At 71.9% G+C, this 57671-nt stretch carries 41 protein-coding genes and 1 pseudogene (1 of these 42 only partly in view); 10 read left to right on the forward strand and 32 right to left on the reverse strand.

Annotation, left to right across the window (positions count from 1 at the left end; genetic code table 11):
- The first annotated feature begins 171 nt into the window (after positions 1–171).
- The 7 genes from aroH (at position 172) to aroQ (ending at position 10138) form a co-directional block, all read left to right on the forward strand.
- A complete protein-coding gene (gene aroH / locus ACYQ02_RS11455; RefSeq protein WP_460040548.1) occupies positions 172–597 on the forward strand; it encodes a chorismate mutase in 426 nt (141 codons plus the stop codon).
- The gene (gene aroF / locus ACYQ02_RS11460; protein ID WP_460040549.1) at positions 594–1817 is read left to right on the forward strand and encodes a 3-deoxy-7-phosphoheptulonate synthase; all 1224 of its coding nucleotides are present in this window, start codon (positions 594–596) and stop codon (positions 1815–1817) included. Before aroH ends, aroF begins: the two co-directional genes overlap by 4 nt.
- A gap of 3 nt (positions 1818–1820) precedes the next feature.
- Positions 1821–3104: a prephenate dehydrogenase gene (locus ACYQ02_RS11465; RefSeq protein ID WP_460040550.1), complete on the forward strand. Its 1284-nt coding sequence runs from the start codon at positions 1821–1823 to the stop codon at positions 3102–3104.
- Positions 3105–3295: 191 nt separating this feature from the next.
- The gene (gene aroA / locus ACYQ02_RS11470; RefSeq protein ID WP_460040551.1) at positions 3296–5785 is read left to right on the forward strand and encodes a 3-phosphoshikimate 1-carboxyvinyltransferase; all 2490 of its coding nucleotides are present in this window, start codon (positions 3296–3298) and stop codon (positions 5783–5785) included.
- An 11-nt stretch (positions 5786–5796) separates the two neighbouring features.
- Positions 5797–7131 (forward strand): chorismate synthase, encoded by a 1335-nt coding sequence (gene aroC, locus ACYQ02_RS11475; protein WP_460040691.1) that lies wholly within the window; start codon positions 5797–5799, stop codon positions 7129–7131.
- Positions 7128–9338, forward strand: a complete 2211-nt coding sequence (aroB, locus tag ACYQ02_RS11480) for a 3-dehydroquinate synthase (protein WP_460040552.1) — start codon at positions 7128–7130, stop codon at positions 9336–9338. Before aroC ends, aroB begins: the two co-directional genes overlap by 4 nt.
- 119 nt (positions 9339–9457) lie before the next feature.
- Positions 9458–10138: a type II 3-dehydroquinate dehydratase gene (gene aroQ, locus ACYQ02_RS11485; protein ID WP_460040553.1), complete on the forward strand. Its 681-nt coding sequence runs from the start codon at positions 9458–9460 to the stop codon at positions 10136–10138.
- A gap of 82 nt (positions 10139–10220) precedes the next feature.
- Here aroQ and ACYQ02_RS11490 read toward each other — a convergent pair whose 3' ends face one another.
- The 4 genes from ACYQ02_RS11490 to uvrC all read right to left on the reverse strand — a co-directional run bounded on the left by ACYQ02_RS11490 (position 10221) and on the right by uvrC (position 16156).
- Positions 10221–10571 carry a phage holin family protein gene (locus ACYQ02_RS11490; RefSeq protein ID WP_460040554.1) on the reverse strand — a complete coding sequence of 117 codons (351 nt, stop codon included), beginning with the start codon at positions 10569–10571 and terminating at the stop codon, positions 10221–10223.
- Positions 10572–10744: 173 nt separating this feature from the next.
- Positions 10745–12292: a fused MFS/spermidine synthase gene (locus ACYQ02_RS11495; RefSeq protein WP_460040555.1), complete on the reverse strand. Its 1548-nt coding sequence runs from the start codon at positions 12290–12292 to the stop codon at positions 10745–10747.
- Between the two features lie 115 nt (positions 12293–12407).
- On the reverse strand, positions 12408–13982 hold the full coding sequence (locus tag ACYQ02_RS11500; RefSeq protein WP_460040556.1) for a thiamine pyrophosphate-binding protein: 1575 nt from the start codon (positions 13980–13982) through the stop codon (positions 12408–12410).
- A 41-nt stretch (positions 13983–14023) separates the two neighbouring features.
- Positions 14024–16156, reverse strand: coding sequence for an excinuclease ABC subunit UvrC (uvrC, locus tag ACYQ02_RS11505; RefSeq protein ID WP_460040557.1), 2133 nt, complete (start codon positions 16154–16156; stop codon positions 14024–14026).
- A 144-nt stretch (positions 16157–16300) separates the two neighbouring features.
- Here uvrC and ACYQ02_RS11510 point away from each other — a divergent pair, with 144 nt between their 5' ends.
- Both ACYQ02_RS11510 and ACYQ02_RS11515 read left to right on the forward strand, forming a co-directional pair.
- Positions 16301–17548: a radical SAM protein gene (locus tag ACYQ02_RS11510; RefSeq protein ID WP_460040558.1), complete on the forward strand. Its 1248-nt coding sequence runs from the start codon at positions 16301–16303 to the stop codon at positions 17546–17548.
- Positions 17549–18023: 475 nt separating this feature from the next.
- Positions 18024–19430 (forward strand): AI-2E family transporter, encoded by a 1407-nt coding sequence (locus ACYQ02_RS11515; protein WP_460040692.1) that lies wholly within the window; start codon positions 18024–18026, stop codon positions 19428–19430.
- A gap of 24 nt (positions 19431–19454) precedes the next feature.
- Here the strand turns inward: ACYQ02_RS11515 and uvrA are convergent, their stop codons facing one another.
- From uvrA to ACYQ02_RS11570, 11 genes and pseudogenes are all read right to left on the reverse strand, one after another.
- Complete coding sequence (gene uvrA, locus ACYQ02_RS11520; RefSeq protein WP_460040559.1) at positions 19455–22412, reverse strand: excinuclease ABC subunit UvrA; 2958 nt, start codon at positions 22410–22412, stop codon at positions 19455–19457.
- Positions 22413–22416: 4 nt separating this feature from the next.
- Positions 22417–24507 carry an excinuclease ABC subunit UvrB gene (uvrB, locus tag ACYQ02_RS11525; RefSeq protein WP_460040560.1) on the reverse strand — a complete coding sequence of 697 codons (2091 nt, stop codon included), beginning with the start codon at positions 24505–24507 and terminating at the stop codon, positions 22417–22419.
- Between the two features lie 258 nt (positions 24508–24765).
- Positions 24766–26034: a PDZ domain-containing protein gene (locus ACYQ02_RS11530; RefSeq protein WP_460040561.1), complete on the reverse strand. Its 1269-nt coding sequence runs from the start codon at positions 26032–26034 to the stop codon at positions 24766–24768.
- Positions 26031–27413: a S41 family peptidase gene (locus ACYQ02_RS11535; protein WP_460040562.1), complete on the reverse strand. Its 1383-nt coding sequence runs from the start codon at positions 27411–27413 to the stop codon at positions 26031–26033. The genes ACYQ02_RS11530 and ACYQ02_RS11535 overlap by 4 nt, the downstream gene beginning before the upstream one ends.
- Before the next feature lie 545 nt (positions 27414–27958).
- Entirely contained in the window at positions 27959–29221 is a 1263-nt protein-coding gene (locus ACYQ02_RS11540; protein ID WP_460040563.1) for a murein hydrolase activator EnvC family protein, read from the reverse strand.
- Positions 29222–29593: 372 nt separating this feature from the next.
- The gene (gene ftsX / locus ACYQ02_RS11545; RefSeq protein WP_460040564.1) at positions 29594–30481 is read right to left on the reverse strand and encodes a permease-like cell division protein FtsX; all 888 of its coding nucleotides are present in this window, start codon (positions 30479–30481) and stop codon (positions 29594–29596) included.
- Positions 30471–31157: a cell division ATP-binding protein FtsE gene (gene ftsE / locus ACYQ02_RS11550; protein WP_460040565.1), complete on the reverse strand. Its 687-nt coding sequence runs from the start codon at positions 31155–31157 to the stop codon at positions 30471–30473. The genes ftsX and ftsE overlap by 11 nt, the downstream gene beginning before the upstream one ends.
- 449 nt (positions 31158–31606) lie before the next feature.
- Positions 31607–32702 (reverse strand): annotated as a pseudogene (gene prfB / locus ACYQ02_RS11555) (peptide chain release factor 2); the annotation flags it as partial.
- A gap of 96 nt (positions 32703–32798) precedes the next feature.
- Positions 32799–35618, reverse strand: a complete 2820-nt coding sequence (gene secA / locus ACYQ02_RS11560; protein ID WP_460040566.1) for a preprotein translocase subunit SecA — start codon at positions 35616–35618, stop codon at positions 32799–32801.
- Between the two features lie 328 nt (positions 35619–35946).
- Complete coding sequence (locus ACYQ02_RS11565; protein WP_460040567.1) at positions 35947–36576, reverse strand: DUF5317 domain-containing protein; 630 nt, start codon at positions 36574–36576, stop codon at positions 35947–35949.
- A 17-nt stretch (positions 36577–36593) separates the two neighbouring features.
- A complete protein-coding gene (locus tag ACYQ02_RS11570; RefSeq protein ID WP_460040568.1) occupies positions 36594–37517 on the reverse strand; it encodes an HD-GYP domain-containing protein in 924 nt (307 codons plus the stop codon).
- 16 nt (positions 37518–37533) lie between these two features.
- Here ACYQ02_RS11570 and ACYQ02_RS11575 point away from each other — a divergent pair, with 16 nt between their 5' ends.
- Complete coding sequence (locus ACYQ02_RS11575) at positions 37534–38937, forward strand: IS1182 family transposase (RefSeq protein WP_460040054.1); 1404 nt, start codon at positions 37534–37536, stop codon at positions 38935–38937.
- Positions 38938–39041: 104 nt separating this feature from the next.
- Here ACYQ02_RS11575 and ACYQ02_RS11580 read toward each other — a convergent pair whose 3' ends face one another.
- The 17 genes from ACYQ02_RS11580 to ACYQ02_RS11660 form a co-directional block, all read right to left on the reverse strand.
- Positions 39042–39599 carry a hypothetical protein gene (locus ACYQ02_RS11580; RefSeq protein WP_460040569.1) on the reverse strand — a complete coding sequence of 186 codons (558 nt, stop codon included), beginning with the start codon at positions 39597–39599 and terminating at the stop codon, positions 39042–39044.
- A 514-nt stretch (positions 39600–40113) separates the two neighbouring features.
- The gene (locus tag ACYQ02_RS11585) at positions 40114–40803 is read right to left on the reverse strand and encodes a hypothetical protein (protein WP_460040570.1); all 690 of its coding nucleotides are present in this window, start codon (positions 40801–40803) and stop codon (positions 40114–40116) included.
- 384 nt (positions 40804–41187) lie between these two features.
- The gene (gene hpf / locus ACYQ02_RS11590) at positions 41188–41751 is read right to left on the reverse strand and encodes a ribosome hibernation-promoting factor, HPF/YfiA family (RefSeq protein WP_460040571.1); all 564 of its coding nucleotides are present in this window, start codon (positions 41749–41751) and stop codon (positions 41188–41190) included.
- Between the two features lie 840 nt (positions 41752–42591).
- The gene (locus tag ACYQ02_RS11595) at positions 42592–44127 is read right to left on the reverse strand and encodes a phosphoglucomutase/phosphomannomutase family protein (RefSeq protein WP_460040572.1); all 1536 of its coding nucleotides are present in this window, start codon (positions 44125–44127) and stop codon (positions 42592–42594) included.
- Between the two features lie 146 nt (positions 44128–44273).
- Positions 44274–45161 carry a flagellar hook-associated protein FlgL gene (gene flgL, locus ACYQ02_RS11600; protein WP_460040573.1) on the reverse strand — a complete coding sequence of 296 codons (888 nt, stop codon included), beginning with the start codon at positions 45159–45161 and terminating at the stop codon, positions 44274–44276.
- Between the two features lie 155 nt (positions 45162–45316).
- A complete protein-coding gene (gene flgK, locus ACYQ02_RS11605; RefSeq protein ID WP_460040574.1) occupies positions 45317–46891 on the reverse strand; it encodes a flagellar hook-associated protein FlgK in 1575 nt (524 codons plus the stop codon).
- Between the two features lie 32 nt (positions 46892–46923).
- Positions 46924–47514 (reverse strand): flagellar export chaperone FlgN, encoded by a 591-nt coding sequence (gene flgN, locus ACYQ02_RS11610; protein ID WP_460040575.1) that lies wholly within the window; start codon positions 47512–47514, stop codon positions 46924–46926.
- A gap of 80 nt (positions 47515–47594) precedes the next feature.
- Positions 47595–47972 (reverse strand): flagellar biosynthesis anti-sigma factor FlgM, encoded by a 378-nt coding sequence (gene flgM, locus ACYQ02_RS11615; RefSeq protein ID WP_460040576.1) that lies wholly within the window; start codon positions 47970–47972, stop codon positions 47595–47597.
- Positions 47973–48088: 116 nt separating this feature from the next.
- Positions 48089–48949 carry a ComF family protein gene (locus tag ACYQ02_RS11620; RefSeq protein WP_460040577.1) on the reverse strand — a complete coding sequence of 287 codons (861 nt, stop codon included), beginning with the start codon at positions 48947–48949 and terminating at the stop codon, positions 48089–48091.
- Positions 48950–49266: 317 nt separating this feature from the next.
- Positions 49267–50937 carry a GGDEF domain-containing protein gene (locus ACYQ02_RS11625; RefSeq protein ID WP_460040578.1) on the reverse strand — a complete coding sequence of 557 codons (1671 nt, stop codon included), beginning with the start codon at positions 50935–50937 and terminating at the stop codon, positions 49267–49269.
- Between the two features lie 44 nt (positions 50938–50981).
- The gene (locus ACYQ02_RS11630) at positions 50982–51473 is read right to left on the reverse strand and encodes a glycosyltransferase family protein (protein WP_460040579.1); all 492 of its coding nucleotides are present in this window, start codon (positions 51471–51473) and stop codon (positions 50982–50984) included.
- A 350-nt stretch (positions 51474–51823) separates the two neighbouring features.
- Positions 51824–53071, reverse strand: a complete 1248-nt coding sequence (gene metK / locus ACYQ02_RS11635) for a methionine adenosyltransferase (RefSeq protein WP_460040580.1) — start codon at positions 53069–53071, stop codon at positions 51824–51826.
- Positions 53072–53379: 308 nt separating this feature from the next.
- Positions 53380–53946 carry a hypothetical protein gene (locus ACYQ02_RS11640; protein ID WP_460040581.1) on the reverse strand — a complete coding sequence of 189 codons (567 nt, stop codon included), beginning with the start codon at positions 53944–53946 and terminating at the stop codon, positions 53380–53382.
- Positions 53943–54530, reverse strand: a complete 588-nt coding sequence (gene fliS / locus ACYQ02_RS11645; RefSeq protein ID WP_460040582.1) for a flagellar export chaperone FliS — start codon at positions 54528–54530, stop codon at positions 53943–53945. The genes ACYQ02_RS11640 and fliS overlap by 4 nt, the downstream gene beginning before the upstream one ends.
- 28 nt (positions 54531–54558) lie before the next feature.
- Positions 54559–55983 carry a flagellar filament capping protein FliD gene (gene fliD / locus ACYQ02_RS11650; RefSeq protein WP_460040583.1) on the reverse strand — a complete coding sequence of 475 codons (1425 nt, stop codon included), beginning with the start codon at positions 55981–55983 and terminating at the stop codon, positions 54559–54561.
- Between the two features lie 51 nt (positions 55984–56034).
- Positions 56035–56229, reverse strand: a complete 195-nt coding sequence (locus ACYQ02_RS11655; RefSeq protein WP_460040584.1) for a flagellar protein FlaG — start codon at positions 56227–56229, stop codon at positions 56035–56037.
- A gap of 628 nt (positions 56230–56857) precedes the next feature.
- Positions 56858–57671, reverse strand: partial view of a flagellin N-terminal helical domain-containing protein gene (locus tag ACYQ02_RS11660; protein WP_460040585.1) — the 3' portion only. Its footprint extends 2 nt past the window's final position; the window shows 814 of its 816 coding nt (coding positions 3–816); only part of the start codon is in view: it crosses the right edge, with 1 base visible at position 57671; the stop codon is at positions 56858–56860.

The following is a 57671-nucleotide window of genomic DNA, read 5'->3' on the forward strand; positions in this document are numbered from 1 at the left end:
GGCCGATCCCGCACCGCGGGCTGCACCCCGGCGGGCAAGGGCCTCCCGGGCGTATCCCCAAAACCCATCGGCAACCGCTGCGTAGAACGGTAGGACGGTAGGGGCGGACTCCTCCCGCCACCACCCGGTGGCTTTTTCGTTTCTGCGCACGGGCCGGGCAAGGAGGGAGCGATGGTGCGTGGGATCCGGGGCGCCGTCGTCGCCGAGGACAACAGTCCCGAGGCGATCCGTCACGCCACCCGGGAGCTGTTGCAGGCCATGGTTGCACTGAATGAAGCTTCAGTCGATGATATTGTTGCCGTATTCTTCACGGTGACCCGGGACCTGGACCGGGCCTTCCCCGCATCCGCCGTGCGGGAGCTGGGCTGGACCCACGTCCCGCTGCTGGACGCCATGGCGCCGCCGGTGGAGGACGACCTGCCCCGGTGCATCCGGGCGCTGGTCCTGGTCAACACCGACCGGTCGCCGGCCGAGATCCGCCACGTCTACCTGGGCCAGGCCCGCTGCCTGCGGCCCGACCTGGCCGCCTGGCAATCCAACGGGACCTTGGCCGGCATGGCCGTCGCCCAGGCCCTGGCGGGAGGGAACCGAGGGTGATCGTCATCATGCATCCCCATGCAACGCCCGACGACGTCGAGCAGGTCCAGGAGCGCCTCCGCCAGGCGGGGCTGCGGCCCTACGTGGCCCGGGGCGACGAGCGGGTGGTGATCCACGGGCACGGTGACCCGCGGGCCCTGGACGGCCAGCAGGTCCAGACGCTGCGCGGGGTCGAGCGGGTGGTGACCGTCAGCCGGCCCTACAAGCTGGCGAGCCGGGAGTTCCGTCCCGAGCCGACGGTGGTCACCGCCGGCGGGGTCCCCTTTGGCGGCGACGCCATCCCCATCATCGCCGGCCCCTGCTCGGTGGAGAGCGAGGCCGGCATCCTGGAGATCGCCGGGTTCCTCCGGCGGGTGGGTGGCGCGGCCCTGCGGGGCGGCGCCTTCAAACCCCGCACCTCCCCCTACAGCTTCCAGGGCCTGGGTGAAGAGGGCCTGCGGCTGCTGCGCCGCGCCCGGGAGGCGACCGGGCTGCCCGTGGTCACCGAGGTGATGGCGCCCGAACAGGTGGAACAGGTGGCGGCCTACGCCGACGTGCTGCAGATCGGCGCCCGGAACATGCAGAACTTCCCCTTGCTGCAGGCGGTGGGGCGGACCCGCAAGCCGGTCCTGCTCAAGCGCGGCTTCATGGCCACGGTGGAAGAGTGGCTCCTCGCCGCGGAGTACATCCTGGCCGAAGGCAACCCCCACGTGATCCTGTGCGAGCGGGGCATCCGGACCTTCGAGACCTCGACCCGCAACACCCTGGACCTGAACGCCGTGGCGGTGGCCAAGACCCTGACCCACCTGCCGGTGATCGTCGACCCCAGCCACGGCACCGGCCACCGCGAGTACGTGATCCCCATGGCCCGGGCCGCCATCGCCGCCGGCGCCGACGGGTTGATCGTGGAGGTCCACCCGCGGCCGGATCAGGCCCTTTCCGACGGAGCCCAGAGCCTGGACTTCGCCCAGTTCGAGCAGCTGGTCGCCCAGGTGGAGGCGGTGGCCCAGGCCCTGGGCCGCCACCTCTTCCGCCACGGGGACGAACGCGGCCACCAGGCCGCCCCCCAGCGGGCCGGCGGCACCGCAGCCGCCGACGCCGTCGCCCCGGGCGGGCGCTTCCGCCGGGAGGAGCTCCACGAGGGGGATCGAAGCCGGGCGGCCGAGCGGTCCCACCCGGCCGCGATGGCGGCCCCGGCGGCGCCGGGGCCGCGGCGGGCCGCCGCGGGTGGAGGCAACTAAGCGGTGACCCCAGCGGCCGCGGATGTCCCCGGATCCTTTTCCCCGGCCGGTGCGGGCGAGGGCGGCGCCGGGGCGGCGGGGGGCCAGCCCTCGGGGGGCGGCGGCGGGGAGGACGACGGCTTCGCCCGCACCGGCCTGGCGGCCTGGCGCCGGCGCACCCTGGCGGTGGTCGGTTTGGGCCAGATCGGCGGCTCCCTGGCCGCGGCCGCCCGGCCCCTGGCCGGCCGGGTCCTGGGCCTGGATCGGGACCCGGCCGCCGTGGCGTACGCCCGCCGGTCCGGCTGGGTCGACGCCGGTTCGTCCGGCGGCTTCGAGCTGGTGGCCGAAGCCGACGCGGTGGTCCTGGCCGTGCCCATCAGCGCCCTGGAGGACGTCATGGCCGGGATCCGGCCCTACCTGCGACCGGGAACCCTGGTCACCGACACCGCCAGCGTCAAGGCGCCGGTGGTGGCGGCGGCCCGGCGCCTCTTCCCCCACGGCGTCGCCTTTGCCGGCGGCCATCCCATGGCGGGGACGGAGCGCTGGGGCGCGGGGGCTGCCGATCCCGCCTTGTTCCGCGGCCGCACGTGGGTCCTCACCCCGGCCGCGCCCTGGGGGGAGCCGGCGGCGGCGCCCTGGGCGTCCCTGCTGGCCGCCCTGGGCGCCCGGGTCCTTTTCCTCAGCCCTGACGAGCACGACCGCCATGTGGCCCTGACCAGCCACCTGCCCCTGCTGGTGGCAGCCGCCCTGGCCGGAACGGCCCGCCGCGCCGCCGGCGAGTTGCCCCACCTGGCCGATCTGGTGGCGGGGGGCTTCCGGGACACCACCCGGGTCGCCGGGGGCCACCCCCTGCTGGGCCGGGACATGCTGCGGGCCAACTGGACCCAGCTGGCGCCCTGGTTCGAGCTCCTGCGGGAGGAACTGGACCGGCTGGCCCGGCTGGCGGCGTGCCCGGAGGGGCCATCCGGCCACGCCTTAACCGGCCGGTCGCCCGTCGCCACCGCGGGGGACGCCGCCGCGCCCGGCGCGGTTCCCGCCAGCTCCGGCCGGCGGCAGGAGGGCTCCGCAGAAAGGACGGCGGCCGGGGCCGCGCCCGGCCAGCAGCCTGGTCGGGCCGCGGCGCCCGTCCCGGGTCCGGTCCCTGGTCCGGCCGGGCACCCCGCCGGCGACCCGCTGTACCGGTACCTGGAGGGCGCCCGGCGGTTCCGCGCGGCCGTCCTGAAGACCGGCTCCACCCCCGCGCCGGGGGAAGGCGGTGGCCCAGGGGAAGAGAGCGCCCCACCGCCGCACCGCCCGGACGCCGGGTGACGGGCGGCGCCCGCCGTCCATCGGACCGGCAGGCCAACCCGGTTCGCCGGACCGGCCGGGCCGGCCCCCGGCGCCTCCAGGGGCCAGCCGCCGCCACGGGACCGGCGAGGTCCAGCCAGGGGCCTGGCCACCGGCCTGGCGGAGAGGCCGGTCCCATGATCCCTGACCCAGTGCGAGGATCGGTGACCTCCATGGAGCGCGTGACATCCTCCCTGCACCCCGGTTCCGAACCCCACGGCCCGGCCTTGGCCCGGGTTCGGGCGGCGCGGGGCCTGGCCGGAACCCTGGTCGTGGCCGGCGACAAGTCCATCGCCCACCGGGCGGCCATGCTGGCCGCCGCGGCGGGCGGCCGGGTCGTCCTGGAGAATTACGCCCCCGGCCGGGACGCCGCCTCGACGCTGGCCTGCCTCCAGGCCCTGGGCACGGCGGTGAGCCGGCCGGCACCGGGCCGGGTGGTGCTGGATGGTCCCGGGATCGGGGGCTGGCGCCCCCCGGCGTCCCCCCTGGATGCCGGCAACTCGGGCACCACCATTCGGCTTCTCCTGGGCCTCCTGGCGTCCCGCCCCTTTGCCGCCACCCTGACGGGGGATGAATCCTTGCGCCGCCGGCCCATGGGCCGGGTCGTCGAGCCCCTGCGGCGCATGGGGGCGCGGATCACCGGGCGCGACGGCGGCCGGCTGGCCCCCCTCACCGTGCACGGCGGCGCCCTTCAGGCGATCCACCACGACAGCCCCGTGGCCAGCGCCCAGGTCAAGAGCGCCATCCTCCTGGCCGGGCTGTTTGCCGCCGGACGAACCAGCGTGCGCGAGCCCGCCCTCTCCCGGGACCACACGGAGCGGCTTCTGCCCCTCTTCGGCATCCCGGTGGAGCGGGACGGCCTGACGGTAGCCGTGCGGGGCGGCGGGCAGCTCCGGGCGCCCGAACGGCTGGTCATCCCGGGCGATCCCTCGGCCGCGGCCTTCTACCTGGCAGCCGCCGTGCTCTGCCCGGACAGCCGGGTCACCCTGCAGGGGGTGGGGGTCAACCCGACCCGGACCGGTTTCCTCGAGGTGCTGGCGGCCATGGGGGCCCGGCTGCAGGTGGCGGTCCGGGATGGGGCCGGTTCGTCCGGCACGGTGGGCGGCCGCGCCCCCGTCCGCCCCCCCAGCGTCCCCGCCAGCGAACCCTCCACCGCCGGCCTCCCCGGCGAGCCGGTGGCGGACCTGACCGCCGAGACCTCGGCCCTAGAGGCGGTGGAGATCGCCGGCGACCTGATCCCCCGGCTGATCGACGAGATCCCGGTCCTGGCAGTCCTGGCCACCCAGGCCCGGGGGACGACCCGCATCCGCGATGCCGCCGAGCTGCGGGTCAAGGAGACGGACCGCCTGGCCGCCCTGGCCGCCGAGCTCCGCAAGATGGGGGCCCGGGTCACCGAACACCCCGACGGCCTGGACATCGAGGGGCCCACGCCCCTCCAGGGCGCGGTGGTCTCGGCCCGGGGCGACCACCGCATGGCCATGGCCCTGGCGGTGGCGGGCCTGGTGGCGGCCGGCGAGACGGTGATCGTGGACGCGGGCAGCGCCGCCGTCTCGGACCCCGCCTTCTTTGCCAACCTGCGCCGGCTGGGAGCACCCGTCGCGGGGCCCCCCGCAGGACCTGCCGGCGGGCCCGCGGCCGGCCGGCCCGCCAGCGGCTCCCCGGCGAGCCCCCCGCGCGGAACGGTGGCCCCACGCCGGTACCCGGGGAAGGGGGCTGCGGCCGCCCGCGCGGAGGCCAAGGCCCGCCGGCTGGCCGTCCTGGGCCACCCCATCGGCCACAGCCTCTCGCCCGTCATGCAGGCGGCCGCCTTCCGGGCCGCCGGCCTGCCCTGGTCCTACACCGCCTGGGACGTGGCACCCGGGGACCTGGCCGCCGCCCTGGCCCAGGTGCGGTCCGATCCCGCCTGGGCCGGCGTCAACCTGACCATCCCCCATAAGGAGGCCGTCCTGCCCCTGCTGGATCGGGTCGACCCCGCGGCCCGCCGCCTGGGCGCCGTCAACACCGTGGTCCGGGAGGACGACGGAACCCTGGTGGGGTACAACACCGACGGGGCCGGGTTCCTCCGCGACCTGGAAGAACACGGCCTGCCGGCCGGGCAGCTGGCGGGCCGCCGGGCCCTGATCCTGGGGGCCGGCGGCGCGGCGCGGGCGGTCGCCTTCGCCCTGCTGGACGTGGGGATGGACGTGATCCTGGCCAACCGGACGGAGGAGCGGGCCGCGGCGCTGGCCCGGGACCTGGAGCGGGCGGGGGTCCAGGGCCGCCGGGCCCCGGGTCCGCGGGTGCAGGTCTTGACCCTCGACGATCCCCGCCTGCCCGCCGTGGCTGCCGGCTGCTGGCTGGTGGTCAACGCCACCAGCGCCGGCATGCCCCCGCAGGAGGGCATCGATCCCCTGCCCGCGACCTGCCGTCCCCACCCCGGCCAGGTGTTCTACGACCTGGTGTACCGGCCGGCGGTCACACCCTTCCTGGCTCGGGCGGCCGCCGCCGGCGCCCGGGCCATCGGCGGCCTCGGCATGCTGCTCCACCAGGGGGCGGCCGCCTTCGAACACTGGACGAACCGGCCCGCCCCGGTGGCGGCCATGCGGGCCGCCCTGGAGGCCGCCCTGGCCGGGCGGGACGCCACCGGCACGGGGCCGGCCCCATCCACCGAGCAAGGAGCGTGAACCCCTTGGCCTTGCGGCTGCTCACCGCGGGAGAGTCCCACGGGCCCGGCCTGGTCGCGGTGCTGGAGGGGATCCCCTACGGCCTTCCCCTCACCGCCGCCGACATCGACCGGGACCTGGCCCGGCGCCAGCGGGGCTACGGCCGGGGCGGCCGGATGAAGATCGAACAGGACCGGGTGCGGATCGTCGGCGGGGTTCGTCACGGGCGGACCCTGGGCAGCCCCATCGCCTTGTGGATTCCCAACCGGGACTGGGCCAACTGGGAGCGGGCCATGGCGCCAGAACCCCTCGATCCCGCCGCCCAGGCCGGCGCCGCGGCGGACTGGCGGCTGGAGCCCGTCACCCGGCCCCGCCCGGGCCACGCCGACCTGGCCGGGGCGCTGAAGTACGGCGCCCGGGACATCCGGGACGTGCTGGAGCGGGCCAGCGCCCGGGAGACGGCGGCGCGGGTGGCCGCCGGGGCCGTCGCCCGCAAGCTCCTTGGCTTGTTCGGCGTGCGCATCCAGAGCTACGTGCTGCGCATCGGGGAGGTGGCCATCCCCTCCCCCGCCCTGGACTACGGTGAAGACGGGCAGCCGCGGGTCGACCCGGACGCCCTGGAAGCGGCCACCGAGGCGTCCCCCGTCCGCTGCCCGGACCCCGCGGCGTCGGAGCGGATGGTGGAGGCGATCCGGGCCGCCGGGCAGGCCGGCGACACCCTGGGGGGCGTGTTCGAGATCCTGGTCACCGGGGTGCCCGCCGGTCTGGGCAGCCACGTCAGCGGCGACCGGCGCCTGGAAGGGCGGCTGGCGGGGGCCTTGATGGCCCTCAACGCCATCAAGGGGGTGGAGGTCGGCCTGGGCTTTGCGGCGGCCGCCCTGCCGGGCTCCCGGGTCCACGACCCCATCGGCTTCCGCCGGCCCCCGGCGACGGGCCGGCCCCCCGCGGGAGCGGCGGCGGCCGCCGTCCGGGCCGGCGCTGACGGCTGGCGGGGCCCGGCGGCCGGGTTCTTCCGGTATCGCAACGGCGCCGGGGGCATCGAAGGCGGCATTACCAACGGCGAGCCCCTGGTCCTGCGGGCGGCGATGAAGCCCATCGCCACCCTACGCCGGCCCCTGCCGTCGGCGGACTTGCTGACGGGTGAGCCCTTCGCCGCCCACCACGAGCGGTCCGACATCTGCGCCGTCCCGGCGGCGGCGGTAGTCGGCGAGGCCATCGTCGCCCTGGAGCTGGCCTCCGCCTGGCTGGAGAAGTTCGGCGGCGACAGCATCGACGAGATCCGCCGGAACTACGCAGCCTACTGCGAGCGCCTGGCCGCGTGGGTGGCCGGCCCCACCGGTGGCGCCGGGGAGGAGGAATCCCGGTGACCCAGGGTCCGCGGCAGCCCCAGCCGCCAGGCCTGCCGCAGCCGCGGCGGCTCATCCTGATCGGCCTGATGGGCGCCGGCAAGACCACGGTGGGACGGGCCCTGGCCGGGCGGCTGGGCTGGGCCTTCTTGGACCTGGATGAGCTGATCGAGCAGTCGGCGGGCCGGGACGTCCCCGCCATCTTCGCCCAGGAGGGGGAGGCCGGCTTCCGCCGGCGGGAGGAAGGGGCGCTGGCCACGGCCCTCGCCCTGGAGCGGGTGGTGATCGCTACGGGCGGCGGGGTCGTCCTGTCGGCGGCGAACCGGCAGCGGCTGGCGGCCGAACCCTGGGTGGTCTGGCTGGAGGCCCCGCCGGACGAACTGGCCCGGCGCCTGGCGGGCCCGGGGGCGGCCACCCGCCCCCTGCTGGCCCCGGCGGCAGGCGACGGCCCCGGCGGAGTGGCCGAGGGCGTCGTCACCGGCTCGGCGGGACCGGCGGCGGCCGGCTCCGCCGAGCACCGCGCCGCCTGGGAGCATCCCGCGGTCGTGCCGCCTCACCCCGCCACCACCGGCGCCGATCCCGGCCCCGAACCCACCGCCGGCGGGTCCGGCATGGCCCCCCACGCCCACGCCGCCCCCGGTGCCCTCACCGCCGCCGCGCCCGCCGCCCTCACCCGGCGGCTGGCCGGCCTCCTGGCCGCCCGGAGCGCCTTCTACGCAGCCGTCGCCCGCCACCGGGTCGACACCACCGGCCGCACCGTCGAGCAGGTGGTGGAGGACGTCCTGGGACGGCTGGGCCTCGCCGGCCATGCGGGGGCCGGGGCCGGCACCCCCGCGCCGCAGCCGCTCCCCGTCCCCGTGGAGGGGTCCTCTCCCGCCGTCGCCGGCAGGGAGGGGGTCGCGGTGGTTTCAGCCCCCCGGACGACATCCCCCGAGAGGACCGGATCCGCGGCGGGGGCACCCCGGCCCGATCTGATCGTCGAGGCCGGCCCCCAGCGCTATCCCCTCTGGGTCCTGCCGGGGGTGGTGGCGGCGCCCGGGGGACCGGGCGTCGCCCTGGACGAGTTGATCCGCCTCGCGACCGCGGGGGAACGGCTTTCCGGTGGGTCCCCTCCCGAGGCCACGGTCCCCGCTGGCGGCCCTGGCGCCGGCAGTACCCCGGTCAACGCCGGATCCGCCCCGCCGGTGCCGGCGGGTGGCGGCGGTGGGCCCGTCGCCCTTCTGGTCAGCGACCCGGTGGTCTCGGCCCTCTACGGCCAGCGGGTCGCCGCCGCCCTGGAGCGGGCCGGGTTCCGGGTGGCCCGGGCCGTGGTGCCCGCGGGCGAGGAGGCCAAGTCCCTGGAGCAGGCCGCGGCCCTCTACGACCGCCTGGTGGAGGCCGGCGCCGGCCGCGACGGGTGGGTCGTCGCCCTGGGCGGGGGCGTCGTCGGTGACCTGGCAGGGTTCGTCGCCGCCACCTACATGCGGGGGATCGCCTTCGCCCAGCTTCCCACCACCCTGCTGGCCCAGGTGGACGCCAGCACCGGCGGCAAGGTGGCGGTCAACCACCCCCGGGCCAAGAACCTGATCGGCGCCTTCCACCAGCCCCGGCTGGTGGTGGCCGACCCGGCCACCTTGGCCACCCAGCCACAGGCCGCCTACCGGGGCGGCCTGGCGGAGATGGTGAAGCACGCCCTGCTGGACGGCACCGACCACCTGGCCGCCCTCGAACGGGCCGTCCCCCTGCTGCTGGACCGGGATCCGGCGGGGCTGGCGCCCCTGATCGCCCGCTCGGTGGCCGTCAAGGCACGGATCGTGGCCCAGGACCCGGAGGAACGGGGCCCGCGGGCCTTCCTCAACCTGGGGCACACCTTCGCCCACGCCCTGGAGGCCGCGACGGGGTACCGGGTCCCCCACGGCGACGCGGTGGCCGCCGGCCTGGCCCTGGCGCTGGCCCTGTCGGAGCGGCTGGGCCTGGCGCCCCGGGGGCTGGCCGCCCGGGTCCAGGACCTGCTGGCCCGCCTCGGCCTGCCCGTCACCCTGGCGGAGGCCTGCCGGGCGTGGGCGGTCGACCCGCCCGGCGCCCAGGACCTGCTGGGGCGGCTGCGCCACGACAAGAAGAACCGGCAAGGGCGCGTCCGGTTCGTCCTGCTGGGCACCCCGGGCCGGGTCCACCTGCGGGACGACGTGCCCCCGGCCCTGGTCGAGGAGCTGGTCAAGGACTCCCTGGCCGGCCGGCTCCCGGCCTAGCCGCCGCCCGGCCGAGGCCCGGCTGGCGCCCGGCCTGGCGGCCGGCCGGCGACGCCCGCCAACCGGCGACACCGGCCAGCGGGCGAGCGGAGCACCCTGAGAGGGAGGTGGGGACCGCCGTGACACCGGCGCCCCAGGAACCGGCGACGCCGCAACAAAAACCAGCGATGCCAAAGGCCAATGCCCCGGCCGCACCGGCGGCCCATCCGCCGGAGGACGCCGCGGGCCCAGCGGGAGCCGGGACACCGGCCGCCAGCCGGATCCTGGTCCTGCACGGGCCGAACCTCAACCTCCTGGGCCGGCGGGAACCCGAGGTCTACGGCCGCCTCACCCTGGCGGAGGTGGACGCGGCCCTGCGGCAGCGGGCGGCCCGCTACGGGATCGCCGTGGACTGCTTCCAAAGCAACCACGAGGGGGCCCTGATCGACCGGCTGCACCAGGCGCCCGGCCGCTACCGGGGCGTGATCCTCAACCCCGGCGGCTATGCTCACACCAGCGTGGCCTTGCGGGACGCCGTGGCCGCCGTGGAGGGGCTGGGGGTGCCGGTGATCGAAGTTCATCTCAGCAACGTCCACGCCCGGGAGCCCTTCCGCCACCGGCTGCTCACCGCGGGCGCCTGCCGCGGGGTGATCAGCGGCCTGGGCGTGTGGAGCTACCTGCTGGCCCTCGAGGCGCTGGCCGCCCCCGGCGGGGTGGCTTCCCCCGGTGACCCCCTGGCGCCGGCCCAACCGGCATCGCAACGACCCGCCCCGCCGGACGAACCGGCCACACCGGCCGCGCCGGCGGGCCCGGCCCGCTAGCCTCCGGCGGCGGCCGCCGGCCGTCACCTGAGGGCCCGCGGCCAGGGACCTGATGGCCTGATGGCCCCGTGGCCCGATGGCCTTACCGCTCCCCCCGATCCGCCCAGAGCCGGTTCGCCACGGTGCTGACCACGCTGACCAGCAGCGAGCCGATCAGGGCCGGCACGAAGCCCTCCACCTCGAACCCGTCGACGACCGCCCCCACCAGCCAGAACATCAGGGCGTTGACCACGAAGGTGAAGAGGCCCAGGGTCAGGCAGCCGATGGGCATGGTCAGGAACAGCACCACCGGCCGGATCACCGCGTTGACCAGGCCGAGCACCAGCGCGGCCACCAGGGCCGCCCCCGGCCCGCTGACGTCGATCCCCTCCAGCAACCAGGCCACCAGCAGAATGGACCCGGCGCTGATCAGCCAGCGAATCAGCAGGCTCATCGCCCCATCCCTCCCCTGCAATCCCCGCCGGCACCGATCCAGGGCGGCCCGCCTCGGGATCGGAACGCCTTTGGGCCCAGGGACGGCCCCGACCGGCCGGGCGCCGCCCCCGTGCTTCCAAACCTCCGCCCGGAACCGGGACCGGCCCAGAGTCGCGTACCCCGCCTGCCCCCCTATCGCCCGCCGCCCGGCCGCAGGATCTGCGACAGGGGATCCTGCCCCTCGAAGTGGAGCAGGGCATCCACGGGGGCGTAGTCGTCCTCCAGCACGGGCACGTCGTCGACGGGCACCGGCCGGTCGTAGATCCACCCGGCCGCGGCGGCCAGCGCCTCCAGCTCCGGGTGGCGGGCGGTCCAGCGGCCGATGGCCTGGGCCAGTTCCTCCGCCGAGAGGGGTCCCGGGGCATCCCGGTCCTCCCGGGCCAGGAGGATCACGTTCTGCAGCTCCGCCGGTTCCACCGGCAGGACGGGCAACAGGTAGACCTCGGGGAACACTTCCCGGTAGGTGCGGTAGAAGGCCCGCAACAGGGCGCTGCGGGGTCCCTCCAGGGACCCGATGACGTTGGCCACCACGACCCCGCCCGGCGCGAGCCGCCCCTTGACCTCCTCCAGGAACTGGCGGGTGGTGAGGTGGAAGGGGATGGCGTCGGCGTAGTAGGCGTCCAGCAGGACCAGGTCGTACCGCTCCGGCGAGCGGCGGACGAACCGGCGGCCGTCCTCCACGAACACCCGCAGCCGCGGGTCGCTGGGCAGGTGGAAGAACCGGCGGGCCACGTCGACCACCACCGGGTCCAGTTCGGCCACGTCGATGGACACGCCGGGGTAGGAGGACAGCACCCGCTTGGGGATCGAGCCGCCGCCCAGGCCGACCAGCAGGACCTTCTGCGCCTGGGGGTTGAGGGCCCACCCCGCATGCATCACGTCGGTGTACTCGAAGCGGGCCGTCACCGGGTCGTGCAGGTACATCCCGCTCTGCCAGGAGTTGTCGAAGCGGAGGAACCGGCTGTCCCCCCGATCTTCGACCCGCAGGTGGTGGTAGAGGGTGTTCTTCTGGAAGACGATCCGCGCCCCGTCGGCGGTGACGGCCGGGGCGGCCGGCGCCGGGACCACCGCCAGGCCCAGCACCGCCGCCGCCGGCAAGGCGACGGCCAGGTGGCGGCGGCCGGCCAGGAGCAAGGCCACGGCCGCCAGGATGGCGGCCAGGACCTGAAGGATCGTCCCCGCCGGCCACCAGGGGATCAGCCAGAAGGACGTGGCCAGGGTGCCGGCGATGCTGCCGGCATTGGAGATGGCGTAGAGGTTGCCGGCCACCCGCCCGACCCGCTGGGTCGCCGGCGCCGCCAGCCGCACCACCCAGGGGGAGATGCTGCCCAGCAGGATCCCCGGCGGGAGGAACAGGCACGCCGAGGCCAGCAGGGCGCCGCCCCGGGGGTCGGCCGCCCGCCCGGCCAGGGCGGCGACCCAGCTCTCCCCCCGGGCCGCCAGCAGCAGGGTCCACCCCGCCGCCAGCACCAGCACCAGGGCGGGGCCGGCCCGGGTGGGCCAGCGATCGGCCGCCGCCCCACCCAGGGCGTATCCCAGGCTCAGGGCGGTCAGGACGACCCCGATCAAGCTGCCCCACACGAAGATGGAGCTCCCCAAGGTGGGGGCCAGAAGCCGGCTGCCCAGGAGCTCCAGGGCCATCAGCACGGCCCCGGCGAAGAAGGCGGTCAAGGCCACCATGGCGTCGTGCCTCCATCCGTCCGGCCGGTGGCTCCCGGCCGGAGGGCCGCCGCGGTCGCCATCCGGCTGGCCGCGGCGCCGTCGGAAGAGGCTTCGCCACGGGGACGCCCGCTCCCTACGCCAGGGCCGGGCGCAGGCGGGCGAAGGGCACACCGCGGCCGGGGGCCGGTTCGTCCCATTCCAGGGCCAGGGCGGGGACGGCCCGCCGGAAGAACTCGGCGACCACCGCGCCCTCTGCCGATCGCCCCGCCCCGGCCCAACCCGCCTCCGCAAACGCCTCCCGGGCCGCCTCGTCCCCATCCCCGTCCAGCCGCACCAGGACCTCCAGGTCGGCCGCCAGGATCGAGAGCCAGGGCAGGACCGCCGCCGCGGCCCAGAGGCCCGCCGCCGAGGTGATGGCCCGGGCCGGGCGCCCGGTGGCCCGCACCGCCCCCCACGCCGCCGGGATCGCGTAGCCCGGCTGGCCGAGCCGCACCGGGACCAGCAGGGACCGGGGTCCGGGCACGGGCAGCAGGGTCGCCTCGGCGACGCTGACGGCGCCCGGCTCGGCGGCCGTCAACCGCGGGTCCAATTCCCGGAGCCAGGCCGCGGTGGCCGAGGCCACGGCCGGCGGCGCGGCCGCCAGGTCGTCCTTGAGCCGGGCCACCGCCCGGCGCCGCTGGTCCGGCCCGGTCGCCCCCAGGTACATCTCGGGACCGCCCGGCCGGGCCTGCTCCGCCTCGACCCGGCGCACCAGGGCCGCCAGCACGGGGCCGGCGTCGCCGGGCAGGGCCAGCCACACCGGGACGTTGCGCCCCAGCCGCTCCACGTCCCGGTCGATGTGGACGACCCGGCCCTTGACGTTCAGGTCGCCGTGCTCGGCGGGGGACAGGGTGGTGCCGACCACCAGCAGCACGTCGGCCTCCTCCAGGAAGCGGCGGGCCGGCGCCGCGGCCAGGTCCTCGACGACCAGGGGGTGATGGGCGGGCAGCAGGCCCCGGCCGGCCAGGGTGAGGAACACCGGCGTGCCCAGGGCTTCCGCCAGCTGGCGCAGGCTGCCGGCGGCCTCGGCGGCCCCGCCGCCGGCGACGATGGCCGGCTGGCGGCCCCGCACCAGGGCCGCGGCCACCTGGTCGATCCAACGGCGGTCGACGGGATCGGCCCCGCGCCCGGTAGAGGGAGCGCCGGGTTCGAGACCGTCGCCGGGGAAGGGGATCACCCGGTTGCCGGCCGCGCCCTCCCGCTCCACCAGGCGAAGCCGGGGGACGGCCTCCGCGGCCAGCTCGATCAGCAGCGGCCGGGGCCGCCGGCGGGCCAGGTCGGTGAAGGCCGCCTCCAGCACCAGATCCAGGTCCTCGGGCCGGTCGACCCGCGTGTTCCAGCCGGTCACCGGCTCGGTCAGCCGCAGGGCGTCGGGCAGGGCACCCGGCCGCTCCCGGCCGGCCTCCAGGTCGGCTGCGGTGCCCGCCCGGACCAGGACGATCAGCGGTACCGAGTCCGCGTCGGCCACCGCCAGGGCGGGCAGCATCGCGTTCAGCTCCGCGCCGGAGCCGGCCAGCACCACCGCCGGCCGCCCCGTCGCCCGGGCGGCCCCGTCGGCCGCCGCGGCGGCCAGGGGGGCCGGCAAGGGCGCCCCCGTGGTCACCACCAGGGCCGGCTCGAAGGGGCGCAACCGGTCGGCCAAGGGCTGTTCCCAGTGTTCCGTGGTCATCCGTGCTCATCTCCTTCCGGCATCGGCCGTCCCGTCCATCGTCAATCCGCGTGGGGCCCATCGCCCTCGGCCGCGCCGCCGGGCGAGGGCAGCCGGTGGAAGGCCCGGTAGACGGCGCGGGCGGCCGCCCGGTTCATCCCCGGTACGGCGGCCAGCTCGTCTTCGCTGGCCCGGGCGATGGCGTCCAGGGATCCAAAGGCCTCCAGCAGGGCCTTGCGCCGCCGCGGCCCGATGCCCGGCAGCTCTTCCAGCACCGAGTGCAGCCCCGCCCGCTGCCGCAGCTGGCGGTGATAGGTCAGGGCGAAGCGATGGGCCTCGTCCCGGATCCGCTGCAGCAGGTGCAGGGCGGGCGAGTCCCGGGGGATGACGATGGGATCGGAGCGGTCCGGCGCGAAGACCAGCTCGAACCGCTTGGCCAGGGCGAAGACCGGGATGTCCACCAGGCCCAACCGGTCCAGCACCTCCTGGGCCGCCGACAGCTGGCCCTTGCCACCGTCGATCAGGATCAGGTCCGGGAGGTCGGCAAAGCCCCGGGCGGGTTCGTCCCCGGGACCCGGCGGGACGCGGCGGGAGCCGGCGGCGGGAGGCTCCGCCGGCCCGGCCGGTTCGTCCCCCTCCGGCCGGTCCCGGCCACCGGCTACTGGCTCGGTCGACGGCACCGCGCCCTCCACCGGCACGCCCTGGGCCTCCAACCCCCGGCGCAGGCGGCGGTAGAGGACCTCCTGCATGCTGGCGAAGTCGTTGGGCGCCTCCACGGTGCGGATGCGGAAGCGGCGGTACTCGGCCTTGGCCGGCTCGCCGTCGATCATCACCACCATGGACCCCACGGGCTGGGCGCCCTGAAGGTTCGAGATGTCGTAGCACTCGATGCGCCGCGGCGGTTCGTCCAGTTCCAGGTAACGGGCCAGCTCGTCCAGGGCGCGGCGCGACCGGTCCCGGCGCACCTGCTCGTCGGTCTCGGCCTGGGCCAGCAGCAGGCGGGCATTGCGCTCGGCCAGTTCGACCCAGCGGCGCTTGGTGCCCCGCTGGGGCCGGTGCAGGCGGACCTGCACGCCCCGGCGCTGGCTGAGCCAGCGGCCGATCACCTCCGCCTCGCCCGGGGGCAGGTCCGCGGGCAGCAGGATCTCCCGGGGGATGAAGGTAGCCCGGCCGTAGTACTGGGTGAGGAAGGCGGCCAGCAGTTCCCCGTCGTCCAGGCCTTCCACGCCCGTCAGCGACAGCTGCTCGCGGCCGATCACCCGGCCCTCGCGGACGAAGAAGACCTGGGCGTGGGCCCGGTCGCCCTCCCGGGCCAGGCCGATGGCGTCCTCCTCCCCGCGGCGGGGGCTGGCCACCTGTTGCTGTTCCAGGACCTGGTGCAGGGCCCGCAACTGGTCCCGGAGCTCCGCCGCCCGCTCGAACTCCCAGCGGGCCGCGGCCGCCTGCATCTCCGCCTCCACCCGCTCCAGGACCGACCGGGAACGCCCCTCCAGGAAGGCGATCAGGTCCCTGATCATGGCGTCGTAGGTCTGCCGGTCGCAGAGGGCGGCGCACGGCGCCAGGCAACGGCCGATGTAGTAGTGCAGGCACGGGCGGCCGCCCCGCCGCAGCCGGTGGTCGGAACAGCTGCGATAGGGGAAGACCCGCCGGATCAGGCGCAGCGCCTCCTGCAGGGAGGCGGAATAGGTGTACGGCCCGAAGTAACGGGCGCCGTCGTCCTGGACCTGGCGGGCGATGCTGACCCGCGGCCAGTCCTCCTGCACGTGGATCTTGAGGTAGGGGTAGGTCTTGTCGTCCCGCAGCCGGACGTTGTAGCGGGGCCGGTAACGCTTGATCAGCGTGTTCTCCAGGACCAGGGCCTCGACCTCGTTGCGGGTGACGATGAACTCCAGGTCGGCGGCCCGTTCCACCATCCGCCGGATGCGGGGGGGCAGGTGGCGGGCGGACTGGAAGTAGGAGCGCACCCGCTGGCGGAGGGACCGGGCCTTGCCGACATAGAGCACCTGGCCCTCGCCATCCTTGAACAGGTACACCCCGGGCTGCTCGGGCAGCTCGGCCACCCGCCGGCGCAGGGACGGCTGTTCCCCCTGGGCGCCGCCGGTCGCGCCGCCCTTCGTCTCCCCGTCATCGCCTTCGAGAACCCCGGGCCCGGCCGCGGCCCGATCGTCGTCGCTCCGGCGCTTGCCGGCCGGCACCGGCGCCCCCTCCTTTCCCGCCACGAGATTGATCATAGCACGATCCGCAGCCCTTGACCGAACACCCATTCCCCCCTACAATCACCGGTAAGGGAACACATGTTCGCAAGCCGGAAGCCGGCTCGCCGCCGGGGAGGTGGTTCGGTGCGTCCCCGTGCCCGCCGCATCCAATACCGCGGGCTGCCGTGCAAGACCCTGATCAACCGGGTGCCCGGCGACATGCCCTTTCGCTGGAGCATCAATCCGTACCGAGGGTGCACCCACGGCTGCGTGTACTGCTACGCCCGCGCCACCCACCCGTACCTGGGTCTGGACGGCGGGGTGGACTTCGAGTCGGTGATCTTCGTCAAGCAGGGGGCCGTGGAGGCCCTGCGCCGGGACCTGTCCCGGCCCGGCTGGAACCGGGAACTGGTGGCCATCGGCACCGCCACCGACCCCTATCAGCCCATCGAGGGCAAGTACCGCCTGATGCGGGGCATCCTGCGGGCGTTGATCGACGCCGAGACCCCCTTCTCCATCACGACCAAGAGCACCCTGGTCCTGCGGGACCTGGACCTGCTGGTCGAGGCCTCGCACCGCGCCGGGTGCACGGTGAACGTGTCCGTCCCGACGGTCGACCCGGCCCTCTGGCGCCAGCTGGAACCCGGAACGCCCCATCCCGTTCAGCGGCTGCGGGTACTGCAGCGCCTGCGCCAGGCCGGCGTTCGGGCCGGCGTCTTCCTGGCCCCCATCCTGCCGGGCATCACCGACGACCGGGACCACCTGGAGGCCGTGGTGGCCGCGGCCGCCCGCCACGGCGCCGCCTTCCTGTGGCCGGGGGTGATGCACCTGGGTCCGGGGGTGCGGGAGTGGGTCTTCCCGGCCCTGGCCCAATTGCGCCCCGACCTGATGCCGATGTACCGGGCCCTGTACCGGGGCCGCGAAGCGGCCCCCTTCTACCGCGAGAGCATCCTGCGGCGGGTCGAGGACCTCAAGTTGAAGTGGGGGCTGGGCGGCTCCCGCACCGCCACGGCCGCCACCCGCGGGGTCACCCCCCTGACCCCGGCGCCCGGGGGGACGAACCGGCCCGGACGGGGCGGCCCCGCCAGCTGCGGGCCCGGCGCCGGGACGGCGGTGCGGGCCCTGGCGCGGCCCGGGTGGGCCGGGACGAACGGCCTGCCGGCCGGGCCGGGCTGGTCCGGGGCTCGCCTGGATGGCTCGGCAACGGGGCCTCGGGAGCGGGGCCACCAGCGGGTTCAAGGCCGGCCGCCCCAGGCCCCGGGGGACGCAGCCGTCTCCCGGGCCGGCCGGACGTCGCTGGCCTCGGCGCGGCAGGCCCTCGGCCCGCGCTTGCGGCGCGGAAGGCCGCCTGCCGGGCCCCAACAACTCGCGCTGCCCCTGGTGGAGGGGTGAGACGCGGGCCTCCTGCATCGTCATGCCGCCCGACGGGATGGTCGCCGCCGGATCCGCGGGCGCCGCGCCGGGTTCGTTCCGGGCCGGTGCGTTCAAGAGGGAGACCCTGGAGCGAGACCGTTGAGGGGCCCCGGGACCCCCATCCGGAGACCCAATCCGCAGGTTCCGCCGGTCATGGTTCCGCAGGTTCCGCCGGTCATAATCTTTGCACCGCCGAACCATACCGTTGTCATGAACGCTCGGGTTCCACAAGCCGGGGCGCACAGGGGCTAGAACACCGGATTCCGAGCGGTGGCGCTGCCCCGGGGCCGGTTGCGTGGCCCCGGCGAGCAGGGAACCGGCGGTCCCGTCGTCGAAGATGGGCCGGTAGCCTTGAGCCGGGGAAGGGGTGGGCCCGAGGCCATCTTGTCCACCCTGCCCGACCCGGCCGTGGGCTTCACGACGGCGGCGGAGGCGGAGGGAACGTCCTTTGGCGATGGAACCCCCAAGCCAGCGGGAAGGCCGGCCCCCGGAGCCGGCAGGGCCCGCCTGGTCGACCCTGGTGGGCCTGCTCAACATCCTGGCCGGGGCCGCCGTGCTCTGGCTCGTGTGGTGGGTGCTCTCCCACTTTGCCCGCACCCTGACCCTGCTGGGCCTGGCGGGGGTCCTGGCCTTCCTCCTGGAACCGGCCGTCAGCTTCCTTGAACGGGGCATGCGCAGCCGGGCCCTGGCGGCGCTGCTTTTGTACCTGGCCTTCGTCGCCTTGCTGGCCCTGGGCGTGGTCTACCTGGCCGGCCCCATCAAGGAACAGGCCCAGGAGCTCTTCTGGGCGGTGCCCCGGTACCGGGAGCAGGTCGCCCAGGCGGTGCCGCTCCTTCAGACGTACATCGAGAACCTGCAGCGGTTCCTGGCCCAGTACGGCGTCAGCCTGGAGCCGCAGGACCTGGCGGGCCAGTTCCTGCAGCGGGTGGCCGGCAGCACCAACCGGATCCTGGCCGGGGTCACCGCGGTGATCACTGGCGTGGGAACCACCCTGGCCAACGCCCTGCTGGTCCTGGTGATCTCGATCTACCTGGTCGTCGACGGCGGGGGGCTCAACCGGCAGATGCTGAGCTACCTGCCGTCCCGCTACCGGTCGCCCGTCCGGCGCGCCCAGGCCGTGGCCCTGCGGGTCTTCGGCGGCTACCTGCGCGGGCAGCTGCTGCTGGGGCTGATCATCGGCCTGGCCGTCGGGACCGGGATGAGCCTCCTGGGCATCCCCTACCCAGCCCTGCTCGGCGTGATCGCCGGCGTGATGGAGCTCTTGCCCATCGTCGGCGCCGTGCTCGGCGCCATCCCGGCGATCCTGGTGGCCCTGTTCCAGCCCTGGCCCGCGGTCCTCTACGTGACCCTGTTCTTCATCGTCGTCCAGCAGGTCGAAGGGAACCTGCTGGTTCCGCGCATCACGGGGCAGGCGGTGGGGCTCCATCCGCTGGCCACCCTGCTGGCCCTCCTGGCCGGTTACGAGGTGGCCGGGGTGATCGGGGCCATCCTGGCGGTGCCGGTGGTGGCGGTGGCCCAGGCCCTGCTGCGCGAGTTCCATCCCCCGGAGGACGGCGGCGAGGACCCGCCGGGCCGGGCCGGCCGCCGGCGGCCACGGCGCCCCGGCCGCAGCCCACGTCCGGCCGGGAACCCGACTGCCGAAGCGGGTTCCGGGGCCGGCCGGCACGGCGCAGCCCCACCCGCGGGCGCCCCGCGGGATGGCGACCAGGAGGACATCACCGGAACCACAGGCCCGGCACCCAACCCCGGCGAAAGTCCCGGCTGCCAGGGCGCGCCGGCCGGTTCCACCGGGTCGCCGGCCTCCCAGCCGCCCGCCCGGGTCCGGGGTCCGCGGATCACCATCACCCGCCGGCCCGCCTAAGGGGTTCGGGTGGAGAGACGGGGGTTAGGGTGCGGGCGGGGTCAACAAACCGGCCCCCGCCAGCTCCAAGGCCCCCCGGCGCCCGGAAGCGGCGGGACCGGCGGCGGCCCCGGCGGCGCCCGGCTCGCGGCGGGCTTCCCGCTCGCGGCGGGCCTGGCGCTCCAGATGCTGCTTGAGAAAACGCCCGGTATAGGAGGCCGGTTCCTCCATGATCGCCTCGGGCGGCCCCTCGGCCACGACCCGCCCGCCGGCCTCCCCGCCCTCCGGCCCCAGGTCGATGACCCAGTCGGCCACCTTCACCACGTCGAGGTTGTGCTCGATGACGATCACCGTGTCGCCGGCGTCCACCAGCCGCTGGAGCACGTCGACCAGCCGGTGGATGTCGGCGAAATGCAGGCCGGTGGTGGGCTCGTCCAGGATGTAGACCGTGCCGCCGTCGGAGCGCCGGGAGAGCTCGGTGGCCAGCTTCACCCGCTGCGCCTCGCCGCCCGACAGCTCGGTGGCCGGCTGGCCCAGGCGGATGTACCCCAAGCCCACGTCGTACAGGGTCTGTAGCTTGCGGCGCACCCGGGGCACCGCGGCGAAGAACTCCAGGGCCTCTTCCACCGTCATGTCCAGGACGTCGGCGATGGACTTGCCCTTGTACTTGATCTCCAGGGTCTCGCGGTTGTACCGCTTCCCCTTGCACACCTCACAGGGCACGTAGACATCGGGCAAGAAGTGCATCTCGATCTTGATGATCCCGTCGCCGTTGCAGGCCTCGCACCGGCCGCCGCGCACGTTGAAGCTGAACCGGCCCTTGGTGTAGCCCCGCATCCGGGCCTCGGGCGTCGCGGCGAAGAGCTCCCGGATGAAGTCGAACACGCCGGTATAGGTGGCCGGGTTCGACCGCGGCGTCCGCCCGATGGGTGATTGGTCGACGTTCACCACCTTGCGCACGTGCTCCAGCCCTTCGATCCCGTCGTGCTCGCCCGGGCGGGTGCGGGTCCCGTACACGTGCTGGGCCAGGCGCCGGTAGAGGATGTCGTTGACCAGGGTCGACTTGCCGCTGCCCGATACGCCGGTCACGCAAACCAGGAGGTTGAGGGGGAACCGCACGTCGATGCCCTTCAGGTTGTGCTCCCTTGCCCCGCGCACGACCAGCCAGCGGCCGTTGGGGCGGCGCCGCCGCTCCGGCACCGGGATGGCCCGCCGCCCCGACAGGTACTGGCCCGTCACCGACTCCGGGCAGTTCAGCACGTCCTCCAGCGTCCCGGCCACCACCACCCGGCCGCCGTGCTCGCCCGCCCCGGGACCGATGTCGACGATGAAGTCGGCCGCCTCCATCATGTCCTGGTCGTGCTCGACCACCACCAGGGTGTTGCCCAGATCCCGCAGCCGCTGGAGGGTGGCGATGAGCCGGGCGTTGTCCCGCTGGTGGAGCCCGATGCTGGGTTCGTCCAGGATGTAGAGGACCCCCACCAGCCCCGAGCCGATCTGGGTCGCCAGGCGGATCCGCTGGGCCTCGCCGCCGGACAACGTGCCCGCCGGCCGGTCCAGGGTGAGGTAGTCCAGGCCCACGTCGGCCAGGAAGTGCAGCCGCGCCCGGATCTCCTTGACGACCTCCCGGGCGATCACCGCCTCCCGCTCCGACAGCTGGAGGTCGTCCAGGAAGGCCAGCAGCTGGCGGACGGACATGGCCGTGACCTGGGCGATGTTCTTCCCGCCCACGGTCACCGCCAGGGACTCGGGCCGCAGCCGCGCCCCGCGGCAAGCCGGGCAGGGATGGGCGCTCATGAACTGCTCGATCTCTTCCCGCTGGGTGTCGGTGGTCGCCTCCCGGTAGCGCCGCTCCAGGTTGGCCACCACGCCCTCGAACTCGATGTACCGGTCCCGCACCCGCCCGTACCGGTTCTCATAGCGGAAGCGGATGGGCTCCCGGGTCCCATAGAGCAGGACGCGGATGAAGTCCTCCCCCGCCTCTTCCAGGGGCGCCTCCCAGTCGACGCCGAAGTGCCGGGCCACCGCCGCCAGCAGCTGGGGATAGTAGTTGGACGAACCGCGGCTCCAGGGCACCACCGCCCCATCGGCCAGGGACTTGCGGCGGTCCGGGATCACCAGCTCGGGGTCGATCTCCAGCCGGCTGCCCAGGCCCGAACAAACGGGACAAGCCCCGTAGGGGCTGTTGAAGGAGAACATCCGGGGGCTGAGCTCTTCCAGGCTGGTGCCGCATTCGGGGCAGGCGAAGTGCTGGCTGAACAGCATGGGTTCGCCGCCCACCACGTCGATCAGCACCAGGCCCTCGGCCAGGCCCAGGGCCGTCTCGATGGAGTCGGCCAGCCGGGTGCGGGCCCCCGGCCGCACCACGATCCGGTCCACCACCACTTCGATGGTGTGCTTCTTGTTCTTCTCCAGCTTGAAGCCCGCCGGCAGCTCGGCCAGCTCCCGTACCTCGCCGTCGATCCGGACCCGGACGAACCCGGCCCGCCGCGCCTCGTCGAACACCTTCTCGTGCTCGCCCTTGCGGCCGCGGACCAGCGGCGCCAGCACCTGGACCCGCGTGCCTTCCGGCAGCTCCATCACCCGGTCGACCATCTGCTCCACGGTCTGCTGGCTGATGGGCCGCCCGCAGTTGGGGCAGTGGGGGTGACCGACCCGGGCGAACAGCAGGCGCAGGTAATCGTAGATCTCGGTCACCGTGCCCACCGTGGAACGGGGGTTGCGGGTCGTCGTCTTCTGGTCGATGGAGATGGCTGGCGACAGCCCCTCGATCAGGTCCACGTCGGGCTTGTCCATCTGGCCCAGGAACTGGCGGGCGTAAGCCGAGAGGGACTCCACGTACCGGCGCTGGCCTTCGGCATACAGGGTGTCGAAGGCCAGGGAGCTCTTGCCGCTGCCGCTGAGGCCGGTGATGACGATCAGCTTGTCCCGCGGCAGCTCCAGGTCGATGTTCTTCAGGTTGTGCTGCCGCGCCCCGCGGATCACGATACGATCCTGGCCCATGGTCTCACCTGCCGCCCCGCCCGCCGCGGCTCCGGCCCCGGCGGCGTTCCTGGCCACCGGCGCCACCCGCCGCCGCCGTCACCGCCGCCCGCAGGCCGTCCCGGCCCACGGGCTGGCCCAGGCGGCGCGCCTCCAGCTCCAGGATCATGTCGCGCAGCAGGGCGGCCCGTTCGAACTCCAGATCCCGGGCCGCCTCCTCCATCTCGCGGCGCAGCTTCTTGACGATGTCCGGGATCTGGTGACGCGGCAGGTCCGCCAGCCGCTTCCCCGCCAGGTACTCCGGCGGCCGCTCGGCGGCATGGGTCGCCTCGATGACGTCCCGCACCGCCTTGCGCACCGTCTGGGGGGTGATGCCGTGGCGCCGGTTGTATTCCTCCTGGATCTTGCGCCGCCGGTAGGTCTCCTCGATGGCCACCCGCATGGAGTCGGTGATGGTGTCCGCGTACATGATGACCTTGCCCTCCACGTTCCGGGCCGCGCGCCCGATGGTCTGGATCAGGGCCGTGGAGGAGCGCAGGTAGCCCTCCTTGTCGGCGTCCAGGATGGCCACCAGGGAGACCTCCGGCAGGTCGAGCCCCTCCCGCAGCAGGTTGATGCCGACCAGGACGTCGAACACGCCCAGCCGCAGGTCGCGGATGATCTCCATCCGCTCCAGGGTGTCGACCTCCGAGTGGAGGTAGCGGACCTTGACCCCCATCTCCCTCAGGTAGTCCGTCAGGTCCTCGGCCATGCGCTTCGTCAAGGTGGTGACCAGCACCCGGTGGCCGCGTTCGACCCGCTGGCGGATCTCCCCCAGCAGGTCTTCGATCTGGCCGCGGGTGGGCCGCACCTCGATCTCCGGGTCCAGCAGCCCGGTGGGCCGGACGATCTGCTCGACGATCACCTCCGACCGCTCCCGCTCGAAGGGCCCGGGCGTGGCGGAGACGAACAGCACCTGGTCCACCTTCTGCCAGAACTCCTCGAACTTGAGCGGCCGGTTGTCCCGCGCCGACGGCAGGCGGAAGCCGTATTCGATCAGGGAGTCCTTGCGGGACATCTCCCCCTCGTACATGGCCCGCAGCTGGGGGATGGTCACGTGGGACTCGTCGATGATGCAGAGGAACGGGCGCGGGAAGTAGTCCAGCAGCGTGTAGGGCGGTTCGCCCGGCGCCCGCCCGGTCAGATGCCGGGAGTAGTTCTCGATGCCGCTGCAGTACCCGACCTCCCGCAGCATCTCCAGGTCGTACCGGGTGCGCTGCTCGAGGCGCTGCGCCTCCAGGAGCTTGTCCTTGGCCCGCAGCTCCGCCAGCCGCTCCTCCAGCTCCCGCTCGATGGACTCGATGGCCCGCTTGAGCTTCCACTCGTGGGTGACGTAGTGGCTGGCCGGGTAGATCGCCACGTGGTCGCGGTACGCCAGGACCTCCCCCGTCAGCGCGTCGATCTCCGTCAGCCGGTCGATCTCGTCGCCGAACAGCTCGACCCGGATCGCCCGCTCGGCCATGGAGGCGGGGAAGATCTCGATCACGTCGCCCCGCACCCGGAAGGTGCCCCGCTGGAAGTCCACGTCGTTGCGGGTGTACTGGATGTCCACCAGCTTGCGCAGGATCTGCTCCCGCGGCATCTCGTTTCCCACCCGCAGCGACAGCACCAGGTCCCGGTAGTCCTCCGGGGCGCCCAGGCCGTAGATGCAGGAGACGCTGGCCACCACGATGACATCCCGGCGCTCGAACAGGCTGCTGGTGGCCGAGTGGCGCAGCTTGTCGATCTCGTCGTTGATCAGCGCGTCCTTCTCGATGTAGGTGTCCGTCTGGGGCACGTAGGCCTCCGGCTGGTAGTAGTCGTAGTAGCTGACGAAGTACTCCACCGCGTTGTGGGGGAAGAACTGCTTGAACTCGGCGGCCAGCTGGCCCGCCAGGGTCTTGTTGTGGGCGATGACCAGGGTGGGGAGCTGCAGCTGCTCGATAACCCAGGCCATGGTGGCCGTCTTCCCGGTTCCCGTGGCGCCCAGCAGGGTGACCACCTGCGCCCCTTCCCGGAAGGCGCGGCTGATCGCCTCGATGGCCTTGGGCTGATCGCCCCGGGGTTCGAACTCCGAGACCACCTGAAAGGCCGGCATCGCTGCCACCTCCCCCTGCCCTGCGCCCCCAAAGACGCGCCCCTCGGCTCGCCCCGCCGTTCGCTCCGGCAGGCCCCGCCCTACGCTCCAGCAGGACGCACCCCATGCTCACGGGCAGGACAGGCCACGCCGTTCGCTCCGGCAGGCCCCGCCCTACGCTCCAGCAGGACGCGCCCCACGCTCACCGGCAGGGCACGCCCCGCACTCACCCGCGGCCCGGCCTTCGGCCCCGCCGCGCTTACCAGTTTACCGCCGCCGTCAAGCACCAAACAAGCGTTTGCTCCGCCGCAGGTCGACCAGCAGCGGAGGAACCGGCTCCCCAGGCGGAGGAACCAGCAAGGCCCCGAAGGGCACCGTGGGGTCGAACCGCTCCATCTCCAGCACCAGCCGCCGGCCGCCGCGCAGGACCTCCATCCGCAGGTCGAAGACCCGCGGCGGTCCCTCCCACAAGTCCATGGCCACGGCACGCAGGTCCGCCTCCCGGCGCACCGGGTGCCCGTTGGCCGCAAGGATCACGTCGCCCGTCTGCAGTCCCAGGGCCGCCGCCGGCGACCGGGGCCGCACCCACAGCACCCGGGCCCCGTCGGGCGACGGCCCGTACAGGGGCCGGCCCCAGCGTTCCCGGGCCAGCCCCAGCTGGATCATCGCCTCATGCAACAACGGCGAAGCCAGGGTCGCCGGCCAGAGCCACCGGGCGTCCCGCTCCGCCAGGGTGGCCAGCAGGACCAGGAGGGCGCTGTAGACCAGCATGACCCCGGCCATCCGCCGGGAGCGGGACGCCGGGGTCGCGGTCAGCGCCACGTCGGTGTATCCCAGACCGGCCACCAGGGGGAAGGCGACCACGATCCACCCGGCGGCGTTGAGCAAGCTGGGGTCTGCCGGCCCGACCAGCGGCCACCAGGACGGCATTTCGATGCCGCCGCCCGGGACGGTCAGCTGCACCATGACCAGGATGGCCGCCGGCACCGGCCAGAACCGCTGCAGGAGGAACCCGCCCACCACCTCGCCCCGGCCGTTGCGAGCCAGGATGGGCGTGGCCCCTTCCGCCCCGTCGATGGACACCAGGATGGCCTCCGCCAGGTGCAGCACGCCCACCAGCGCCACCAGGCCCGGGATGTGGACCTGGGGCCAGCCCAGCAGGAGGTGGCTCGCACCGATCAAGCCGGTGGCGTAGGCGAAACACAGGAACCGCGGGCGGATCAGGGCCAGAGCCAGGGCTACGGGCCACAGGGGCGCCACGTCCCGGGGCTCGAGGACGACCCCGGCGGCCGTCATCACCAGGCCGCCCACAAACCCGCCCAGCAACCCGGCCGCCACGGCCGTCAGCACCCGGTGCCACAACGGCTCCAGCGGCCGGCCGAAGAGCTCGGTCTCCAGCCGGCCGACGCGGGCGTACTGGAAGGCCACCAGGCCCACGACCAGGAGGAACAGGGGCGCGGTGGAGGGGTTGAGCACCGTGGCCGGCAGGGTATCGACCAGCAGCAGGCGCACCAGCTCACCCCACGGCAGGTCCCACAGCCCGTTCATGCCCCGCCGGCGACCATCTGCTGGACCCGCTCATAGGCCTCCCGGAGCTGCGGGTCGCGGCGCAGGTCACCCATTCCCTCCAGGTTCTCAAGATCGAAGGGCACCTTCACGTCGGGCTCGATCCCCTTGCCCATGACGATGGGCCGCTCCTTGGGGGTCAGGTACCGGGCCACCGTCAGCTTGATGCCGGCGCGTTCCTCCCCTCCGCCTCCCAGGCTGCCGAGGCGGCGCCCTGCTTCATCCAGGGGCCAAACGGTCTGGACGGTGCCCTTGCCGAAGGTGTGCTCGCCCACCAGCACGCCGACGCCGTAATCCTGGATCGCGCCGGCCAGGATCTCCGACGCGCTGGCGCTGCCCTGGTTGACCAGTACCGCCAGGGGCAGGCCCAGCGCCTGGGCGTCGGAGGAGTGGGTCTCCCGGCCGCGGTTCCGGTACTCGATGTGGACGATGGGCCCCCGCGGCAACAGCCGGTCGGCGATGCGCACCACCGCCTGCAGCTCGCCGCCCGGGTTGTTGCGCAGATCCAGGATCAAACCGCGCATCCCCTGCCGCCGCAGTTCGTCCAGCGCTGCCTCGAAGTCATCGGGCGTGTCGGGGAGGAACTGGGTCAGCTGGATGTAGCCGATCTTCCCGTCCAGCATGTGGGCCTGGACCGACGGCACGTCGATGTTGCGCCGCGTCAGGACGAACTTGAGGGGCTTGTCATACCCCTCCCGCAGCACCTCCAGCGTCACCTGGGTCCCCTCCGGGCCCCGGATGCGGCGGGCCACCGCCTCGACCGACTCCCCGGTGACGTCCTGGCCGTCGACCGCGATGATCACGTCGCCCGGCCGCAGGCCCACGGGGTCGTCCGGCCCGGCACCCTCGAAGGGCGTCGTCGCACCGGGCGAGCCCTCGAAGGGCGTCTGGACCACGACCCCGCCTTCCTTGCCCTCGGACACCACGACGCCGATGCCGCTGTAGTGGCCCGATACGTCGATCTGGAACTCCCGGAACTCCTGGGGGTCGAAGTAGGCCGAGAAGGGGTCCCCCGTCGCCTCCACCACGCCGCGGGTCGCCCCCTCCAGGAGCCGGTCTACGGGCAAGGGATCCACGTACTGGGTCCGGACCAGCTGGAAGACGGTGAGGAACCGGTCGAAGTTGGGCGAGCGAACCAGTTCCTCCAGGAGCTGCTGCTTCTCCGCGTCGGTCAGGGCGACGCTGTGGGGGAAGAGCCGCAGCCAGAACCCTTCCACCCGGTCGGAGACGGCCAGGGTCACCCCGGCCGTCAAGACCACCAGGATCAGGGCACCGGCCAGGGCCTGGCGCCATGTCAGAACCGGGCGGTCCCCCTCCCGCCCGGCCGGTCCCGTGTCAAAGGAATGGCCCAACGGTCTCATGACGATCCCGATCCTCCCAGCCGGAGCGAGGCTCTTGCCTCCACCAGCCTATGCCCCCGTCCGCCCCGGCCGAACCGTCGCGTCGGGAACCACGGCGCCCCGGGGTCCGCGCCGCGGCCCGGCCTTCGCTGTGGGGCCCGCGATCCACCCGGGCCATCCGCCACCGGGCGCAACCGGGGAATCCGCCCCAGCCGGCGGAGCCAAAGGGCGCTCGACGCCCTCCGGCGATCGACAGGTGATCTTCAGGTTCCGATCTCCATTCAGGATAGCACAACCCTCGACCCGTCCCCTCCGGACGAACCGGCCACCGCCGGGAGTCCCCTCCACGGATGCACGGGCCGGGTTCCCAAGCGGGAACCCGGCCCCTAACGCTGGCTCTTTGGGCTCTGCGGGCGCGGGCTCGTGGGGATCGCCGGCCCTTGAGCCCGCCCGGCTCACCATCGGGATCGCCGGTCCTCCGGCCCGAGCGGCTCACCGTTGGGATCACCGGTCCTCGGGCCCTTGGGGCTCACCGCCGGGACCGCCGGTCCCCGGGCCCGCGCGTCTCATCGCAAGTACGGCATGGGATCGACGGGGCGGCCGTTGACCCGGACCTCGAAGTGGAGGTGGGTGCCCGTCGACGCGCCCGTCGTCCCCATCAAGCCGATCACCTGCCCCCGCCGCACCACCTGGCCCGGCTCCACGTAGCGGCGGCTCAGGTGGCCATACAGGGTCGAGTAGGTCTCGTCGTGGGCGATGATGATGGCGTTGCCGTACCCCGACATGTAGCGGGACGCCACCACGATGCCGTCTTCGGCCGCCACGATCTCATCCCACGTGTCGGGGTTGGGGTCCGGCGGCCCCTGCCCGTCGATGTCGATGCCGGTGTGGGGCCGCACCGTCCCGTAGATGGGATGGCGCCGCGCCGGGTTGAACCCCGAGGTGATGGTGTACTCGCCGGGCACCGGCCAGAGGAACCGGCCGCCGGTGCGCCCGCCACGGCTGCGGTTGAGCGCCTCCAGCTGGCGCTTCAGGTCGGCCTGCAGGTTCTTCAGCAGCCGCTCGACTTCCTTGGAGTCGGCCTCCAGGGCCGCCAGGTGCTGCTCCCACTGGCGCCGCTGCTCGGCCAGGCGGGCCAGTTCGTCCCGGTGGCTGGCCACGGTGGCGTTGAGCCGCTGCTGCTGCCGCTCCACCTCGGCCTTGAGGGCCACCAGCTTCCGGCGCTCCGCCTCCAGCTCCTTCTTCTCCGCCACCAGGCGCTCCCGCTCCGCCTGGACCTGGGCCATGACGTCCAGGTCATGGCGCAGGATCTGGCTCAGCAGGTCCAACCGGGTTAGGAAGTCGGAGAAGCTGTTGGCCTCGAACAGGACCTCCAGCACGCCCACGGTCCCGTTCTCCTGGATGGCGCGGATCCGCCGGGCCACGTAGTCCTCCCGCTGTTCCAGCTGGCGGGTGGCCTCGTCGATCTCCTTCTGCTTGGCGTCGACGCGGGCCTCGGCGTCGCGCACCTTCTCGTTGAGCTCCGCCAGCTTGACGCGGGTCTCGCGGATCTGTTCCTCCAGGATGCGGACCCGCTCGAGGATCGAGGCCTCGTCCTCCTTGAGGGCTCGCAGCTTGCGCTGGGCCTCGGCCTGGCGCTGTTCCAGCTGGCGCAGGGTCTCGTTGGCCTCGTTGATCTTCTGCCGCAACTCGCTGATCGAGCTGGCGGCACCGGCCCGCTGGGGAGCCGGCCCCGCCAGGCCGGCCAGCGTCCCGGCCACCAGCAGGGCGGCTCCGAGCCCGGCGGCGATGCGTGCCCACCGCCGCCCCTGCGCCCGAGCCCTGCCCATGGGGGGCTCGTCCCCCCTCCGGCCAACCACGGCACCTCGTCGCCACCACGCCATGCGCAATGCCCTCCCCGGATGATGCCCGGCCGCGGGGAACCCGCGCGGCCGCGAACCCGGGTGCCCATCCCCGGCGCGGCCGCGCCCGGCGGCCGGTTCGTCCCCTGAACCGGTTGAACCCGCAAACTTCAAAAGCTCATGCGCCCAGTCCTCGCCCCAGTCGCCGCGCCGGCGGACGCGGCCGCCCACACCGGGCGCGATGGCCTCCGGTTCAAGCCCGGCAGGCCCGGCCCCAGCGCCCTTGGGGCCCCATACCTGCGGGCGGCCCAAGCCCACCCCTGGGCGGCGCAACGGGTCGACCGGGTCGACCGGCTGGACCTACACCCGCAGGTGACGGCGCAACGACATGGAGCTCCCCAGCGCCCCCAGAAGGGCGCCGCCCAGCAGCAGGACCTGCGCCACCTGCCCCAGCAGCGGCTCCTTGGGCACCAGGGGGATGAAGGGCACCGCCCGGCTGACCTCCAAGAGCAGCCGGTCGTAGCCCCACCAGGCCAGCCCCGCAGCGGCGCCGGCCCCGACCAGACCCAACAAGATGCCTTCGATGATGAGCGGCCAGCGAATGAACCAGTCGGTGGCCCCGACCAGCTTCATGATCTGGATCTCCCGCCGGCGGGCGTAGACCGTCAGGCGGATCGTGTTGGAGATGAGGAACAGGGTCGTCACGGCCAGAAGACCGACCAGGATCGCGGAACCCGTCCGCACCGCGTCGCCGACCCGTCGGATGCGGTCCGCCAGGTCGCGGCGGTACTTGACGTCCTCCACCGCCGCGGCGCTCCGCAGGGCGGTGGCCACCTGCTCGCCGTAGCGCGGGTCGGCGAGCCGCACCTCGATGGAATCCCGCAGCGGGTTCTCCTGCTCGACGCCTTCTAGCAGGTCCGCCCGGTCGCCGAACATCGCCTTCAGGTCCTGCAGGGCCTCTTCCCGGGTGACGAACCGGGTTCCGGCCACGCCCTCCATGCCGGCGATGCGCTGCTCCAGGGCCCGGCCCTCGGCCCGGTCGGTGCCCGGCTCGAGGAAGGCGACCACCGCCACCTGGGACTCCACGTAAGAAGCCAGGTGCCGCACGTTGGCCGCCACCACCAGCAGCAGGCTCAGCACCACCAGGGAGACGAACACCGTCGAGGCCGAGGCGAAGCTCATGAAGCCGTTGCGCCGGATGCCCGTCAGGGCCTCCCGCAGGAAGTACCCCAGGGTCTCAAATCGCACGCTCGTACACCCCCTGGGCCTGGTCAGCGATCACGCGGCCGGCTTCGACCCGGACCACCCGGCGCTTCAGGGAGTTGACGATGTTGTGGGCATGGGTCGCCACCACCACGGTGGTCCCGCGCCGGTTGATCTCGACCAGGAGCTCCATGATGCCCCAGGCGGTCTCCGGGTCCAGGTTGCCCGTGGGCTCGTCGGCCAGCAGGATCTTGGGGTGGTTCACCACGGCCCGGGCCACGGCGACCCGCTGCTGCTCGCCGCCCGACAGCTCCGACGGCAGGGCCCCCGCCTTGTCCCGCAGCCCCACCAGCTCCAGCACCTCCGGCACCCGGCGCCGGATCTGGCGCTGGGTGTGGCCCGTGACGAACATGGCGAAGGCCACGTTCTCGTAGGCCGTCCGGTTGGGCAGCAGCTTGAAGTCCTGGAAGACCACGCCCATCTGCCGGCGCAGGTAGGGGACGTCCCGCCGCCGCATCCGGCCCACGTTCAGCCCGTCCACCAGCACGATGCCGCGGCTGGGGACCTCCTCCCGGTAGATCAGCCGGACCAGGGTCGACTTGCCCGCCCCCGACGGCCCGACCAGGAACACGAACTCGCCCCGGTCGATGTGCAGGCTGACGTCTTGCAACGCCGTGACGCCGTTGGGATACACCTTGCTGACGTTGATGAACTCGATCACGGAGGGTGCCACCTCTCGACAATTCCCGCGCCCGGCGTACTTCGACCTCGGGGGGACAAACCCTCCCCACTTTCCGGTGGAATTGGGCACCATGGGCGAAAAACGGAAAAACGGGAGGCCGTCTGGCGACCTCCCGGATAGTTATCGTATCGAACGGTCGCAGAGTTGACGGACGAACCCGCGCCCTCGCACCGCCGGCCGGCCCGGCCTCCCGGCGACGGCGGGAGGAACCGGTGCGGCCGCCGCACCGCCAGGGGTGGGGTGCGGGACGAACCGGCCCGTCCGGCCCACCGCCTGCTCCAGGACGACCCGGCCCGGCCGGCTTGGCGTCAGCTGCGGGAGGACCCGGCCCCCTTGGCCGCGCCCCGGCCGCCGGCCCCCTCGCCGGCGGCCCCGTCCACCGCAGCCCCGGCCTTGCCGTTCTGCGGAGCACCGCGCTGGCCCGTCCGGGCCGCCTCCCACTTGAGGTACGCGTTGATGAACGGATCCAGCTGCCCGTCCATCACCGCCTGGACGTTGCCCACCTCCACCCCGGTGCGGTGGTCCTTGACCAGGGTGTAGGGCTGGAAGACGTAGGACCGGATCTGGTTGCCCCAGGCGATCTCGCCCACGTCGCCGCGCAGGGCGGCGATCTCCTTGAGGCGCTGCTCCTCGTAATGGCGGGCCAGCCGCGCCTTGAGGATCTTCATGGCCGTCTCCCGGTTGGCGTGCTGGGAGCGCTCGTTCTGGCACGTGGCCACGATGCCCGTGGGCAAGTGCACGATGCGCACCGCCGACTCCGTCTTGTTGACGTGCTGGCCGCCGTGACCGCCGGCCCGGAAGACGTCGATGCGCAGGTCCTCGGGCCGGATCTCGATCTCCGGGCTGTCCCCCAGGTCCGGCAGCACGTCCACCGACGCGAAGGAGGTGTGCCGCCGGCCCGCCGCGTCGAAGGGCGAGATGCGCACCAGCCGGTGGACCCCGTGCTCGCTGCGCAGGTAGCCGTAGGCGTTGGGCCCGCGCACCGCGAAGGTGACGCTCTTGATCCCCGCCTCCTCACCCTCCAGCAGGTCGAGGACCTCCACCTGGTAGCCGTGGTCCTCCGCCCAGCGGGTGTACATGCGCCAGAGCATCTGGGCCCAATCCTGGGACTCCGTGCCCCCCGCGCCGGGATGGAGGGAGACGATGGCATCATACCCGTCGTAGGGGCCCGTCAGAAGCAGGTCCAGCTCCAGCTGGCGCAGGCCCTCCTCGACCCGGGCGATGCCCTCCTCCAGTTCCGGGATGACCGAGACGTCGGCCTCTTCGGCGGCCAGCTCCGCCAGCACCTGCAGGTCTTCCAGCTGCCGGTCCAGGGCCTCGTAGTGCTCCACGGGCCCCTTGAGGATCTTGAGCTGGCGCACCTGCTGCTGGGCCCGCTCGGGGTCATCCCAGAACCCCGGTTCGGTCATCGCCTGTTCGATGCGCTCGATCTCCCGCCGCTTGCCGGCGAGGTCAAAGATCATCCCTCAATTCGTCGAGCCGCGGGCGCAGGGCCCGAATGCGGCGCAAGACCTCATCCCACATGGCTCCGACCTCCTGCTCACAATGGTTCGATCCATGGGTCGATCCATCGTCACCCGATGGCGCGGCCCGTCCATCCCCGCCGCGCCGTCCTCTATCCTAGGCCGTGCGGCCACAGCACTTCTTATACTTCTTCCCGCTGCCGCAGGGACAGGGGTCGTTGCGGCCCACCTTCTGGACCCGGATGGGCTCGCGGGGCGCCCCGTTGGGGCTGGCCGCCCCTGCCCCGCCGGCCACGGCTCCGCGTCCCGGACCGGTGGAACCCGCCGGGCCGGTCCCGTCGCCGGTTCCGTCGCCGGGCGCCCCGGCACCCGCCGCCGCCAGCGCGAAGACCGGCGCCCGCCCGCTCTCCTCCCGGGCGCCGACGGCGACCCGCCGGCGCTGCGGCTCCGCCTGCCCGGGCCGCACCTCCATGTGCATCAGGATGCGGACCACGTCCTCCTTGATGCTCTCGATCATCTGCTGGAACATCTCGAAGGCCTCGAACTTGTACTCCAGCAGCGGGTCCCGCTGGCCGTAGGCGCGCAGGCCGATGCCGTCGCGCAAGTCGTCCATGGCCGCCAGATGGTCGACCCACTTCTGATCGACCACGCGCAGCAGGACGACCCGCTCCAGCTCCCGCATCATCGCACTGCCGATGGCCTTCTCCTTCTCCTCGTAGATGCGGAGGAACGCGGCCTTGATCTCCTCGGCCAGGGCGTCCCGGCCCATATCGGCCAGTTCATCCGCCTTGAGGGTGCCGGCCGGCAGGAAGTTGCCCTCCAGGTACTCGACCAGGCCCTCCAGGTTCCACTCCTCGGGGTGGGCGTGCTCGTTGCAGTAGTTGTCCAGGGCATGCCGGATGATGTCGTCGATCATGCCCAGGATGTGCTCGTGGACGTCCTCGCCGTTCAGCACCTTGCGCCGCTCGGCGTAGATGACCTCCCGCTGCTTGTTCATCACGTCGTCGTACTCGAGGACCTGCTTGCGCAAGGAGAAGTTGCGGTGTTCCACCTTGCGCTGGGCGTTCTCGATGGCCCGGGTGATCAGGGGGTGCTCGATGGGCTCGTCCTCCTCCACCCCCAACCGGTCCATGATGCCCCGGATGCTGTCGGACCCGAAAAGCCGCATCAAGTCATCCTCAAGGGACAGGTAGAACCGGGACGAACCGGGATCCCCCTGACGGCCGGCGCGCCCGCGCAGCTGGTTGTCGATGCGCCGGGCCTCGTGACGCTCGGTACCGATGATGTGCAGGCCGCCCAGCTCGACCACCCGCTGGTGCTCGGCCTCCGTCTCCCGCTTCGCCTCCTCGAGGAGGCGCAGGTAGTCACGGCGCGCCTCGGCCAGCTCCGGGTCGTCCGGATCCAGCTGGCCCGAGACGGCGCTGATGACGTCCGGCGAATAGCCCAACTTGCGCATGCGCTGGCGCGCCAGGAACTCGGGGTTGCCGCCCAGCAGGATGTCGGTCCCGCGGCCGGCCATGTTGGTGGCGATGGTCACGGCGCCGACGCGACCAGCCTGGGCGATGATCTCGGCCTCCCGCTCGTGGTACTTGGCGTTGAGGACCTGGTGCGGGATGCCGCGCCGCTTCAACATCTCGCTGAGGCGTTCGGACTTCTCGATGGAGATGGTGCCGACCAGCACCGGCTGGCCGCGCCGGTGGCACTCGACGATCTCCTCCACCACGGCCCGGAACTTGGCCGCCTCGGTCTTGTAGATCACGTCGGGCAGGTCGCGGCGGATCATCGGCTTGTTCGTCGGGATCACGACGACGTCCAGGCCGTAGATCTTGGAGAACTCCTCTTCTTCGGTGGCGGCCGTGCCGGTCATGCCGGCCAGCTTCTCGTACATGCGGAAGTAGTTCTGGAAGGTGATGGTGGCCAGGGTCTGGGACTCCCGCTCGATCTTGAGGTTCTCCTTGGCCTCGATGGCCTGGTGCAGGCCGTCCGAGTAGCGGCGCCCGAACATCAAACGGCCGGTGAACTCGTCGACGATGATCACCTGGCCGTCCTTCACCACGTAGTCGACGTCGCGCCGCATCAGTTCCTTCGCCTTGAGCGCGTTGATCAGGTAATGGGCATAGTCGACGGGGTTGTCGGGCGCGTAGAGGTTCTCCACGCCCAGCATCTGCTCGACCCGGTGAACGCCCTCCTCCGTCGGGGCCACCGTGCGCGCCTTCTCGTCCACGGTGTAGTCCCGGTCGCGCTCCAGCTTGCGGGCGATCTGGGCGAACTGGTAGTACAGCTCGGTGGGCTTGTCGGCCATGCCGCTGATGATCAGGGGCGTGCGGGCCTCGTCGATCAGGATGCTGTCCACCTCGTCGACGATGGCGTAATACAGCTCCCGCTGGACCACCTGGTCGGGGTAGAGGGCCATGTTGTCGCGCAGGTAATCGAAGCCGAACTCGTTGTTGGTCCCGTAGGTGATGTCCGCGGCGTAGGCGCGGCGGCGCTCCTCGAAGCTCAGGCCGTGAACGATGACCCCCACCGAAAGCCCCAGGAACCGGTAGATCCGGCCCATCCACTCCGCGTCGCGCTTGGCCAGGTAGTCGTTCACGGTGACGATGTGGACGCCCCGCCCGGTGAGCGCGTTCAGGTAGGCGGGCAAGGTTGCCACGAGGGTCTTGCCCTCGCCGGTCTTCATCTCGGCCACCTTGCCCTCGTGCAGGACGATCCCGCCCATCAGCTGGACATCGAAGGGCCGCATGCCCAGGGCGCGCTTGGCCGCCTCGCGCACCACGGCAAAGGCCTCCGGAAGCAGGTCGTCCAGGGTCTCGCCGCCCGCCAGGCGGCGGCGGAACTCGTCCGTCTTGGCCCGGAGCTCGGCGTCCGAAAGGCGCACCATCTCCGGCTCCAGGGCGTTGATCCGCTCGACCTCCCGCGACAGCCGGCGGATCTCCCGCTCGTTATAGTTGAACAGGTTCCGCAGCAACCCGAGCATCGTTCTCATCTCCTGAAGAAAAAACCGGCGACTGGGTCGCGCCGGAAGGGTCGGTCACGATCTTGCAGTGTTCGTTCGCCCCAGCGTCCGTCCTCTTCCCCGAAACCTCTCCCCTGCCCAACTGGATCTTGGGCAAGGACACCAAACCGGTCGCCCCGGGTCACGCTCGGCGGCCCAGCCGACCGCTGGGCCCTAGCGAACCACGACGGCCAAACCTCCTGCACGTCTTTTCTATTCTATCACGCGAATGCGGCCAAGACCACGTGCGCCAGTATTGCGAAGCCGACCGCGACCGGCCCTCCCCATTCTTGACCCGACAGGGCGCAGCTCAGGGGCGACCGATGGCGCCGCCTGCAGGGCCGGACAGCACGGCCTTAGAACCGTTACCAATCCTTCCAACCATTGCCGAATAGACCAGCCATGCCAGACCTATAGCTAGCGCAACATCACCCAAGCTCGCAACCGATGGGAACGGAAACGGCCGAGGCACGGGAATGATATCCGCCAACCAGGGGAAACGAGTACCAGGCACCAATATCTCGTGAGTAAGGCTCACTCCAGAACGCAGATAGTCCAGTGTCCGAATTCTGTCGGCTCCACCAGCAGCAATGCGAATCGCCCACTCACTTACCGGCATGCGCCCACCGTTTGCAACTATGACTAAAGCATTGGCTAAAGTACCACCAATGAGAAGGGGCGACCCGGGCAAATGTCGGTTCGCAACAGCAAGCACCACCAAAAGGCTATATGCCAACACTTGCATCTCTTCAGCCATGCGACTCAGCAACGTTCCATCGACGTACTGGGAACGTAACAATATGGACCGTATGATGAACGGGACAGGGAGAAGAATAATGAGCCGGAGAGGCACTTGCCCCAGCCGTCCGACCCTTCCGCCCTTAAGCCACCCCAAAATAAGTGCCCCAACAATGGAAATCGCGTACACCTTCGGGTCCACTCCTGCTTGCCATTGGGCTAGCCGTCCCGAGATCCATCATCCTCTGCAGCGAAGGCCAGTTCCTCAAAGGACACGGCCACCTCGTCACGATACGATTTAAACTGGGGTGACCAACCATACAATGACTCCAGGTACTGGACAAATTCTAATTCGGGGGGCCGCGTCAAATCCGCTACACGTTCGGGCTCGGAAATCAGTTCCAAGAGAACCTCAACAATGCGCGGATCAAAGTGCGTTCCCGAACACCGCTTCAACTCCTCGATCACTTCCGGTAAGGGTCTTCCTGCCTTATACGGCCTGTCATACAACATGGCGTCGAACGCATCTGCAACGGCAATGATCCTGGCACCAAGGGGGATATCCTCACCGCTAAGGCCATCGGGGTAGCCTGTTCCATCGTATCGCTCATGGTGGTGCCGAATCCAATACGCTACCGTCTCTAAGGAGTGGACACCATCTACGATGCGGGCGCCAATAACAGGATGCTTCTTCATTTCCTCATATTCTTCGGGCGAATACTTGCCTGGCTTATTTAGTATCTCATCTCGGACCCCGATTTTCCCAATGTCATGCAGGATCCCAGCATACTGTAGCTGTTCCAATTGAATATCGCTTAGCCCGAGCTGTCGCCCAATGGTAACTGCCAACCGGGCGACTCGGTCCGCATGTCCGTACGTATAACGATCCTTCGCCTCCAGCGCCAAGGCCAGAGCCCGTATAGTTCCCAAAAACATTCTGTAGACATCCAAATACCGTTGAAAAGAAAAACGCGCAACCACCAGGGGGAGCAAGAACAAAAACACACCAAACAGACCCACTCGTTCTTCGATGACAGCAATCAAGTAAGCCAAAGGCATTAGAGCCTGTTTCACGAACCCAGGTATTTCCGCAGGATTGCAGCCACGGGAGGTTAAGTGAAGGCATCGGTTGGAATTCGCCATCGCCTGAGGTGTTCCTATGGCCTACAACTTCCGCCCGGTGAACCGCGACCAACTGTACCTGCTCCCACCGAGCCTTCGCGACTGGCTGCCTGAGGATCATCTGGCCTGGTTTCTGATCGACGCCGTCGAGCAGATGGACCTGCGGGCCTTTTACGAGAAGTACCGCGCCGACGGTTGGGGCGGAGAGAGTTACGACCCAACCCTGATGGTGACGCTCCTGCTGTACGCCTACTGCGTCGGCGAACGGTCGAGCCGGCGGATCGAGCGGTTGTGCCTCGAGGACGTGGCCTTCCGGGTGATCACCGCCAACCAGAAGCCGGATCACGTGACCATCGCCCGCTTCCGCCAGCGCCATGCACGGGAGCTGGCCGCGCTGTTCACCCAGGTGCTGCGGCTGTGCCGTGAGGCGGGGCTGGGGAAGGTCGGCGTGGTGGCGCTGGACGGGACGAAAGTCAAGGCCAACGCCTCGCTGGCGGCCAACCGCACCTACGATGCGATTCGCCAGGAAGTGGAGAAGATGCTCCGGGAGGCGGAGGCCACGGACCGGGAAGAAGATGAGCGGTACGGCTCCGGGCGTCGTGGGGACGAGTTGCCGGAGGAGCTGCGCCACCGTGCGAGCCGGCTGGAGCGGCTGAAGGCATGCAAGCGGCGGCTGGAGGACGAGGCGGCCCGGGAAGCCGCCCGGCAGCAGGCCCGCATCGAGGAGCGGAAGGCGCAGGAGCAGGCGACCGGCAAGAAGCGGCGGGGGCGCAAGCCGAAGGCGCCGGATCCCTCGGTGGATCCGGCGGCGAAGGCGAACGTCACGGACCCGGACAGCCGGATCATGAAGACCCGGCAGGGCTTTGTGCAAGGGTACAACGCCCAGGCGGTGGTGACCGAAGACCAGCTCATCGTGGCCGCGGCGGTGACGCAGGACGCCAACGACGTGGGCCAACTCCACCCGATGCTCCAGCAGGCGCAAGCCAACCTGCGGGCCGCGGGCGTGGACAAGCCCATCCGGGCCGTCGTCGCCGACGCGGGGTACTGGAGCGAGGCGAACGTGAAGCAGGCACCGGCGGATGGGCCGGAACTGTTCCTGGCGACGAGCAAGGAGTGGAAGCAGCGCCAAGCCTGGAAGGATGCACCCCCTCCGCGGGGCCGGATCCCCAAAGGGCTGAGCCTGCGGGAGCGGATGGAACGTAAGCTGCGGACCCGGCGAGGGCAGGCGATCTACGCCAAGCGCAGCCAGACCGTGGAGCCGGTGTTCGGGCAGATCAAGGCCGTGCGAGGGGCCGACCGGTTCCTGCGTCGGGGTCTGGCGGCGTGTGACAGCGAGTGGAAGCTGCTCTGCCTGACCCATAACTTGCTGAAGCTCTGGCGAAGGGTCACGGAGGCGTCCTCATCCTCGCCCTTGGGTTGGATGGCGGCGGGGTTGGCGTAGATAGGGTAACGACCGGGCCGCCGGCCTACCCCGTCCTGGCCGTCAGCCCACGGGACATAGCCGAATCGACCCGGTACGTTCCCCCAGTTCTGATCTCGTCAGGATCAGTGAAACAGGCTCATTAGAGCCAAGTAATTCAGGGCGACCGTCGTTTTGAATTGGTGTACGAGCTTCCCGACCCCAATTTTCCCAAAATGATGCAAGTAGATTATAGAAAGACCAATATTCGTCACAAAATAGAGAGCCGATGCGGCAGCAAAGCTGGCGACGAATCGCGGGTCTGTAATTGACTGCTGACCTGCAAGCCAGTGAAATGTAAATCCGCTAACGCCTGCAGCAGCGCCTAGTTGAATGCGGTTGAAAATCACCGCTCTCTTTGGGACCCCGCCGAAATCTTCCGGTCGAACCGTCCCCAAAGTCGCAACCAACATTCCTGCCAGTGGACCTTGCGATAAAACAGTCACGAAGATGGGTATGAAGCTTAAAGACACCGAGCCCCGAATCGCAGGAATGGCTATGGGGAATGCCTCGGCAGCCAACGTAAAAAGGAATAGGAGCAGCATATGGTTGGGCTTCGCTAGGCCAACGTGTGCCACCGCCGCCGTGAAGCCAGTTGAAGCAACGACGTACATTAAATACCTGGCTTTTGGATCTCGGCCCATTGTGGTCAGCTCCAAGTTTGAGCAAAGGAATTAAAAAGATTATTGGCTACTGTGGCCGGTTAAGCTCAGCAGCTGACCTGGACGCTAGAACCAGCAGCCAAAACCAGGGTCGCCAGCAGAACGAGAACCTTGATCACGCGGGCCATGAAGGATCACTCCACCATTCGCTGCCCCCGCGACGGACGCTCGTCCGCCGGGAAGCGGTCTCCGCTCATGGCCACGATGCGTGGATCTCCGGCCACAGTAACCAAACTTTTCGAATTCGTTGTCCGCGGCGGTCCGCACCTGTCAGGACGACCCTTCGGCGATTCGATTCGCCCGGTGTCAGGAACCCGGCAGCGTGTCGTTATAATGTTTGCCTTCGCCACGCCCCGAGCAGCCCCGCCTAACCCGCGAGGACCGGCTATTCTCAACAATGCCCCGGGCGCACCGGACGCTACCGCCGGGGGAGGCGACTTCGCCCAATCGGACCGTGTCCTAACAAGGGACGGTAATCCATGCCAGCGGACGTGCTTCACACATTCGTGGTCGGTCCGCCGATTCCTTCTGGTGCCAGTTGTCCGGCCAGGGCGAAAAACCGGTTGACCGCGTCCAGTACCGCTCGGCAGGTGGCTTCGGTCTCGTCCAGCTTGATCAGAACCGCACCCACGTACTCCTGGGGCGGGAGGATGCCGCCGCCCGCCGTGATCCCCACCAGGGCCACCGTCCGGTGCCCCAGCCGCACCCGCTGCACCGAGAAGACCTCCACCTCCACCATCCGGTAGAGGGCGGCGACCACCGCACGGGCCGTGGCCACGGCGGCCATCCGCAGGGCCGAGCTGGGCCCCCGGGTCCCCCGGGCCTCCCCCCGGAAGACCCGCTCGCCGTTGCCGAGTTCGACCACGATCCCCACCTGGGTCCCCTCGGTCTCCAAGCGGTGGCGCAAGAGGCGCAGGCGGGATTCGCCGTACTCGTCGCTGGCCCCAACCCGGGTGAGGTGGATGATCCCAGCCTCCACGTCCTGTCCGAAGCTGATGGCCATCAGGGACTGGACATCGCGGTACACCTGATGCTCCGCCCGCCCCGGCCCTGCCAGCAGGTGGATCTCCTGCACACGGCCGCCGGCGTCGACCTCGACATGGGATGAGAGGACGCCCGGCAAGCCGAGGAGCGCGGACTCCATGGCCCGGGCGGTTTGCTCCGACCACGACGACTGCTGCGACACCCGTAGCATCCTCCCGCCGGCCGCGGTCACGGCCCCCTAGTGTCAGGAATAGACGATTCTTCCTTTCCCCACCTTAACCTGCCCCAACGGGGCGGTATAGTCCCAAAATCGCGCATCGGGGGCGGCGTCCGCGTCAAAGGTATTGCCTCGCGAGCCCAAGGGGTCGAACGGTGTCCCCCGGCAGGCACGAAACGGCCACGGGCATGCCCGCCCGTGGCCGGGGCCCTCGGCTCCCCATCGCAGCATCTCAGACGGCCGCACAGGCACGCGCTACAGGAACCCGCTCCCCCGGCCGGACCGCCGGCAACGCCGGCGGGTGCGGCGGCGTTGCCGGCCGGCCCCCGAAGGCGAACACCGGTCACCCCTCAGGGAACCGGCAGCGCTTCAGAACTCGGGCTCGATCAGCCCGTACTGGCCGTCCCGCCGCCGGTACAGGACGTTGACCTCACCGGTGGTGGCGTTGGCGAAGACGAAGAAGTCGTGTCCCAGGAGGTTCATCTGCAGGATGGCCTCGTCCACCGTCATCGGCTTGACGGCGAAGCGCTTGGTGCGGACGACCCGGCCCTCTTCCTCGGGCTCCGTCCACGCCGGTTCGTCCACCGCGCTCTCCACCTCGGCCACGGCCTGGCCGGTGGTCGCCTCGAGGCGCCGCGCCTTGCGGTTCAGCCGCGTCTTGAACTTGCGGATCTGGCGCTCCAGCTTGTCGACGACCAGGTCGATGGAGGCGTACATGTCGTCGGATTCCTCTTCGGCGCGGATCAGCAAGCCGTTGTTGGGGACGGGGATGGTGACTTCGACGATGTGCCGGTCCCGCTCGATGCTCAGGGTGACTTGCGCCTGCAGGGGGCTGCCGTTGAAGTAGCGGGCGACCTTCCCGACCTTCCTGCGGGCGTACTCTTTGAGGGCTTCGGTGACATCGATGTTCTTGCCGTAGATGGCAATGTTCAACAGCCCTCACTCCTTCCCCTGAAGCTAATGAAGTAGTTCCGCGCTCGACCGGCGTCCTCCTACCGGGAAGGCTTGGGCTCGACGGCCTTCGTGCCCGGTTCTCAGGATGGCTTCAGGTCGAGTCGATCCGAGCGGGGCCTTGGGTTCTGGGGTTTGGGGCCGTCGCCGGTGGTCACACCTCCCCCAAGGGGGTTGCTCCTCCCATAGGATGGAACCAATCACCGCACCGGCCCGGTGCCGCTGTGGATAGTCTGCCCCTCCCGAGCTGTGGATAATGTGGATCATTTGTTGATAACTGCGAAGGCCGCCCGTTTGTGCAAGGCAGAGGGTCGCTCCCGTTGTTCATTGGGGTGGGGATAACCTGCCCGCCGCTCCTTGCCAGCGCCCATCCGCTCCTCGCCATCCTTCACGTGGTTCCGGACGAACCAGCCCCTGGCCGCTTCATCCTTCGGACGGATCCCCGTGCCGTGGGCGGAACGGCCGAGTCCACCAAAAGCCCGGTTGGCTCGGGGAGTCCGGGCGGGTCGACCCGGCGATGACGAAGAAAGGCGGCCCGCCCACCACACCCGCGGGGGCGGCGCCGCCCTCATGGCCCGTCCGTGCCACCGTCGTACCGTTCTACCCTTCGACCCTACGGCCGTCCGCCATTTGCCGTTGGCCCATGGGCCGTTCAACCATTCGCCGTTCGACCATTCCACGCAACCCTTCGACGCTCGGACCGGATGGATGGGCCTGTCAACCCGCCGTCCTCCCGGACCTGCAGGCCCTGCCGGACCTCCCGGACCTGCAGGACCTACTGGACCTACCGGACCTACTGAACCTACCGGACCACCGGCCGTCTCAGCCGGTCACCTGCTGGACGAACCGGAGTCCCTCGGCCAGCAGCGCCTCCACCTCCCCGGGTGACTCCGCCTCCGCGTAGACGCGGACCACGGGCTCTGTGCCCGAGGCCCGGAACAGGATCCAGCGGCTCGGCCCGAAGATCAGCTTGTAGCCGTCCAGGGGGTCGACCTTCTCGACGGGCCAACCGGCCAGGCGGGCCGGCGGCTCCTCGCGCAGGCGCTCGAGGAGCCGGTTCTTCCCGTCGGGGGTGAGGTGCAGATCCCGCCGCTGGAAGAAGTGGGGGCCGATGTCCGCCATCAGGGCCGCCACCTGCTCCCCCAGGGTACGGCCGCGGGTGGCCATGATCTCGGCCAGCAGCAGGTTGCACAGCAGCCCGTCCCGTTCGGGCATGTGGTTCTTGATGCCGATGCCGCCGCTCTCCTCCCCGCCGATCAGCACGTCTTCCTTGAGGGCGTACTCGCAGACGTGCTTGAAGCCGATGGGTGTCTCCCGGAAGGGCAGGCCATAGCGCGCGGCGAGCTTGTCGACCATGCGGGTGCCGGCGAAGGTCTTGATCACGGAACCGGTCCAGCCGCGGACCTCCACCAGGTGCTGGAGCAAGAGGGCGAAGATTCGCTGGGCGTCGAGGACCTCGCCGGTGGCGTCGACCGCGCCCACCCGGTCGCCGTCCCCGTCGGTGACCAGCACGGCCTGGGCGCCCAGTTCCTGCACCGCCTCCACCGCCGGGCCCAGATTGCGGGCGATGGGTTCAGGCGCCAGCCCTCCAAAGCTGGGGTTGAACTCGCCGCGGATCTCCGTCACCTCGGCGCCGGCCTCTCGGAGCAACCCGGCCAGGATCCCCCGGGCCGCGCCGTGCATCGGGTCGACCACGACCCGCAGGCGGGCCTGGCGCAGCCGGTCAAAGTCCACCAGCTCCCGCAGCTGGGCCACGTAAGGGCTGATCAAGTCGGCGTCCTCCACCCGCCCACGGCGGCGGGCCTCCTCCAGATCCATGCCGGGCGGCGGCGGTGAACCACGGCGCTCGGCCTCCTGCCGTTGGAGCACGGCCTCCAGCCGGCGCGTCTCCTCGGGCAGGGCCGGCCCGCCGAACCAGCCCTTGAGTTTGAAGCCGTTGTACTCGGGTGGGTTGTGGCTGGCGGTGATCATCACCCCAGCGCCCAGCCGCCGGGAGACCACCGCCCAGCTCAAAGCCGGCGTGGGGCAGGCCGTGCGGGAGAGGACGACCGGAATCCCCGCCGCGGCCAGCACCCCGGCCACGGCGCCGGCGAACCGGTCGGAGAGGAACCGGCAGTCGTAGCCGATGGCGACTCCCTGGCCGGCCCGGCCGGTGGCCTCAAGGTGCTCGGCCAGCGCCCACGCCACCCGCCGCACGTTGGCGAAGGTAAACTCGTCGGCGATGACGGCCCGCCAGCCGTCGGTGCCGAACCGGATCGCGGCCTCCGGCCCCGCCTGTTCCTCCCGCTGTATTCCCCGCTCTGTTCCCTGCGGCTGCACCTCATGCTGCGCATCCCTTTGCTCGCGCCCGTCGCTCACCCGGTGCTCACCTCGCTGGAACCTTCGCAACCGGCCTTAGGGTTCCTTCTGGTGAGACCTGGCTGCACGGGGACGGGCAGGCGGCGAGCGGCGGCCGGGCGGTGGCAGAGGCCGAGGCCGGGGTGACGCGTTCGACCACCGCGACCTTACCGCAGGAAGTCCATCAGGGTCGGCTGGACGATCCGGGCCCCGGCCATCAGGGCCGCCTTGTAGGCCGCCTCGGACACCGAGAGGCGCATGGCCGTCTCGGCGATGTCGGCATCCTCCACGCCGCTCAGCAGTTGCTCGGTGTCGATGCGGATCTCGTCCATCCGGTACAGGCCGAGCTCGATGCGGTTGACCTTGGCGCCCACCTCCGCCCGCAGCCGCAGCAGCCCGTCGATGGCTGCGTCGGTGGCACCGATCCCCCCCGTGGAGATGGCCTGGAGGTCGCGGTTCTGCAGGGCCACCGCCAGGTCGTGCAGGGCCTGGAAGGCCGGCGCGAAGGCCGCGTCGCCCGCCACGTTGATGGCCAGCGTGGTGCCCGGGGCCACCTCCCGCTGGATCGGCCCGTTCATCCCCTGGTAGGTGACGCCGCTAGGGCTCGTGGGATCGGCCACGAAGGGCGGCTGTTGGGTGGCAAAACCGCCGAAGAGGTAGGTGTCGCCGAGGGTGCTGTTGGCCACCTCCAGCAGGTGGTCCTGGAGCTGTTCGACCTCGGCCTGGATCGCCTGGAGGGAGCTGTCGGGCAGGGTGCCCGAGGCGGCGCGGACCGCCAGTTCCCGCGCCCGCTGCAGGATCTGGGTCGCCCGGTCGAGGGCGCTGTCGGTGACCTCCAGCCAGTCGCGGGCGTCCTGGGCGTTGGCGCGCAGCCGCTCGACCTCCGCCAGCCGGGCCCGCAGCCGCAGGCTGTCCACGGTGGCGACGGGATCGTCGGAGGGCCGCTGGACCCGCTTTCCAGAGGCCAGCGGGTTCTGGTAGGTGCTCAGGCGCTGCTGGGCCCGCCGCAGGTCGGCCAGCAGGGTCGTGATCATCATGCCGCCGGTGATGCGCACCCGTGCTCCCCCCGATCGCCGTGGTGATGGCCCGGAAGACCGGGCCCGCCTGAGATGACGCCCCGGCCGCCCGGCCGCCGGCGGTCTGCCTCTTCACGACCGGCCGCCCGGCGACCGGCGGCCTGTCTCTTCGCCACCGGCCGGCCGCCGGCCGATCAGCGGCCGACCAGGCCCGTCCGCTCGATGAGGATGGCCAGCATGGCGTCCACGGCCGTCACCAGCCGGGCCGCCGCGGCGTAGGCGTGCTGGTAGCGGACGAGCTGGGTCATCTCCTCGTCCAGGGAGACGCCCCGCACGCTCTCCCGCTGGGATGCCACCTGATCCATCAAGAGCTGGGTGGTCCGCTGCCCTTCTTGCGCCTGGCGCCCGGCGATCCCCAGCCCGGCCACCACGCTCTCCAGGTAGTCCTGGGCGGAGGCGCTGCCCGGCAGATTGAGCGGGGCATGCCGCAGCTGGGCCAGCGCCAGGGCATTCCGGCCGTCGCCGGGGGCTCCAGCCACCAGGGCTGCGGCTAGGTTGGCCGGGTCGTCCAGATCCGGGTTCACCGTGACCTCCTGCAGATCGGAGCCCGTGCCCAGGACGAACAGGTCGCGCCCGGCGCCGGGGCTGGACGGGTCGGCGGACGGGCCGTCGTTGAGCCCGTAGCCCCGCCGGTGGACGGCGTTGACGGCCTCAGCCAGGGCGAAGAACAGGGCTTTCAAGTCCTGGCGCAACCCCGCCACCAGGCGGTCCCGGGACTCCAGGAAGCCGTCGATCTCCCCGCCTTCGAGCCGGGCATCGTCCAGGGGAATCAAGGCGGACGAACCGGCCGCCCCGCCTTCGGGCGGGACCTCGGCATCCCCCGACCAGTAGAGCCGGACCACCAGATCGCCCGCGGCCCCGGCCCCGCCGGTCCCGGTCCCGCCAGATCCGCCCGTGCCACCGCCACCCCCGGGATCGCCGGATCCGGCGCCCGCCGGTTCTTCCCGGGTGACCAGGCGGTGGACGACCTGGCCGTCCACCAGGGGCAGGCCGGCCACCTCGACCCGCAAGGCGCCGCCCTCCCGTTCCGTCACCCGCACCGGGAGCAGGGTGCTCAGCTCTTCGACCAGCCGGTCCCGCTCGTCCAAGAGATCGTTGGGCGACTGGCCGGCGGCGGTGGCCACCCGGATCCGCCGGTGGATGTCGGCCAGCTGGGTGGCGATCTGGTTGGCCCGGTCGACCCGGGCCAGGATGCTGGCGTCCAGGTTGCGCTGCAGGTCGGCCAGCTGGCGGTCGGCGGCCTGGAACCGCTCGAGCAAGGTGTGGGCCTGCTGAATGGCGGCCGTCCGCGCCGGCAAGCTGTCCGGCCGGTTCGCCACCGTGCCCAGGGCCTCCCAGAAGTCCGAGAGGGCCCGGGCCAGGCCGGCATCGGAGGGTTCGCCCAGGATGGTCTCGAGTTCCGCCAGGGTCTGGGATCGCACCTGCCAGCGGCCCAGCTGGCTCTGCAGGTCCCGTACCTGGCGGTCTAAGAACAAGTCGCGGACCCGCTGGATGTCGGCCACCTGCACGCCCGTCCCCACCTGACCGGCCTCGGCGGGCATGGCCAGGGACGGGGGAGCGTAGGCGGGCGTGGGCGCCAGCCGGGCCACCTGCCGGGAGTAGCCGGGCGTGTTGGCGTTGGCGATGTTGTGGCCGGTGACGTCGAGGGCCCGCTGCTGGGCCCACAGGCCGAGCCGTGCCAGTTCCAGGCCGAAGAAGGTGCTGCGCACGGGGGCATCCTTCCTTTACCGGTTCCGCCGTCCTAGTAGGCGCGATCGACCGCCAGGGCTGAGGGACGCCACTGGATCCGGCCGTCGGGTCCGTAACCGGGCGCCGCGGCCCCGCGGGCAGCGGCCAGGGTCTGCAGGCCGAAGCGGGCCCACGCCAGCCCCTGGCGGGCCAGGGCCCGGTTCTGGCGGTTCAGGACCTCCACGCCCTCGGCCAGCGCTTGCAGGGCGGCCCGGCACCGGGCCAGGGACGGAGCCAGCTCGGGGCAGCGCCGGGCCAGCTCCTCCCACGAAAGGGCGGCCGCGTCGAGGCCCCAGGCGGCCGCCAGGCGTCGCTGCAGGTCGAACCGGCGCCGCTCCAGATCGTCGATGCGCTGCAGCTGCCGTTGCTCCCCCGCCAGGGCCGCTTCGATGGCGGCGGCATCCCCGGCCACCAGGGCGCGGTTCATCGCCCGGGCCACCTCCAGCAACTGGGCCCAGGGCTCGACCATCGCCGCCAGGTGGTCGACCAGCTGCCGGGCAAGGGCAGCGGCCGTTGGGGACTCGGCGGAGAGCGAAATGAGGCGTGGGGCCGGCTCCGGAACCGCCTCCCACCCCGCCCGCGGCCCGGCGCCGGATGGGGGCACTGGGCCTCCTGGCCCCTGCTCAGGGGCCCCGGATGGCGAGGCCGGTTGGAACTGCCCGGGGGATGGGGCGGTCGCCATGGTCAACGCTCCTCCTGGGCCCGGTCCGCCAGCAACCGGTAGAGCATCCGCTCGGCGACCTGCTGGGGATCGACCTGGTATTCGCCGCGGGCGATCTTCTCGCGCAGGGCAGCCACCTTGTCCGCCCGCACCTCCGGCAGCTGGCGCGCTTCTTCCACCAGGCGCTGGACCGCGGCCGCCGCGGGGGAGAGATCGATCCGATCGCGGCCGGCCGCGGGGGTCGCGGCCGGGGCCTCGGTCCCCCCGGTTTCGCTGGGGCCGGAAGGCTGAACGGGAGCCGGCCCCACCGGCCCCGCCGGCCCGCCGCTGGGCGTGATACCCCCCGGCTGCATACCGTAGGCCTTGAGGGCGTTGAGAACTTGCTGGCGGGAGATGATCATCGTCCCGTCCTCCTCGTCGTCACCGGGAGCCGGCGCGGGATCGTCGCCTCGGACTCGAAGCCTTGGACTCGCGCCAACGATAGCTAACCCGGTTTTCGTTCGCCGCGCCGAATCGTTTAGGGTGGCATCGGCCCCTCCCGGCCTGGGAGGGGCCCCGCACCCGGCGGCATGGCGAATGGGCCCCGGCTGCCGGGCCATCGGACGGCATCGACCGCGAACTCTGTGGCCCGCCCCGGTTCCAGGGGCGTGACCGCCGCCGTCAAGCCATAGATCGGCCCGGCCCCGAGGTCCTGCAAGACCCGGCAGACGGCGGCCAGGGTCCGGCCGGTGGTCAGCACGTCGTCCACCAGGAGGACCGGCCGGCCCGCCAGGGGACGAGCGCGGGCCGCCGGCGCGAAGGCCCCCGCCACGTTGAGGCGGCGACCAGCGGCCCCCAGGGCAGCTTGGGAACCGGCAGCCTCCCGCCGCACCACCAGCCCGGTGGCCAGGGGCCAGCCTCCCGCCCGGGCGACCGCCCGGGCTAGCAGCAGGGCCTGGTTGTAGCCCCGCTGCCGCAACCGGTCCGCGTGCATCGGCACGGGGACGACCAGGGCCGCGGCTGGCCAGCCGGCAGCCCGGGCAGCCATGGCCTGGCCCAGCAGCGCGGCCAGGTACGGTTCGTCCCCGTACTTCATCCGCAGGATGAGCTCCCGCAAGAGGCCCCGGTACGGCCCGATGGCCCGCACGGCGGCCCAAGGGGGCCCGAGGGTGCGGCACTGGGTGCAGGGTTCCTCCGGATGGGCGAGCCAGGCCGGCCGGTCGCACCAGCGGCAGCGGTCCCCCGGATCATGGCGGAGGCGGGCCCTACACCGGTCGCAGGCGGCGGGGACCGCCGGGGACCATCCCGGCAGGTGAACCCCGCATCCCAGGCAATAGGGCGGCCACGGGAAGACCGCGGCCAGGAGCTCCTCCCAAAGGGCAGCCCCCAGACGGGCCACCGCTTCCCTCACCCCAAGGGGCTCACCCCACGACGGTGGCTGGGCCGGCCCGGACGGCCCCGGGGGCGCGGGGCCGGCTGCCCTTGTCACCGGGTCCCAGGATCGGGTCTCACCCCTCTTGAGACCGCACCCCCGGCCGGCGCTCCGTACCGCGGGCCATGGACCGGCGGCGGCAAACCCGTCGCTTTCGGGCCGGCATCAAGAATTCCGGGGTGCCCGATCCGGTTCCCGGCCCACGGCCTTTCTTCCATATTATACCATCGCTGGCCGGTTGGGGGTCAAGGAGGGTGATGGGGAAACCGCGAACCTGGGGGAACTCAGGCCCGCTCGCGCCGGTCGCGTTCCCGGTGGTGGCGCTTCTCCCGGTACATGTTGCGGTCGGCGGCCGCGATGAGGTCCTCGTCGGAGGGACCATCGTAGGGGTAGACCGCCACCCCGAGGCTAAACCGCAGGGTGAAGTACACCTGCCCCGAGGCGTCGGTGAACCGGCAACGGAACACGGCGTCCCGGATGCGGTCGGCCACGGCCTCGGCCTCCTCGCGGCGCGCCCCGGGCAGGATGGCCACGAACTCGTCGCCGGCGTAACGGGCAACCAGGTCCTGCTGGCGCACCGAGTGGCGCAGCACGTCGGCGAACTGGCGCAACACCTGGTCGCCCGTCTGGTGGCCGAACTGGTTGTTGATGTCCGAGAAGTTGTCCAGGTCGATCAGGATCAGCGCCAGAGGCTGGCCGCCGGCACTGGCCCGCCGCACCGCCTCCCGCAGCCGCATGCTGAAGAACCGGTAGTTGTAGAGGCCCGTCATGGGATCGGTCTGGGCCATGGTCTGGGTTCGTCCGTAAATGAGGCCGTTCTGGATCGCCAGGGCCATGGGCGAGGCCAGGATGGACAGCAGCCGGCGCTCCCGGTCACCGAAGGCGCGGTGCCGCCGGGCCAGGCAGAGACAACCCATCAGCCGCTCGTCGGCGGAGAGCGGAACCGCCAGCACGCTGGAGGGCTGGAAGTTCTCGGTCACCAGGGTGGGCTCGTCCCCGCGCTCGACGACCTGGCGGCTCAAGGCCGCCTCCTGCACGGCTCCCGTCCCGGCCACCCGGCCCTGGATGCGCTCGGCATCGGGGTGGGCCGCATGCTGGAGACGCAGCACGTCGTCCTCCTCCGCCAGGTAGATGGCGAAGGCATCCGACGGCGCCAGCTGCTGCACCGCCCGGGCGATCCAGCAGAAGGCATGGTCGAGCTCCAGTACGCCGGCCAGCCCCTTGGTGATCTCGTACAGCGACTGCAGGTCATGGTGGGCTTCCACCAGCCGCATGTGCAGCCGCAGGAGGTAGTTGATCATGAGGAACAGGATGAGCCCCACCACCATGCCGACCAGCCCGTACACCTGGAAGGCCATCATGACCACCGAGTGGGCGGCCACGGCAAAGCCCGTGCTCAGGGCGTCCACCGGCAGCCAGCGGAAGAACAGGCGGAGGAACTCCCGGGTCGGGTGGGCCTGGTGGAAGTAGAGGGCGAGCCCCACCAGGGCGTTGTTCATCACCCAATAGACGGCGACATATACAAAGACCAGGTGCAGCGGCGGAATGGCGATCCCCGTCGGCGCCGGCCAGGGGTGGAGGCCGAGGCGGGTTGCGACGGCGCCCGCCGTCAAGATGGTCAAGGCGAACTGGCCCGCGTTGAACAGGGTTCGCTCCCACGGCCGGCGGTTCAGCAGGCCGTAGCCGATCAGGTTCCCGAGGACGTTGACCAGGGCCGCCGGCACCGTGCCGTAGAGGAGCTGGGCGGTGAGGGTGACGCCGAAGGTCAAGGACATCGCGCCGCCGCCGGGCATGGGTAGCGGATAGGCGTCCATGAGGACGGCGGCGGTGAGCATCATCAAAAAGGGCAAGGCGGGGACGGGCTCCCACCGGCGCAAGGCCAGTGCCAGCGCCACCATCCCCCCCACGCCGACGGCCAGAAGGTAGAGCCGTTGCGGGTTACGCCAGGACCTCACGGGCGATCGTGACCCCCACCCCGTGTCGCGTCCTTATTTGATTCTCAACCTGTCATGCATTTCCTGCTGGATGCGGACGCTTCGAGCAAATGAATGAGGGGGGAGCGGAGGTCCTGCCAGCGCCACCCGCCCGGATTCGTCAGGTCGATGGTCACGGCCAGCGGAGCCCCGGTGACGAACAGGGCCGCCTCCAGGGGCCCCGGCGCGCCGGGCCGCGGTGCCGGCCAGCGCAAGACCTGCAGCGTCGGCACCCGCTGCCGCAACCGGTGCAGGATGGGAAGGGTTTCATCGGCGGACCCGCAATCCACCACGACGATGGGCGATCCCGGCGCCAGGGCGGCCAGGTCTTCCACGAACCCCTCGATGAAGGAGGCGGCATCCCGCACCAGCACCACCAGGGGCCACGGTCCCCAGGCCGGTGAGGGGGTGCGCCGCTGCCCCCGCCGCCGCAAGGCCTGCCACTCACCCACAAGGCCGGCCACCGCCACCGCCGCCGCCAGCACCGTCAGGGCCCACCACACGGCATCGTGCCCCATGGATTCGGACACCCCCGTGGGGCCGGGAGGTCAGGCCGCGCCCCCACCGCGGCCACCGCCACACCGGCGCCGGGCCGGAGGCCGGCCCATCCGGCGGCCCCCGTCTCGGGGAGCCCGGCGGGCGGGATGGCGCGACCGCCGGCGTGGCCAGGGGGCGCGTTACCATGTGTATGCTTGACGCCGGCGGCGGGTCCCGCCCCGGAGCCGGTTCTTCCCGACCGCGACACGCCTCGCCGCGACCCCGAAGACCACCGGCCCCCCACGGGGCGCCAAAAGGGTGAAACAAAGGCCGGGAAGGCGGATGAGGCGCATCGCCTTCCCGGCCGGTTCCACCGCAGCGGCTTCGAGGGTTACAGCGTCACGGCCACCTCGGCCAGCGGGTCGGCGGGCAGGTCGCCCAGCCCCGCCGCCTGGCGCAGTTCGGCCGCCCGGTCGATCCGCTCCCAGGGCAGGTCCAGATCCGGCCGTCCGAAGTGGCCGTAGGCGGCCACCTGCCGGTAGATGGGGCGGCGCAGGTTCAGGTGATGGATGATGGCCCCGGGCCGCAGGTCGAAGTGCTCCTTGACCAGCTCTTCGATGCGGTCGTCGGGGATGACGCCGGTGCCGAAGGTGTCCACCCGGATCGAAACCGGGCGAGCCACGCCGATGGCGTAGGCCACCTGGATCTCGCAGCGCTCGGCCAGCCCGGCGGCCACGATGTTCTTCGCCACCCAGCGGGCGGCATAGGCGCCGGAGCGGTCGACCTTGGTCGGATCCTTGCCCGAGAAGGCGCCGCCGCCGTGGCGGGCGTAGCCGCCGTAGGTGTCGACGATGATCTTCCGGCCCGTGAGGCCCGCGTCGCCCTGGGGGCCGCCGACGACGAACCGCCCCGTTGGATTGATGTAGATCCGCGTCTTCTCATCCAACATGGAGGGCGGCACGACGGCCTCGATGACGTGGCGCCGCAGGTCCGCCTCCAGCTGGGCGCGGCTCACGTCCTCCCGGTGCTGGGTCGACAGGACCAGCGCCTCCACGCGGACGGGCCGGCTCCCTTCGTACTCCACGGTCACCTGGGCCTTGCCGTCGGGGCGCAGGTACGGCAGCACCCCGGACTTGCGCACCTCCGCCAGCCGCCGGGTCAACCGGTGGGCCAGGGTGATGGGCAGGGGCATCAGCTCCCGCGTCTCCCGGCAGGCGAAGCCGAACATCATGCCCTGGTCGCCGGCCCCGATGCGGGCGAAGTCGTCGGGCGGCGCCTCGCCGTGCCGGACCTCCCAGGCGTCCAGGACGCCCTGGGCGATGTCGGGAGACTGCTCGTCGATGGCGGTGAGCACGGAGCAGGTGTCGGCGTCAAAGCCGTACTTGGCCCGGGTGTAGCCGATCTCCCGCAGCACGTCGCGGACCAGGGCGGGAATGTGGACGTAACAGGTGGTCGAGATCTCCCCCATGACCAGGACCATGCCGGTGGTCACGGCCGTCTCGCAGGCCACCCGCGCCTGGGGGTCTTGCTCCAGGATGGCGTCGAGCACCGCGTCGGAGATCTGGTCCGCGATCTTGTCGGGGTGGCCCTCCGTCACCGATTCCGAGGTGAACAGGTGGCGGCCCTTGGCACGCGTCACGCGGGGTTCCTCCCTTCCGCGAGATAGATAAAACGACCCCTTCTCCGGAGAGAAGGAGCCTCCATCCCTGCGGCCCGCGCGGTGCCCGTGGCCCGCCACGGTCCTGGCCCCCGGCCGGACGAACCGGCCGGTACGGTCCTCGGGCCGGCGCAACCCTGCACCGCACGGCATTCCGGGCAGGCGGGCCCGGCCGGCGGGCGGCCCGCGCGGTGCACGACCGGTGGGTGCCCCGCCGGAATCGGCGAACCAGCGCGAAGACCCGGGCCTGCGAAAACCCAGGTTAGTCTAGCAACCCCCGCGAGGCGGTGTCAATTGCCGTTGTCAAGGGGTGTCGACACCGGTCTGGGAAGCCCGGCCGCAGGCGCTCGCGACCCGCCGGCCCCACCGCCGGCCCCATCGCGGGTCCCCCCGCGGGCCCCAGCGCCGGTGCTGCCCTCACCCGGGGGAGGGGAGGAGGGGACCGGCCGCCGCGGGGTGTCCGGCTGCCCGTGCCGGGCGTAGGCCGCCACGGCCCGCCGCGCCTGCTCGAGGAATCGCGCCCGCTCGCCCAGGGCCTCGTGCCGGACGGCCAGGGCCAGCCGGAGCTGGCGGTCGGCCTCCAGGGCCCGGCGCAGGTGGTCTTCCAGTTGGGCCAGCCACTGGCGGGCGGCGGGCCCGCCGGGCAGGCCGTGCCCGCCCTCGCCGGCGCCCCGCTGGAGCCGTTGGAGCCGGGCGCTGACCTGTTCCTGGAGGAAGCGGCGGGCCTCCAGCTCGGCCCGGGCCGTCTCCCAGTCTCCCCGGCCCGCGGCGGCCTGGGCCCGCCGGCCCCGCTCGATCCAGCGATCCAAGTCCTTGCGGGTCTCGACGACCAGCTCCCAGAGGTCCGTCTCGCTCACGGCCGCACCTCCCCGCCCGCGGGACCGCCACGGCTGAACTGGCCACCGGGGCCTGCCCCCTCGCCCGTAACGGGTACCCCGGCAGGGCCGGTTCCTCCGCCCCCGCCGGCTCCTCCGCTGGTACCGGCGCCGCCGGCGCACAGGGCGGCCCAGGCCTCCCGGATGGGCGCCAGCACCCGGACCACGTCCCCGGCCAGCCGCGGGTTCGCCTTGACGTTGGCCTCCACCAGCCGCTCCTGACAGAACAGGTAAAGGGCGGCCAGGCGACCCGCCAGCTCGCCGCCCCGGGCGTGGTCCAGGGTCAGGATCAGCTCCCGCAGGAAGTCCTGGGCCCGGGTCAGGGCCCGGTGGAGGCGCTCCCGGCCGCCCGGCGCCTTGAGGTCGACCTGCAGCGCCCGGGCCACCTCCCGGAGCACCCCGTCCATCAGCATCAGGACCAGGATCTGGGGCGGCGCCGTCAGCACCCGGGTGGCCAGGTAGGACCGGGTCGGGTGGGCCACCGCCCGCCGGGGGGCCCCACCCCACGCTCCGCCACCGCCGTGACCGGCCGCCACCGGTCGAGCCGTCCCCTCCCGCGGCTCCATGGACTCTCCCCTCCCCGTCAACCCCGGCTCACCCGCCGTTGGGCCGCAAAGCGGCCAGCTGGTTGACCTGCTGGATCAGCCACTGCTCCTGGGATTGCAGGGTCGACAGCAGGGTCTCCAGCGCCTCGAACTGCCGGGTCAGGTTCTGCTCGCGCAACTTGAGGCGGTACTCCATCCGCTCCATCTGCTCGGCGTAGTCCCGGGCCCGGTCATCCAGGGAGTCGATGCGCCGGTCCAAAAGGCCCGTGTTGCTCTCCAGCCACCCGTCCACCGCCTCCTGGAGCCGCACGAAAACGCCGTCGTCGGCGGTCGACGCGGGGTCGGGGTCGCCGGCCAGCAGCCGCTGGACGCCCGCCCGGTCGCGGGCCAGGGCGTCCCGCAGGGCTTGTTCGTCCAGGACCAGGGTGCCGGATTTGTCCTGGGTGGTGATCCCCACGGCGGACAGCCGATCCAGGCCGGTGGAACCGGCCAGCGCCGCCACGGGGTCGGCCACCATCCGCCGCAACGCATCCCGCAAGGAAGCCAGCAGGACATCGCCGCCCAGCTTGCCGCCGGAGGGGTCCTGGTAGTCCTGCTGCTGGGCCATGAAGGACAGGGCACTGTTGTACTGGTCGATGAACTTCTTCACCGCGTCCACCACGGCGTCGTCGTCCCAGGTGACGGTGACCGTGACGGCCTGGCCGGGGGCGGCCTGGTGCAGCTCCAGGGTGACCCCCTGGATGACGTCGCTCACCGTGTTGGACGAGCGGGTGAAGGCGAGGCCGTTGACGGTGAACTGGGCATCCTGGCCGGTGGTCAGGACGTTTTGTTCGGCGCCCGCCGCATCGATCAGGGTCAGGAACTCGGCCACCGTCCCGCTGACGTCGCTGATGTCGATGGCACCCTGGCCGGTATGGGTCCGGGTGATCACCAGGTGGGTGCCGATCACCTCGGCCCGCACGGCATCGGCTTCCGCCGCCGGGTCCGCGGCCACCGCCGCCTGGACCGCGGCGTTGATCTTGTCCCGGATGGCGTTGAGGGAATCGCCGGCGTCCACCGTCACGTCGAAGCTGGTGGCGCCGACGGTGATGCGGAAGGTGCCGGTCTGGTTGAGGGGCGCCGCCGGGTCGGCGGTGATGCTGGGGTCGGCGGTGGCCACGGCGTGGGCGGTGGCCAGTTGCTGGACCTCGATCGTGTACTGACCGGGGGTCGCCGCGCTGCCGGCCTCGACGGTGACCCGGGCCTCGTCGCTGCTGGTGGCCCGGACCCGGTCGAACAGGTCGCTGGCCAGCACCCCGGCGATGCGGTCCTGCAGGTTGTCCAGGCGGGAGCGGATGTCGCTCCACGCGTTGCGCTCCGTCTCGATCTCCAACTTGCGCCGTTCGAGGAGCAGCAGGGGCCGTCGCTCGATCTGCATCAGCTGGTCGACCAGGCTCTCCCAGTCCAGGTTGCTGGCCAAACCGCTGATCCGCATGGGGTTCGCCTCCTTCGCTTCCGCCGGTCCCGCCCGTCCGGCCACCGCCCCTCAGCCGCGGTCGTCCAGCAGCCGGCCCGCCAGCGTCTCCAGGTACTGGGCGATCTGCAACACATGCTCCGGAGGAACCTGCCGCACGGTCTCCCCCGTGTCCCGGTCGATCACCTCGACCACCAGGCGGCCGCTGGCGTCGTCCACGTGGAACCGCAGCCGGTAGGGGAAGGGCTCCCGCGGCAGCTCCTGCAAGGGCGGCATCCACGGCTCCGGACGGGCCGGCCCGGCCGGTCCGGAGGAACCGGCTGCCGGCGATCCCGGCGCACCGGGGGAGCGGGCCGCGACCTCACCGCCGGCTCCCGGTGCACCAACCGCAGCCGGCCCGGCCGATCCCGGGGGCATTCTCCCAGGGGGCACCGGCGTGGCAGCTGGCGGAAGCAGGGGCGGCCCGCCGCCGGGCAAGACAGCATGGATGCGGGCGGCCGGCAAGGAGTCCGGTGCGATCATGGCCGATCGTTCATCTCCTGATCGGGGACCGGCACCCCGGCTGGAAGGGGGCCGGCCCCTGCACACTCGCCCGTCATATCGGTTGCAAGGCGGCGGTTGTTAACGGTACCCGGGTCCTAAAACGCGGTCCCGGGTTGCAGCACCGAAACCGCGGCGGTGGCACGCGGCCGGGCTTTTTGGCCCCAAACAAAGGGGCGGGCCGGCCGTCGCGACGACGGCCGGCCCAGGGTTCCGCGCTCCGCTCCGGTCCGGGGGAGGGGGATCCACCGCGGACCACGTTGGGGGGATGCAGGATACCCTTGGCGGTCGACTCGAGTCCCCGTGGGGGATCGGGGTGCCTGGGGGAAGGCCTCAAGCCGCCAAGGATGCGCCATCAGCCTCCCAGCAGCTGCAGCACCGCCTGCGGCATGGCGTTGGCCTGCGCCAGCATCGCCGTGCCGGACTGCAGCAGGATCTGGTTGCGGGTGAAGTTGGCCATCTCCAGGGCCATGTCGACGTCGCGGATGCGCGACTCGGCCGCCTGCAGGTTCTCCACCGCAACGCCCAGGTTGGCGATGGTGTGCTCGAGGCGGTTCTGGATCGCACCAAGGTCGGCACGTTGACCGGATACATTGGAAATCGCCGAGTCTAGGGCCGTGATGGCGGAGGCGGCGCCAGCCTGGGTGGAGACGTCGACCGTGTCAACGCCCAGCGCCGCAGCCCGCATGTCGCCGATGGTCACCTGAATGGTCTGGTTGTTATTTGCACCAATTTGGAACACCTTACTGGCAAAGCTACCATCCAATAGCTTCTGGGTATTGAATTCCGTTGTGTCGCCGATTCGTGTAATTTCGGCGATAAGCTGCGTAACTTCCTTCTGAATCAATTGCCGATCGGCGTCTGTATTCGTATCACTAGCCGCCTGCACCGCCAGCTCCCGCATCCGCTGCAGGATGCTGTGGGTCTCGTTCAGAGCACCCTCGGCCGTCTGGATCAGCGAGATGGCGTCCTGGGCGTTGCGCTGGGCCGTCTGCAGGCCGGCGATCTGGGAGCGCATCTTCTCCGAGATGGCCAGGCCCGCCGCGTCATCGGCCGCCCGGTTGATCCGCAGGCCCGACGACAGCCGCTCCAGGCTCTTGTTGAGCAGGCCGTTCGTCTGGCTGAGGTTCCGCCAGGCGTTGAGGGCGGCCACGTTGTGGTTGATCCGC

It is taken from the genome of Thermaerobacter litoralis (assembly GCF_054654595.1).

Bases quoted from the DNA above. Each gene is read 5' to 3' on its own strand.
- aroH (WP_460040548.1), top strand. From the start codon at position 172: ATGGTGCGTGGGATCCGGGGCGCCGTCGTCGCCGAGGACAACAGTCCC.
- aroA (WP_460040551.1), top strand. From the start codon at position 3,296: ATGGAGCGCGTGACATCCTCCCTGCACCCCGGTTCCGAACCCCACGGC.
- ACYQ02_RS11490 (WP_460040554.1), bottom strand. From the start codon at position 10,571: ATGAGCCTGCTGATTCGCTGGCTGATCAGCGCCGGGTCCATTCTGCTG.
- ACYQ02_RS11495 (WP_460040555.1), bottom strand. From the start codon at position 12,292: ATGGTGGCCTTGACCGCCTTCTTCGCCGGGGCCGTGCTGATGGCCCTG.
- ACYQ02_RS11500 (WP_460040556.1), bottom strand. From the start codon at position 13,982: ATGACCACGGAACACTGGGAACAGCCCTTGGCCGACCGGTTGCGCCCC.
- ACYQ02_RS11515 (WP_460040692.1), top strand. From the start codon at position 18,024: ATGGAACCCCCAAGCCAGCGGGAAGGCCGGCCCCCGGAGCCGGCAGGG.
- uvrA (WP_460040559.1), bottom strand. From the start codon at position 22,412: ATGGGCCAGGATCGTATCGTGATCCGCGGGGCGCGGCAGCACAACCTG.
- uvrB (WP_460040560.1), bottom strand. From the start codon at position 24,507: ATGCCGGCCTTTCAGGTGGTCTCGGAGTTCGAACCCCGGGGCGATCAG.
- ACYQ02_RS11530 (WP_460040561.1), bottom strand. From the start codon at position 26,034: ATGAACGGGCTGTGGGACCTGCCGTGGGGTGAGCTGGTGCGCCTGCTG.
- ACYQ02_RS11535 (WP_460040562.1), bottom strand. From the start codon at position 27,413: ATGAGACCGTTGGGCCATTCCTTTGACACGGGACCGGCCGGGCGGGAG.
- ACYQ02_RS11540 (WP_460040563.1), bottom strand. From the start codon at position 29,221: ATGGGCAGGGCTCGGGCGCAGGGGCGGCGGTGGGCACGCATCGCCGCC.
- secA (WP_460040566.1), bottom strand. From the start codon at position 35,618: ATGCTCGGGTTGCTGCGGAACCTGTTCAACTATAACGAGCGGGAGATC.
- ACYQ02_RS11570 (WP_460040568.1), bottom strand. From the start codon at position 37,517: ATGGCGAATTCCAACCGATGCCTTCACTTAACCTCCCGTGGCTGCAAT.
- ACYQ02_RS11575 (WP_460040054.1), top strand. From the start codon at position 37,534: ATGGCCTACAACTTCCGCCCGGTGAACCGCGACCAACTGTACCTGCTC.
- ACYQ02_RS11580 (WP_460040569.1), bottom strand. From the start codon at position 39,599: ATGGGCCGAGATCCAAAAGCCAGGTATTTAATGTACGTCGTTGCTTCA.
- flgM (WP_460040576.1), bottom strand. From the start codon at position 47,972: ATGATCATCTCCCGCCAGCAAGTTCTCAACGCCCTCAAGGCCTACGGT.
- ACYQ02_RS11630 (WP_460040579.1), bottom strand. From the start codon at position 51,473: ATGGGGCACGATGCCGTGTGGTGGGCCCTGACGGTGCTGGCGGCGGCG.
- fliS (WP_460040582.1), bottom strand. From the start codon at position 54,530: ATGGAGCCGCGGGAGGGGACGGCTCGACCGGTGGCGGCCGGTCACGGC.
- fliD (WP_460040583.1), bottom strand. From the start codon at position 55,983: ATGCGGATCAGCGGTTTGGCCAGCAACCTGGACTGGGAGAGCCTGGTC.